At 72.0% G+C, this 55,410-nt stretch carries 54 protein-coding genes, 1 tRNA gene and 1 pseudogene (1 of these 56 cut by a window edge); 35 read left to right on the top strand and 21 right to left on the bottom strand.

Going from position 1 to position 55,410, the window contains the following annotated elements:
* The 4 genes from ACZ4YY_RS26765 to ACZ4YY_RS26750 form a co-directional block, all read left to right on the top strand.
* Positions 1-145 carry the end of an MFS transporter gene (locus tag ACZ4YY_RS26765; RefSeq protein WP_468295256.1) on the top strand. It extends 1,301 nt beyond the left edge of the window, so only the last 145 of its 1,446 coding nucleotides appear in the window; the start codon falls outside the window, past its left edge; its stop codon occupies positions 143-145.
* Between the two features lie 207 nt (positions 146-352).
* On the top strand, positions 353-2,146 hold the full coding sequence (locus ACZ4YY_RS26760; RefSeq protein ID WP_468295253.1) for a DEAD/DEAH box helicase: 1,794 nt from the start codon (positions 353-355) through the stop codon (positions 2,144-2,146).
* 327 nt (positions 2,147-2,473) lie between these two features.
* Positions 2,474-3,115 (top strand): IclR family transcriptional regulator, encoded by a 642-nt coding sequence (locus tag ACZ4YY_RS26755; RefSeq protein WP_468295249.1) that lies wholly within the window; start codon positions 2,474-2,476, stop codon positions 3,113-3,115.
* 711 nt (positions 3,116-3,826) lie between these two features.
* On the top strand, positions 3,827-4,618 hold the full coding sequence (locus tag ACZ4YY_RS26750; protein ID WP_468295246.1) for a S16 family serine protease: 792 nt from the start codon (positions 3,827-3,829) through the stop codon (positions 4,616-4,618).
* A 132-nt stretch (positions 4,619-4,750) separates the two neighbouring features.
* On the opposite strand, the gene ACZ4YY_RS26745 is transcribed toward ACZ4YY_RS26750, so the two are convergent.
* Genes ACZ4YY_RS26745 through ACZ4YY_RS26730 form a run of 4 tightly spaced genes read right to left on the bottom strand, consistent with a single transcriptional unit; the run spans position 4,751 to position 7,953 of the window.
* A complete protein-coding gene (locus tag ACZ4YY_RS26745) occupies positions 4,751-5,569 on the bottom strand; it encodes an ABC transporter permease (protein WP_468295243.1) in 819 nt (272 codons plus the stop codon).
* Positions 5,566-6,813, bottom strand: a complete 1,248-nt coding sequence (locus ACZ4YY_RS26740; RefSeq protein ID WP_468295239.1) for an ATP-binding cassette domain-containing protein — start codon at positions 6,811-6,813, stop codon at positions 5,566-5,568. Before ACZ4YY_RS26740 ends, ACZ4YY_RS26745 begins: the two co-directional genes overlap by 4 nt.
* Complete coding sequence (locus ACZ4YY_RS26735) at positions 6,806-7,453, bottom strand: ABC transporter permease (protein ID WP_468295236.1); 648 nt, start codon at positions 7,451-7,453, stop codon at positions 6,806-6,808. The genes ACZ4YY_RS26740 and ACZ4YY_RS26735 overlap by 8 nt, the downstream gene beginning before the upstream one ends.
* A gap of 5 nt (positions 7,454-7,458) precedes the next feature.
* Entirely contained in the window at positions 7,459-7,953 is a 495-nt protein-coding gene (locus ACZ4YY_RS26730; protein ID WP_468295233.1) for an Lrp/AsnC family transcriptional regulator, read from the bottom strand.
* A 123-nt stretch (positions 7,954-8,076) separates the two neighbouring features.
* Here ACZ4YY_RS26730 and hppD point away from each other — a divergent pair, with 123 nt between their 5' ends.
* Positions 8,077-9,222, top strand: coding sequence for a 4-hydroxyphenylpyruvate dioxygenase (hppD, locus tag ACZ4YY_RS26725; RefSeq protein WP_468295229.1), 1,146 nt, complete (start codon positions 8,077-8,079; stop codon positions 9,220-9,222).
* Between the two features lie 22 nt (positions 9,223-9,244).
* Here the strand turns inward: hppD and ACZ4YY_RS26720 are convergent, their stop codons facing one another.
* Positions 9,245-10,690, bottom strand: a complete 1,446-nt coding sequence (locus ACZ4YY_RS26720; protein ID WP_468295227.1) for a tetratricopeptide repeat protein — start codon at positions 10,688-10,690, stop codon at positions 9,245-9,247.
* A gap of 92 nt (positions 10,691-10,782) precedes the next feature.
* Between ACZ4YY_RS26720 and ACZ4YY_RS26715 the strand changes: the two genes are divergently transcribed.
* Positions 10,783-12,189, top strand: a complete 1,407-nt coding sequence (locus ACZ4YY_RS26715) for an FAD-binding oxidoreductase (RefSeq protein ID WP_468295221.1) — start codon at positions 10,783-10,785, stop codon at positions 12,187-12,189.
* 39 nt (positions 12,190-12,228) lie between these two features.
* On the opposite strand, the gene ACZ4YY_RS26710 is transcribed toward ACZ4YY_RS26715, so the two are convergent.
* Positions 12,229-12,654: an SsgA family sporulation/cell division regulator gene (locus tag ACZ4YY_RS26710; RefSeq protein ID WP_468295216.1), complete on the bottom strand. Its 426-nt coding sequence runs from the start codon at positions 12,652-12,654 to the stop codon at positions 12,229-12,231.
* Between the two features lie 262 nt (positions 12,655-12,916).
* Between ACZ4YY_RS26710 and ACZ4YY_RS26705 the strand changes: the two genes are divergently transcribed.
* Together ACZ4YY_RS26705 and ACZ4YY_RS26700 are read left to right on the top strand one after the other, a co-directional pair.
* On the top strand, positions 12,917-14,596 hold the full coding sequence (locus ACZ4YY_RS26705; RefSeq protein WP_468295213.1) for an RDD family protein: 1,680 nt from the start codon (positions 12,917-12,919) through the stop codon (positions 14,594-14,596).
* A 99-nt stretch (positions 14,597-14,695) separates the two neighbouring features.
* Entirely contained in the window at positions 14,696-15,388 is a 693-nt protein-coding gene (locus tag ACZ4YY_RS26700; RefSeq protein ID WP_468295209.1) for an RDD family protein, read from the top strand.
* Positions 15,389-15,455: 67 nt separating this feature from the next.
* Here the strand turns inward: ACZ4YY_RS26700 and ACZ4YY_RS26695 are convergent, their stop codons facing one another.
* A complete protein-coding gene (locus tag ACZ4YY_RS26695) occupies positions 15,456-15,725 on the bottom strand; it encodes a hypothetical protein (protein ID WP_468295206.1) in 270 nt (89 codons plus the stop codon).
* A gap of 349 nt (positions 15,726-16,074) precedes the next feature.
* Between ACZ4YY_RS26695 and ACZ4YY_RS26690 the strand changes: the two genes are divergently transcribed.
* Complete coding sequence (locus ACZ4YY_RS26690; RefSeq protein ID WP_468295203.1) at positions 16,075-18,426, top strand: immune inhibitor A domain-containing protein; 2,352 nt, start codon at positions 16,075-16,077, stop codon at positions 18,424-18,426.
* Positions 18,427-18,547: 121 nt separating this feature from the next.
* Positions 18,548-18,901 (top strand): hypothetical protein, encoded by a 354-nt coding sequence (locus ACZ4YY_RS26685; RefSeq protein WP_468295200.1) that lies wholly within the window; start codon positions 18,548-18,550, stop codon positions 18,899-18,901.
* On the opposite strand, the gene ACZ4YY_RS26680 is transcribed toward ACZ4YY_RS26685, so the two are convergent.
* Together ACZ4YY_RS26680 and ACZ4YY_RS26675 are read right to left on the bottom strand one after the other, a co-directional pair.
* On the bottom strand, positions 18,891-19,481 hold the full coding sequence (locus tag ACZ4YY_RS26680; RefSeq protein ID WP_468295195.1) for an isochorismatase family protein: 591 nt from the start codon (positions 19,479-19,481) through the stop codon (positions 18,891-18,893). The genes ACZ4YY_RS26685 and ACZ4YY_RS26680 overlap by 11 nt on opposite strands.
* Positions 19,482-19,770: 289 nt before the next feature.
* Entirely contained in the window at positions 19,771-21,117 is a 1,347-nt protein-coding gene (locus ACZ4YY_RS26675) for a nicotinate phosphoribosyltransferase (RefSeq protein WP_468295192.1), read from the bottom strand.
* A 57-nt stretch (positions 21,118-21,174) separates the two neighbouring features.
* On the opposite strand from ACZ4YY_RS26675, the gene clpS reads away from it, so the two are divergent.
* From clpS to ACZ4YY_RS26635, 8 genes are all read left to right on the top strand, one after another.
* Positions 21,175-21,492, top strand: a complete 318-nt coding sequence (gene clpS / locus ACZ4YY_RS26670; protein ID WP_360962866.1) for an ATP-dependent Clp protease adapter ClpS — start codon at positions 21,175-21,177, stop codon at positions 21,490-21,492.
* Between the two features lie 11 nt (positions 21,493-21,503).
* Positions 21,504-22,106: a DUF2017 domain-containing protein gene (locus ACZ4YY_RS26665; protein ID WP_468295188.1), complete on the top strand. Its 603-nt coding sequence runs from the start codon at positions 21,504-21,506 to the stop codon at positions 22,104-22,106.
* A gap of 322 nt (positions 22,107-22,428) precedes the next feature.
* The gene (locus tag ACZ4YY_RS26660) at positions 22,429-23,853 is read left to right on the top strand and encodes an amino acid permease (RefSeq protein WP_468295183.1); all 1,425 of its coding nucleotides are present in this window, start codon (positions 22,429-22,431) and stop codon (positions 23,851-23,853) included.
* 134 nt (positions 23,854-23,987) lie between these two features.
* Entirely contained in the window at positions 23,988-24,410 is a 423-nt protein-coding gene (locus tag ACZ4YY_RS26655; protein WP_468295179.1) for a M67 family metallopeptidase, read from the top strand.
* 75 nt (positions 24,411-24,485) lie between these two features.
* A complete protein-coding gene (locus ACZ4YY_RS26650; protein ID WP_468295176.1) occupies positions 24,486-25,508 on the top strand; it encodes a LacI family DNA-binding transcriptional regulator in 1,023 nt (340 codons plus the stop codon).
* A gap of 100 nt (positions 25,509-25,608) precedes the next feature.
* A complete protein-coding gene (locus ACZ4YY_RS26645) occupies positions 25,609-25,704 on the top strand; it encodes a putative leader peptide (protein ID WP_468295173.1) in 96 nt (31 codons plus the stop codon).
* Between the two features lie 112 nt (positions 25,705-25,816).
* Positions 25,817-26,095 (top strand): MoaD/ThiS family protein, encoded by a 279-nt coding sequence (locus ACZ4YY_RS26640; protein ID WP_468295170.1) that lies wholly within the window; start codon positions 25,817-25,819, stop codon positions 26,093-26,095.
* 16 nt (positions 26,096-26,111) lie between these two features.
* Positions 26,112-27,062: a PLP-dependent cysteine synthase family protein gene (locus ACZ4YY_RS26635; protein ID WP_468295167.1), complete on the top strand. Its 951-nt coding sequence runs from the start codon at positions 26,112-26,114 to the stop codon at positions 27,060-27,062.
* 13 nt (positions 27,063-27,075) lie between these two features.
* Here ACZ4YY_RS26635 and ACZ4YY_RS26630 read toward each other — a convergent pair whose 3' ends face one another.
* Positions 27,076-27,570 carry a type II toxin-antitoxin system PemK/MazF family toxin gene (locus ACZ4YY_RS26630; RefSeq protein ID WP_468295164.1) on the bottom strand — a complete coding sequence of 165 codons (495 nt, stop codon included), beginning with the start codon at positions 27,568-27,570 and terminating at the stop codon, positions 27,076-27,078.
* Positions 27,571-27,823: 253 nt separating this feature from the next.
* Between ACZ4YY_RS26630 and ACZ4YY_RS26625 the strand changes: the two genes are divergently transcribed.
* A complete protein-coding gene (locus ACZ4YY_RS26625) occupies positions 27,824-28,576 on the top strand; it encodes an MBL fold metallo-hydrolase (protein WP_468295159.1) in 753 nt (250 codons plus the stop codon).
* An 89-nt stretch (positions 28,577-28,665) separates the two neighbouring features.
* Here the strand turns inward: ACZ4YY_RS26625 and ACZ4YY_RS26620 are convergent, their stop codons facing one another.
* On the bottom strand, positions 28,666-29,919 hold the full coding sequence (locus ACZ4YY_RS26620) for a PTS transporter subunit EIIC (protein ID WP_468295153.1): 1,254 nt from the start codon (positions 29,917-29,919) through the stop codon (positions 28,666-28,668).
* Positions 29,920-30,060: 141 nt separating this feature from the next.
* The gene (locus ACZ4YY_RS26615) at positions 30,061-31,362 is read right to left on the bottom strand and encodes a PTS transporter subunit EIIC (RefSeq protein WP_468295150.1); all 1,302 of its coding nucleotides are present in this window, start codon (positions 31,360-31,362) and stop codon (positions 30,061-30,063) included.
* Positions 31,363-31,515: 153 nt separating this feature from the next.
* Between ACZ4YY_RS26615 and ACZ4YY_RS26610 the strand changes: the two genes are divergently transcribed.
* The 4 genes from ACZ4YY_RS26610 (at position 31,516) to rdgB (ending at position 33,764) form a co-directional block, all read left to right on the top strand.
* Positions 31,516-31,749, top strand: a complete 234-nt coding sequence (locus ACZ4YY_RS26610; protein WP_468295144.1) for a PTS sugar transporter subunit IIB — start codon at positions 31,516-31,518, stop codon at positions 31,747-31,749.
* An 83-nt stretch (positions 31,750-31,832) separates the two neighbouring features.
* On the top strand, positions 31,833-32,570 hold the full coding sequence (gene rph, locus ACZ4YY_RS26605; protein ID WP_468295140.1) for a ribonuclease PH: 738 nt from the start codon (positions 31,833-31,835) through the stop codon (positions 32,568-32,570).
* Between the two features lie 146 nt (positions 32,571-32,716).
* The gene (locus ACZ4YY_RS26600) at positions 32,717-33,127 is read left to right on the top strand and encodes a hypothetical protein (protein ID WP_468295136.1); all 411 of its coding nucleotides are present in this window, start codon (positions 32,717-32,719) and stop codon (positions 33,125-33,127) included.
* A gap of 34 nt (positions 33,128-33,161) precedes the next feature.
* Entirely contained in the window at positions 33,162-33,764 is a 603-nt protein-coding gene (rdgB, locus tag ACZ4YY_RS26595) for an RdgB/HAM1 family non-canonical purine NTP pyrophosphatase (protein ID WP_468295131.1), read from the top strand.
* A gap of 43 nt (positions 33,765-33,807) precedes the next feature.
* Here the strand turns inward: rdgB and ACZ4YY_RS26590 are convergent.
* The 3 genes from ACZ4YY_RS26590 to bcp all read right to left on the bottom strand — a co-directional run bounded on the left by ACZ4YY_RS26590 (position 33,808) and on the right by bcp (position 35,558).
* Positions 33,808-33,892, bottom strand: a tRNA-Leu gene (locus ACZ4YY_RS26590).
* Between the two features lie 54 nt (positions 33,893-33,946).
* Positions 33,947-34,786: an HNH endonuclease signature motif containing protein gene (locus ACZ4YY_RS26585; RefSeq protein WP_468295125.1), complete on the bottom strand. Its 840-nt coding sequence runs from the start codon at positions 34,784-34,786 to the stop codon at positions 33,947-33,949.
* Positions 34,787-35,090: 304 nt separating this feature from the next.
* Positions 35,091-35,558: a thioredoxin-dependent thiol peroxidase gene (gene bcp, locus ACZ4YY_RS26580; protein WP_468295122.1), complete on the bottom strand. Its 468-nt coding sequence runs from the start codon at positions 35,556-35,558 to the stop codon at positions 35,091-35,093.
* A 102-nt stretch (positions 35,559-35,660) separates the two neighbouring features.
* On the opposite strand from bcp, the gene ACZ4YY_RS26575 reads away from it, so the two are divergent.
* Entirely contained in the window at positions 35,661-35,990 is a 330-nt protein-coding gene (locus ACZ4YY_RS26575; protein ID WP_468295117.1) for a DUF3618 domain-containing protein, read from the top strand.
* An 89-nt stretch (positions 35,991-36,079) separates the two neighbouring features.
* The gene (locus ACZ4YY_RS26570) at positions 36,080-36,382 is read left to right on the top strand and encodes a GroES family chaperonin (RefSeq protein WP_205615585.1); all 303 of its coding nucleotides are present in this window, start codon (positions 36,080-36,082) and stop codon (positions 36,380-36,382) included.
* Between the two features lie 136 nt (positions 36,383-36,518).
* On the opposite strand, the gene ACZ4YY_RS26565 is transcribed toward ACZ4YY_RS26570, so the two are convergent.
* On the bottom strand, positions 36,519-38,942 hold the full coding sequence (locus ACZ4YY_RS26565) for a transglycosylase domain-containing protein (protein WP_468295112.1): 2,424 nt from the start codon (positions 38,940-38,942) through the stop codon (positions 36,519-36,521).
* 260 nt (positions 38,943-39,202) lie between these two features.
* Here ACZ4YY_RS26565 and ACZ4YY_RS26560 point away from each other — a divergent pair, with 260 nt between their 5' ends.
* The 4 genes from ACZ4YY_RS26560 (at position 39,203) to ACZ4YY_RS26545 (ending at position 42,795) form a co-directional block, all read left to right on the top strand.
* Positions 39,203-40,003, top strand: a complete 801-nt coding sequence (locus ACZ4YY_RS26560; RefSeq protein WP_468295107.1) for an ABC transporter permease — start codon at positions 39,203-39,205, stop codon at positions 40,001-40,003.
* A 214-nt stretch (positions 40,004-40,217) separates the two neighbouring features.
* Positions 40,218-40,982 carry an ABC transporter permease gene (locus ACZ4YY_RS26555; protein WP_468295499.1) on the top strand — a complete coding sequence of 255 codons (765 nt, stop codon included), beginning with the start codon at positions 40,218-40,220 and terminating at the stop codon, positions 40,980-40,982.
* Between the two features lie 4 nt (positions 40,983-40,986).
* Positions 40,987-41,967, top strand: coding sequence for an ABC transporter ATP-binding protein (locus ACZ4YY_RS26550; protein ID WP_468295100.1), 981 nt, complete (start codon positions 40,987-40,989; stop codon positions 41,965-41,967).
* 72 nt (positions 41,968-42,039) lie between these two features.
* Entirely contained in the window at positions 42,040-42,795 is a 756-nt protein-coding gene (locus ACZ4YY_RS26545) for a DUF1707 SHOCT-like domain-containing protein (protein ID WP_468295095.1), read from the top strand.
* A gap of 57 nt (positions 42,796-42,852) precedes the next feature.
* On the opposite strand, the gene ACZ4YY_RS26540 is transcribed toward ACZ4YY_RS26545, so the two are convergent.
* A complete protein-coding gene (locus ACZ4YY_RS26540; protein WP_468295088.1) occupies positions 42,853-44,211 on the bottom strand; it encodes an SGNH/GDSL hydrolase family protein in 1,359 nt (452 codons plus the stop codon).
* Between the two features lie 185 nt (positions 44,212-44,396).
* Between ACZ4YY_RS26540 and ACZ4YY_RS26535 the strand changes: the two genes are divergently transcribed.
* Both ACZ4YY_RS26535 and ACZ4YY_RS26530 read left to right on the top strand, forming a co-directional pair.
* Positions 44,397-45,710 (top strand): DUF445 domain-containing protein, encoded by a 1,314-nt coding sequence (locus ACZ4YY_RS26535; protein ID WP_468295085.1) that lies wholly within the window; start codon positions 44,397-44,399, stop codon positions 45,708-45,710.
* Between the two features lie 52 nt (positions 45,711-45,762).
* Positions 45,763-47,334 (top strand): MFS transporter, encoded by a 1,572-nt coding sequence (locus ACZ4YY_RS26530; RefSeq protein WP_468295081.1) that lies wholly within the window; start codon positions 45,763-45,765, stop codon positions 47,332-47,334.
* A 279-nt stretch (positions 47,335-47,613) separates the two neighbouring features.
* On the opposite strand, the gene ACZ4YY_RS26525 is transcribed toward ACZ4YY_RS26530, so the two are convergent.
* Entirely contained in the window at positions 47,614-49,161 is a 1,548-nt protein-coding gene (locus tag ACZ4YY_RS26525; RefSeq protein WP_468295078.1) for an alginate lyase family protein, read from the bottom strand.
* A gap of 84 nt (positions 49,162-49,245) precedes the next feature.
* Positions 49,246-49,695: a hypothetical protein gene (locus ACZ4YY_RS26520; RefSeq protein WP_468295073.1), complete on the bottom strand. Its 450-nt coding sequence runs from the start codon at positions 49,693-49,695 to the stop codon at positions 49,246-49,248.
* Between the two features lie 592 nt (positions 49,696-50,287).
* Between ACZ4YY_RS26520 and ACZ4YY_RS26515 the strand changes: the two are divergent.
* Both ACZ4YY_RS26515 and ACZ4YY_RS26510 read left to right on the top strand, forming a co-directional pair.
* Positions 50,288-51,248: pseudogene (locus ACZ4YY_RS26515) on the top strand (GlxA family transcriptional regulator).
* Between the two features lie 86 nt (positions 51,249-51,334).
* Positions 51,335-52,405 (top strand): hypothetical protein, encoded by a 1,071-nt coding sequence (locus ACZ4YY_RS26510; protein WP_468295069.1) that lies wholly within the window; start codon positions 51,335-51,337, stop codon positions 52,403-52,405.
* A 47-nt stretch (positions 52,406-52,452) separates the two neighbouring features.
* On the opposite strand, the gene ACZ4YY_RS26505 is transcribed toward ACZ4YY_RS26510, so the two are convergent.
* Positions 52,453-52,755: a hypothetical protein gene (locus ACZ4YY_RS26505; RefSeq protein ID WP_468295062.1), complete on the bottom strand. Its 303-nt coding sequence runs from the start codon at positions 52,753-52,755 to the stop codon at positions 52,453-52,455.
* Between the two features lie 168 nt (positions 52,756-52,923).
* On the opposite strand from ACZ4YY_RS26505, the gene ACZ4YY_RS26500 reads away from it, so the two are divergent.
* Together ACZ4YY_RS26500 and ACZ4YY_RS26495 are read left to right on the top strand one after the other, a co-directional pair.
* Positions 52,924-53,361, top strand: coding sequence for an Hsp20/alpha crystallin family protein (locus ACZ4YY_RS26500; RefSeq protein ID WP_468295054.1), 438 nt, complete (start codon positions 52,924-52,926; stop codon positions 53,359-53,361).
* A gap of 408 nt (positions 53,362-53,769) precedes the next feature.
* On the top strand, positions 53,770-54,255 hold the full coding sequence (locus ACZ4YY_RS26495) for a DUF2267 domain-containing protein (RefSeq protein WP_468295050.1): 486 nt from the start codon (positions 53,770-53,772) through the stop codon (positions 54,253-54,255).
* A 63-nt stretch (positions 54,256-54,318) separates the two neighbouring features.
* On the opposite strand, the gene ACZ4YY_RS26490 is transcribed toward ACZ4YY_RS26495, so the two are convergent.
* Positions 54,319-55,299 carry an acyltransferase domain-containing protein gene (locus ACZ4YY_RS26490; protein ID WP_468295047.1) on the bottom strand — a complete coding sequence of 327 codons (981 nt, stop codon included), beginning with the start codon at positions 55,297-55,299 and terminating at the stop codon, positions 54,319-54,321.
* Between the last annotated feature and the right edge of the window lie 111 nt (positions 55,300-55,410).

Raw genomic sequence — 55,410 nt, 5'->3', positions numbered from 1 at the left:
CGCCACCCTGGGCGGCGGCACCGTGACACACGCGGCGACGGAGGCCTCCGGCTCGCATCCGGCCGCATTCGCCGCCGTCTTCCTGCCGATGGCGGGGGTGGCGCTGGTGGGGGCGTGGGTGACGACCCGGCTGCGCGAGCGGTGACCCGCGCACCGGGCGGCGCCGAGCCGGGTGTCGTGCCCGGTTCCCCGGCTCCGTGACAGCCGGGCGGCCGCGCCCGGCTGTGACCTCGGTCCCACCCGCCGCCGACCCGGCCTCGTCCGCGCGTTCGCGGGTCCGCGCCGCCGGTAGGGTGGCCCGGTTGTCATACGTAGCCGTGACCCGAGCCGCCCGACCCCCGAACCGGAGACCGTGACTACTACCGCCGCTTCGTCCTCGCACCATCTGTCTCCCGCCTTCCCCGGCCGTGCGCCGTGGGGCACCGCCAGCAAGCTGCGCGCCTGGCAGCAGGGGGCGATGGAGAAGTACATCCAGGAGCAGCCGCGTGACTTCCTCGCCGTCGCCACGCCCGGCGCCGGCAAGACGACCTTCGCGCTGACGCTCGCCTCCTGGCTGCTGCACCACCACGTCGTACAGCAGGTGACCGTGGTCGCGCCGACCGAGCACCTGAAGAAACAGTGGGCGGAGGCGGCGGCCCGGATAGGGATCCGGCTGGACCCCGAGTACAGCGCGGGCCCGCTCAGCAAGGACTACCACGGTGTCGCCGTGACGTACGCGGGCGTCGGCGTGCGGCCGATGCTGCACCGCAACCGCAGCGAGCAGCGCAAGACGCTCGTCATTCTCGACGAGATCCACCACGCCGGTGACTCCAAGTCGTGGGGCGAGGCCTGCCTGGAGGCGTTCGAGCCGGCGACCCGGCGGCTGGCGCTCACCGGTACGCCGTTCCGGTCCGACACCAACCCGATCCCCTTCGTGACGTACGAGGAGGGGAACGACGGGATCCGGCGGTCCGCCGCCGACTACACCTACGGGTACGGCAACGCGCTGGCCGACCACGTCGTCCGGCCCGTCATCTTCCTCTCCTACAGCGGCAACATGCGCTGGCGGACCAAGGCCGGCGACGAGATCGCCGCCCGGCTCGGCGAGCCGATGACCAAGGACGCGATCAGCCAGGCCTGGCGCACGGCGCTGGACCCGCGCGGCGAGTGGATGCCGAGCGTGCTGCGCGCCGCCGACCAGCGGCTCACCGAGGTCCGGAAGGCGATTCCGGACGCGGGGGCGCTGGTCATCGCCTCCGACCAGGACTCGGCGCGCGCCTACGCCAAGCTGATCCGCGAGATCACCGGGACGAAGGCGACGCTCGTCCTCTCCGACGACGCCGGCGCCTCGAACCGCATCGACGAGTTCAGCAACAGCACCGACCGCTGGATGGTCGCGGTCCGCATGGTGTCCGAGGGCGTCGACGTGCCCCGGCTCGCGGTCGGGGTGTACGCGACGACGATCTCCACGCCGCTGTTCTTCGCGCAGGCCGTCGGGCGTTTCGTACGGTCCCGGCGGCGCGGCGAGACCGCCTCGGTGTTCCTGCCGACCGTGCCCGACCTGCTGGGTTTCGCCAACGAGATGGAGCGCGAGCGCGACCACGTCCTCGACAAGCCCAAGAAGGAGGGCGAGGAGGACCCGTACGCCGAGTCCGAGAAGGAGATGGACGAGGCGAACCGGGAGCAGGACGAGGACACCGGCGAGCAGGACATGCTGCCCTTCGAGGCGCTGGAGTCCGACGCCGTCTTCGACCGGGTGATGTACAACGGCGCCGAGTTCGGTATGCAGGCCCACCCGGGCAGCGAGGAGGAGCAGGACTACCTCGGCATCCCGGGGCTGCTGGAGCCCGAGCAGGTGCAGCTGCTGTTGCAGAAGCGGCAGGCGAAGCAGATCGCGCACAGCAAGAAGAAGCCGGACGCCGAGGCCGACCTGCTGGAGCTGCCCGCGGAACGGCGGCCGGTCGTCTCGCACAAGGAGATGATGGAGCTGCGCCGGCAGCTCAACACGATGGTCGGCGCGTACGTCCACCAGAGCGGCAAGCCGCACGGGGTGATCCACACCGAGCTGCGGCGGGTGTGCGGGGGGCCGCCGAGCGCGGAGGCGACGGCGGGACAGCTGCGGCAGCGGATCGCCAAGGTGCAGGAGTGGGCCACCCGCATGAAGTGACGGGCCGCGGGCTCCTCCCCCGGGGGCGTGCCCGCGGCGGGCCGGTGCGTCGTGCGCCGTATGTATCGGGACAAAAGCAAGTACTCCCTCCCGGCCACTGACCGGATTCTGGACGGAGCCTTCCGCTCAGCGAACCTGCTTCGCTACTGTCCCGCTACGCACACGCCCCGTGGCAGCGCCGCCGCGGAGCGCAGCCGTGAAGCGACTGGGCCCGGACACGCCGGGCCCCTCTGCCGATCGGCGGCCTCTGAAGCGCGTCACTGACGGGACTCGGTGACGCATCCGCCGCCAGGAGGCCGCCGACCTCACCACTAAGGAGTGGGCGTCGTGACCGCGGAGACCTCCCAGACGCTCGACCGGGGACTGCGGGTCCTCAAGCTGCTGGCCGACACGGACCATGGGCTGACCGTCACCGAACTGTCCAACAAACTCGGAGTGAACCGGACCGTCGTGTACCGGTTGCTCGCCACGCTGGAGCAGCACGCCCTCGTCCGCCGTGACCTGGGCGGGCGAGCCCGTGTCGGGCTGGGCGTGCTCAGGCTCGGCCGCCAGGTGCATCCGCTGGTCCGGGAGGCCGCGCTGCCGGCGCTGCGGTCGCTGGCCGAGGACATCGGCGCGACCGCGCACCTGACGCTGGTGGACGGGGCGGAGGCGCTGGCCGTCGCCGTCGTCGAACCGACCTGGACGGACTACCACGTGGCGTACCGGGCGGGGTTCCGGCACCCGCTGGACCGGGGGGCGGCGGGCAAGGCGATCCTCGCGGCCCGGCAGCGGTCGCTGGCGGACCCGGGGTACACGCTCACGCACGGCGAACTGGAGGCGGGGGCGAGCGGGGCTGCGGCACCGCTGCTCGGGGTGACCGGGGTCGAGGGGAGCGTGGGCGTGGTGATGCTGGCCGACGCCGTACCGGAGAGGGTGGGGCAGCGGGTGGTGGACGCGGCGCGGGAGGTCGCGGAAGCACTGCGCTGACACCGGGCCCGAGGGGGTTGCGGCGCAGCACGTCAGAGGCGGGCATGCGCGAGACCCGCGGAGAACGACGCGGCGGCCACCCGGCACGTAGGGCGCGGCGGATTCGCGCGCCGGGTCACCTGGCACGTCAGGGGCGTGGCGGATTCGCGCGCCCGGTCACCCGGCACCTCAGGGCGCGGCGGATTCGCGCGCCCGGTCACCTGGCACATCAGGGGCGCGGAGATCCGCGAGCCCCGCGGGGGTCGGCCACCGGCCACCCGGCATCTGAGGGCCCGTGGAGATCGGCGAGACCTTCCACCCGGCACCTCAGGGGCGCGGGCATCCGCGAGCCCGGCCCACCCGGCACCTCAGGGCGCGGCGGATTCGCGCGCCCGGTCACCTGGCATATCAGGGGCGCGGAGATCCGCGAGCCCCGCGGGGGTCGGCCACCGGCCACCCGGCATCTGAGGGCCCGTGGAGGTCGGCGAGACCCCCCACCCGGCACCTCAGGGGCGCGGGCATCCGCGAGCCCGGCCCACCCGGCACCTCCCGGCGGCGGAGAACGGCACCTCCCGTGCACGGGGAGCCGCGCGGCCGGTCCCCGTCCCCGCGGCCGCTCCTCGGCTTCGGGGCGGTGGCCGGTCTCCCCGTGCCCGCGGCCGCTCCTCAGCTCCGTGCCCGTAGCCGCACTCAGCTTCGGGGCGCCGTCATCCCGCACGTTAGATTGACCCCGTGCTCTCTCGCCTCACGCGTCCCCAGGCGCTCGCCCTCTCCGCCGTCCCGTTCGTGGCGCTGCTCGCCGCCGCCGGGCTGGCGCCGCTGCCGTTCTCCGTGGCGCAGCCCGGGATGACCGCGAACGTCCTCGGGGAGAACAAGGGCACGCCCGTCATCACGATCTCCGGTGCGCCCACCCGCACGACCACGGGACAACTGCGGATGACGACGATCGAGGCGACCGGCCCGGACACCCCGGTCTCGCTGGACGACGTCGTCGACGGCTGGTTCCGCACCGACCGGGCGGTGCTGCCGCGGGACTCGGTCTACCCGAGCGGCGAAGACACCGAGGAGATCGAGCGGCACAACACCGAGCAGATGAAGAAGTCCCAGGACGCCGCGACCGTGGCCGCTCTGACCTACCTCGGCCGCACCGACGACGGCATCAACGTGACGCTGCGGCTCGCCGACGTCGGTGGGCCCAGCGCGGGCCTGCTGTTCTCGCTGGGGATCATCGACAAGCTCCACGGCGACGGCAGCGGCGGCGACCTCACGGGCGGCCGCAGCATCGCCGGCACGGGCACCATCGACGCGGCCGGCAGGGTCGGCGCGGTCGGCGGCGTCGCCCTGAAGACGCAGGCCGCCCGCCGGGACGGCGCGACCGTCTTCCTGGTGCCGAAGGACGAGTGCTCCGACGCCCGGTCCGAGCTGCCGAAGGGCCTGCGACTGATCCCGGTCGGCACGCTCAAGGGCGCCGTCGACTCCCTGGTCGCGCTGGGGACCGGCAAGGGCACCGTGCCCTCCTGCTGACGGCGAGCCCCTCACGTGTCCCTCTGCGCGTGATCCGTCCCGCCGGCAGGTGCATGCCGTCGCGCTCCGCATGCCGGGAAGCCCGTCCGCGCGGTGGGCGAACTCGACCGGCGCACCGCAGCGGCGTCCTTCTCACCGCCCCGCCTCCAGTCCGCGCGGCCGCAGCAGCGCCTCGGCCAGCGAGGCCAGCCAGTCGACCAGCAGCGCCAGAGCCACGGTCAGGACGGAGCCCAGCACCAGCACCGGCATACGCCGGCCGGTGATGCCGGCGGTGATCAGCACGCCGAGCCCGCCGCCCCCGCCGAAGGCCGCCAGGGTGGCGGTGCCGACGTTCAGGACGAGCACCGAGCGGAGACCGGCCAGGACGAGCGGGACCGCCAGCGGCAGTTCCACGCGGGTGAGCACGCCGAGCGGGGACATGCCGATCCCGCGGGCCGCCTCCAGCAGCGTCGGGTCGTTCGCCCTCAGACCCGCGACGGTGTGGCAGAGCACCGGCAGGACGGCGTAGGCGGTGATGGCGAGCATGGCCGCCGCGCGGCCGGTGCCCAGCCAGATCACCAGCAGCGCGAGCAGACCGATGGCGGGGGCGGCCCGGCCCGCGCCGGCCAGGGTCAGCACGACGGGGGTGGCCCTGCGGAGGGCCGGCCGGGTCAGCAGGACGCCCAGCGGGACGGCGGTGATCAGCACGAAGAAGGTCGGGATCACCGTCAGCTCGACGTGCTGCCACAGGGCCTTGGACACCTGCCCGTGGGCCAGCGCGCTCTCGGAGACGGTGTCCAGGTCCGCCTGCCGGAACCACAGCAGGGTCGCGAGCAGCAGCGCGACCAGGAACGCGGGCACGAGGGTCAGTTTCGGCCAGCCGATGCGGCGGCGCGGGGGAGCGGGCGGCGCGGCCGGGGGTGCGTCCTCCGCGTCCTCGGCCGGCCGTCCGTCCAGTGCGAGGACGCTCACGCCGTCGCCTCCCCGCCCCGCCCCTCGCGATCGGCGTGCGGCTGCGCGGCCCGGGTCCTCTCCCGTGCGCGCCGCGCCTCCAGCGCCTCCACGCGGTCGGCCTTCAGCAGTTCGTGCACGGAGTTCACCAGCGTCTCCAGGTCGAGGACCCCGGTGTACTCGCCGCGCCGCCCGGTGACCGCGACCCGCCCGGCGTCGTCGCCGAGGACCGCTTCCAGCGCATCGCGCAGAGTGGCGTCGAGGGTCACCGTGTCGTGCACGGGCGTGCCCGCTCGGGCCAGCGAGCCCCCGGCCCGCACCAGGTCTCCGCGCCGCAGCCACCTGTGGGGCCGGGACCGCCCGTCCAGCAGCAGGATCCCGTTCGTCCCGCTGGAGCGCAGCCGGTCGAAGATGCGCTGGAGGGAGTCGTCGACGCTCACCGTCGGACAGTCGGTGACGCCGACGTCCCGCACCCGGGTGAGGTTCAGCCGCTTCAGCGCGGCTCCCGCGCCCACCAACCCGGAGACGAAGTCGTCGGCCGGACGGGTGAGGATCGCCTCCGGGGTGTCGAACTGGGCGATGCGCGAACGCTCGCGCAGCACGGCGATCCGGTCGCCCAGCTTGATCGCCTCGTCGAAGTCGTGGGTGACGAACACGATCGTCCTGCGCGGCTCGCGCCGGAGCCGGATCAGCTCGTCCTGGAGGTGGTCGCGGGTGACCGGGTCGACCGCGCCGAACGGCTCGTCCATCAACAGCACCGGCGGGTCGGCGGCGAGCGCCCGGGCCACGCCGACGCGTTGCTGCTGGCCGCCGGAGAGCTGGCGCGGATACCGGCCGTGGAACTCGCCGGGGTCCAGCCCGACCAGGTCGAGCATCTCCTCCACCCGGTCCCGGATCCGCGTCCTGGACCAGCCGATCATCTGCGGCACCAGGGCGATGTTCTGCGCGACGGTCATGTGCGGGAAGAGCCCGCAGGACTGGACGGCGTAGCCGACCGTGCGGCGCAGCTTCACCGGGTCGATGCCGGTGACGTCCGCGCCGTCGATGCGGATGCGGCCGGCGCTCGGCTCGATCAGCCGGTTGATCATCTTCAGGGTGGTGGACTTGCCGCAGCCCGAAGGTCCGACGAGGACGACCGTCTCGCCCGCCCTGACCTCCAGGCTGACGTCCTCCACGGCCGGCCGCGGGTCGCCCGGATAGCGCTTGGTGAGGCTCTCCAGCTCGATCGTGGCGCCGTGGGACTCGGCGCGGAGGGCCTCAGACACGGATCCCCCTGGGGATGGTCAGCCGTCCGATCAGGACGTACGCGGCGTCGAACAGCAGGGCCAGCACGATGATCCCGAGCGTTCCCGCGAGCACCTGGTTGAGGGCGTTCGCACTGCCCGGCGAGGCGATGCCGCGGAAGATCTCGTTGCCGAGGCCGGGCCCGAAGGCGTAGGCGGCGACGGCCGCGATGCCCATCAGCATCCGGGTGGAGACGCGGATGCCGGTGAGGATCGGCGGCCACGCCAGCGGCAGCTCGACCCGCAACAGCCGGGCCCTGCGCGACATGCCGATGCCGCGCGCCGCGTCCACCAGGGCGGGGTCGACGCCCCGCAGCCCGACGATCGTGTTCCGCACGATCGGCAGCAGCCCGTACAGCGTCAGCGCGATCACCGTGGGCGCCACGCCCAGCCCCACCACCGGGATCAGCAGACCGATCGCGGCCAACGACGGGACGGTCAGGAACGTGGAGGCGGCGAGGCCGGCGAGGTCGCCCGCCCGTTCGCTGCGGTAGGTGACGAGCCCGACGCACACCCCGAGGACGGTCGCCACCACCAGGCACCGCAAGACGGTGCCGGCGTGCTGGCAGGCTTCGGTGAGCAGGTGCTGGTGACGGTCGGCCAGGTACTCCCAGAAGCTCACACGCCTCACCCCACGTCGTGGCCAGGTCCCTCCCGGTCCTCCGCCGCCTGCTCCACCAGCGGGATGATCCGCAGGGGAACGGGGTTCTCCATCACGATCGCGGTGGAGGCCCGGACGATGCCATCAAAACCGACGACCCGGTCGATGACCCGTTGGAGATCGGCATTGGAGCGGGCCACCAGCCGGCACATCATGTCCCCGGTGCCGGTCGTGGTGTGCAGTTCCAGCACCTCGGGCACGGTCGCCAAGTGGGCCCGCACGTCGGCCCCTTGGCCCTGCCGGATCTGGAGCGTGGCGAAGGCGGTGACGGGGTAGCCGAGCGCCGCCGGATCCACCTCGGGACCGAATCCGCGGATGACTCCGTTCGACTGAAGCCGGTCCAGCCGTGCCTGCACGGTGCCCCGGGCCACGCCCAGCCGCCGTGACATCTCCAGCACCCCGATGCGCGGTTCCCGCGCCAGCAGCACGATGATCCGGCCGTCCAGACGATCGATCGCCATGCCCGCCTCCCCGATGGTCAGCCTGTACAGAAAGCCCGCCGAAACCGCCGTACCACTGAGCAGACTGCTCAGCTGATGCGACAACTATTGCGCACCTTGCGGGACGGGGTGAGGCTCTTGTCCATGACGCAGACCACACACCACACTCCCGACACCGCCCGGCAGGCCGACCCCTTCCCGGTCAAGGGAATGGACGCGGTCGTCTTCGCCGTGGGCAACGCCAAGCAGGCGGCGCACTACTACTCCACCGCCTTCGGCATGCGGCTGGTCGCCTACTCCGGACCGGAGAACGGCAGCCGCGAGACCGCGAGCTACGTGCTGGAGAACGGCTCCGCCCGCTTCGTGTTCACCTCGGTGATCAAGCCGTCCACCACCTGGGGCCACTTCCTCGCCCGGCACGTGGCCGAGCACGGCGACGGCGTGATCGACCTCGCCGTCGAGGTCCCGGACGCCCGCGCCGCGTACGCCTACGCGATCGAGCACGGCGCCCGCTCGGTCGCCGAGCCGTACGAGCTGAAGGACGAGCACGGCACGGTGGTGCTGGCCGCGATCGCCACGTACGGCGAGACCCGCCACACGCTCGTCGACCGCTCCGGCTACGACGGCCCCTACCTGCCGGGGTTCGTGGCCGCGCAGCCCATGGTCGAGCCGCCCGCCCAGCGCACCTTCCAGGCGATCGACCACTGCGTCGGCAACGTGGAACTCGGCCGCATGAACGAGTGGGTGGAGTTCTACAACAAGGTCATGGGCTTCACGAACATGAAGGAGTTCGTGGGCGACGACATCGCCACCGAGTACAGCGCGCTGATGTCGAAGGTCGTCGCGGACGGCACCCTCAAGGTCAAGTTCCCGATCAACGAGCCCGCCGTCGCCAAGAAGAAGTCGCAGATCGACGAGTACCTGGAGTTCTACGGCGGCGCGGGCGTCCAGCACATCGCGCTGAACACCAACGACATCGTGCAGACGGTCCGCACCATGCGCGCGGCCGGCGTCCGGTTCCTGGACACCCCCGACTCCTACTACGACACCCTCGGCGAGTGGGTCGGCGACACCCGCGTCCCCCTGGAGACCCTGCGCGAGCTGAAGATCCTCGCCGACCGCGACGAGGACGGCTACCTGCTGCAGATCTTCACCAAGCCGGTCCAGGACCGCCCGACCGTCTTCTTCGAGCTGATCGAACGGCACGGCTCCATGGGCTTCGGCAAGGGCAACTTCAAGGCCCTGTTCGAGGCGATCGAGCGCGAGCAGGCCAAGCGCGGCAACCTCTAGGAACCCCGGAACCGACGCCGCCTCACGACAGCTCCTCCGGGACGTCGTCCACCGACGGCTCGCCCAGCGCCGCCAGCGCCGCGCGGGCCGTCGGCGCGTGCAGCGGCGAGAAGTACGGGTTGATCCGCAGCGCCTCCCGCAGATACCGCCGGGCCGGCCCGGTCCGCCCCAGCTGCCGCTCGATCATCCCCCGGTGGTAGGCGAACGGCGCACTGCGCACCGTCCCCTCGTGCTCCTTGTCGGTGGCGATCACGGCGTACCGCAGCCCCTCCCGGGACCGCCCCGCCCGGTGCAGCACCCACCCCAGCGCGTCGGCCACCTCGACGCCCGGCTGCCGCCGCCACTCGGTGCTCAGCCGCCGCACCGCCGCCTGCGGATCCCCGTGGTCCGCCTCGAAGCGGCCCAGCAGCAGCGCACCGTCGACCCCGCCGGTCCCGTCCCGCCGCACCCGCTCCCGCAGCAGGTCGTACTGCACCCTCGCCGGCCGGGTCAGCCCCAGCGACTCGTACAGCTCGCCCAGCTCCAGCGCGTACCCCGGCAGCGGCTGCCGGGCGAGCGCCATCCGGTAGACGGTCACCGCCTCCGACGTCCGCCCGAGCGCCGCCAGCGCCCGCCCCTGCCCGGCCTGCGCGGCCCGCTGGTCGGGGTCGAGACGCACCGCCTCCTGGAAATGCCGCAGGGCCACCTCGCGGTCGCCGCGCTCGAAGGCCAGCTGCCCGGCCCGCTCCAGCCACGCGGCCCGCTCGGCGGGCGTGGACGCCCCGGCCACCGCGTCGGCCAGCAGGGCCGCCGCGTCCTCGCGCCAGCCCCGGTCCCGATAGACGGCCGCCGCCCGCGCCAGCACCACCGACCCGGTGCGCAGCTCCATCAGCCGGTCCAGGGCGGCCCGGGCCCTCTTGAGGTCGCCGAGACCCGTGTACGCGTCGATCAGCTGCGGGTAGGTCGCCCACCGCTTCGGCTCCGCCTCGCGCGCGGCCTCCGCCCAGGTCCGCGCCGCCCGGAAGTCCCGGCGCGCCACGGCCAGCGCGGCCAGCCCGTCCAGGGCCCGGGCGTTGCCCCGCGGCCGGACCTCCAGCGAGGTGCGCAGCGCCCGCTCGGCCCTCGGGTAGCGGCCGGCGGCGTCGGCGGTGCGCCGGCCCTGCTCGAGGTAGGCCGCGCCGAGGACCGCCCAGGAGCGCGCGTCCCGCGGATGCTCCCGTACGCGCGCCTCCTTCGCCTCGATCAGCACCGCCAGGTCGGGCAGGGCGGCCGCCACCCCCGAACGGACCGCCGCGTGCGCCTGCGCCCCCGGGGCCGGCGCGGCCGCCCGCCGCCCGGCCGGCTCACCGGGCAGGCACAGCAGCACCCCGCCCAGCACCAGGCAGCCGGCCAGCGAACCGACGAGCACCCGCCGGCGCAGCCGCGCGCGGGCGTCCCCCTCCCGCAGCGGTCGCTCGGGGGCGGCTTCGGTCTCCACGGCGCTCTCCATGGCGCTCACTGTGCGTCAGCACGACGACCGGGGGCCGGTATGGGCCGGGTGCCGCAGACGGGGTTCACACCGATGGCCCCGGGTGCGACGCTGTGATCATGAGCCGTATCGAAGCCCCGCGCGACGAGGTGACCGGCAACCTTGTGGACCGGCTGCGCGACGGCCTGCCCGCCGAGGTGATCCTCACCGACCCCGACGTCACGGCCTCCTACGCCCACGACATGGCCGGCTTCTGCCCGGCCGGCACACCCGCCGTGGTCGTCCTGCCCCGCACGGCCGAGGACGTCCGGCACGTCATGCGCGTCGCGACCGCGCTGCGCGTCCCGGTCGTCCCGCAGGGCGCCCGCACCGGCCTGTCGGGCGCCGCCAACGCCTCCGACGGCTGCATCGTGCTGTCCCTGACGAAGATGGACCGCATCCTGGAGATCAACCCGGTCGACCGCATCGCCGTCGTGGAACCGGGCGTCGTCAACGCGACGCTCTCCCGCGCGGTCGGCGAACACGGCCTGTGCTACCCGCCGGACCCCTCCAGCTGGGAGATGTGCACGATCGGCGGCAACATCGGCACCGCCTCCGGCGGCCTGTGCTGCGTGAAGTACGGGGTGACCGCCGAGTACGTCCTGGGTCTGGACGTCGTCCTCGCCGACGGCAGGCTGATGTCCACCGGCCGCCGCACCGCGAAGGGCGTTGCCGGGTACGACCTCACCCGCCTCTTCGTCGGCTCCGAGGGCTCGCTCGGCATCGTCGTCCGCGCGGTCCTGGCGCTGAAGCCGCAGCCGCCCGCGCAGCTCGTCCTGGCGGCGGAGTTCGCCTCCGGCGCCGCCGCCTGCGACGCCGTCTGCCGGATCATGGAGGGCGGCCATGTGCCGTCCCTCCTCGAACTCATGGACCGTACGACGGTGAAGGCCGTCAACGCCCTGACCCGCATGGGCCTGCCCGAGACCACCGAGGCGCTGCTGCTCGCCGCGTTCGACACCCCGGATCCTGCCGCCGACCTGGCCGCGGTCGCCGCGCTGTGCGAGGCCGCCGGCGCCACCCAGGTCGTCCCGGCGGAGGACGCGGCCGAGTCCGAGCTGTTGCTGCAGGCCCGCCGGTCGTCGCTCGTCGCCCTGGACGCCGTCAAGGGCACGACGATGATCGACGACGTGTGCGTGCCCCGCTCCCGGCTCGGCGACATGATCGAGGGCGTCGAGCGCATCGCCGAGAAGTACCGGCTCACCATCGGCGTCGTCGCCCACGCCGGTGACGGCAACACCCATCCGACGGTCTGCTTCGACGCCCAGGACCGCGACGAGTGCCGGCGGGCCCGCGAGTCCTTCGACGCGGTCATGGCGCTCGGCCTGGAACTCGGCGGCACGATCACCGGGGAGCACGGCGTGGGCCTGCTGAAGAAGGAGTGGCTGGCGCGCGAGATCGGCCCGGTCAACCTGGAGATGCAGCGGGCCGTCAAACAGGCCTTCGACCCGCTGGGCATCCTCAACCCCGGCAAGCTCTTCTGACCCCGGCCCCTCCCGCGGTCCCGGCACCCCGACGGCGGCTCACGCCCCCCTCTCACGGTGGAGCAGATCGGCCAGCGCGTCGTCGATGCCGAGCTGCTCGCCCTCGGTGCCCGGGGCGACCACCCGCAGCGTCCGCTCCAGCCAGGCCGAGACCTGCGCGGCCGGCGCCTCGAGCAGGGCGTCGCCGTCGGGTGAACTCAGCCCCATCAGCACGACGCTGCGCCCGTCCACCTTCGTCGGCCACACCCGCACGTCCCCCTGCCCGCACGGCCGGAACACCCCCTCCACCAGGAGCTCTCGGGCGAACGTCCAGGTGACGGGGTGCTCGGAGGTGACGTGGAAGGTCACGTGCACGGCGAAGGGGTCGTCGCTGCGGTAGGCGAGCCGGGCCGGGACCGGGACGCCGTGCTCCGGCGACAGGACGAGCCGCAGCTCCAGTTCGCGTTCCACCACGGTGGGGTGCATGTCCGTTCTCCTCTTGCTCCTGGTCGGGGCCGGTTGTGTACGGAGGGTCCGTACGCAGGGGAGAGCGGGGCGGGGCCCGAGCGTTACGCGGGTCGGGAGAAATTTCTCACCGGGTTCGTCCCGGCCGGTCCGAACGTGTGAAGGGCGTGCACGGGGTTGCCCGGAAAGGGGCGGGTCCGGCGGGAGTTGCGGTGGGGGTTGCGCTCGTCTGATAGATGTGGAGGCCCCCATCCCACCCCCGAGCAGATACGGGACGACGGACATGAGCGCCCCAACCCCGGCCCCCGGCGACGACAGGCCCCGCGAAGGGTATTACCCGGACCCGTCCATCCCTGGATACGTCCGGTACTGGAACGGCGCCTCCTGGGTGCCGGGCACCAGCCGACCGGCGCCGTCCGACGGCGAGCCGCTCTCGGACCCGGCGCCCGCGGCCGTCCCCGCGGTGGAGGAGACCGGCCCGCACTTCTTCGACGAGGACCCGGCCCCGGCCGAGCGCTTCGACGACCGGTCCGAGCCCGCCCCGGCGTGGGGCGCCGACCGCTCCCATCAGTCCGGCTTCGGCGGCGACCAGGACCGCAGGGTCTCCTGGGGCGCCCCGCAGGGCGCGGACCCGAGACTCCCGGCGGCCCCGCCGGACGGCCGCGCGGCGAGCACGGAGGGGACGGCGACGATCCCGCCCGCGCAACCGGCGCCCGACGGCACGTTCGTCTTCCGCCGTCCGACGGCCGGAGCCGCGGCCCCCGCCGACACCTCCGACCCGGGGACGATGACCTTCCGCCCGCGCACCGACACCCCGGCGACACCCGCCGGTGACCCGGCCGAGGGCGGTGCTGCTCCGGGCGCCGGCGCGGCGGGCTTCGGCCCGGCGGGCGGGTCGGGCGCCGGCGGGTCGGGCGGTGCTGTTCCGGGCGCCGGCGCGGCGGGCTACGGCCCGCAGGGAGCGGCCGGTGCCGGTACCGCGTTCGGCGCGCAGGGCCCCGCCGCAGCCGCGACCGGGGTGGGAGGCGGTGCCGGAGCCGGATCCGCCGCAGGTGTCGGAGGACCCGCCTTCGCCCCCCACGCTCCCGCCCCGGCCGTGGGCGGTGTGGCCCCGCACGCTCCCGCCCCCGCCGTCGGCGGTGTCGCCCCCGCCCCGCAGCCCTCCGCGGGGTCCGCCCCCGCCCCCGCCAAGGCCGGCTTCGGGGCGGGCAAGGCCGCCGCCGAGCGGGCGGCGGCAGCCCAGGCGGCCCCCGTCCCCGCCCCGCCGGGACCCGCCCAGGCGTCCGCCCCGGGCCTGCCCGCGCAGTCCACCGGCCCGCAGCCCGGCGGAGCCCCGATGAGCACCGGTCTCGGTGGGGGGCAGCCCTCCTGGGCCCAGCAGGTGCACCGGCTGGCGGAGGCGGGCGGGGAGGACCAGCCCGTCGCTCCCTGGAAACCGCCGGTGGACGACGTCTTCCAGGCCGCCGCGCGGCGGCAGGCGGCGGCCCGTCCGGCGGGGCTCGGCAAGCGGCTGGCGGCGCGCCTCGTCGACACCCTCGTCCTCGCCGCCGTGACCTCCGCCGCCGCCGTCCCCCTCGGCACCCGGGCCGTGGCGCACGTCAACGGCAAGATCGACGCGGCGAAGCTCACCGGGGAAACCGTCACCGTCTGGCTGCTGGACGGCACGACGTCCGCCTACCTCGGCATCGTCCTCGCCGTACTGCTGGTCTTCGGGATCGTCTACGAGGCACTGCCGACCGCCAGGTGGGGCCGCACGCTGGGCAAGAAGCTGTTCGGCCTGGAGGTGCGGGACATCGAGGGCCACGAACCGCCGTCCTTCGGCGCCGCCCTGCGCCGCTGGCTCGTCTACAGCGTGCCCGGTCTGCTCGCCGTCGGCGTGCTGGGTGTCCTGTGGTGCCTGTTCGACAAGCCGTGGCGGCAGTGCTGGCACGACAAGGCCGCGCACACGTTCGTCGCGGGCTGACCGGCCGCTCGCCCGTACGGCGAGGGGCCCGTCCGTCGGCGTACCCCGGACGGCCGCTCGCCGGATGCGCGGCGCGGGCGTTCGCGGTCGACTCGGGCCATGACGACCCAACCGCCCCCCGGTTCCGGCGGCGAGCCGCCGGAGGACGACCCGTTCAGGAAGCAGCCCCCGCAGCAGCCCCCGTACGGTCCGGGGCAGGGCGCGCAGGGCCCGCCGGGCTCCCCGTACGACAGGCCGCCCGGCGGCGGTCCCGGTGGACAGCCCCCGCCGTACGGGGGCGGCGGCCCGGGCGGCCCGTACGGGGGCGACCCGTACGGCGGTTACCCCTCCGACCCGCTCGCCGGCATGCCGCCGCTCGCCGACAGCGGCAGGCGCACCCTCGCCCGCATCATCGACATGATCATGGTCGCGGTCGTCGTCTGGCTGCTGACCTGGGCCTTCCGTGTCAACGAGTACACCATGGACGGTGACCGGATCGAGGTGGGCAAGTCCTTCGCACAGTCCCTCGTCGCCGCCGTCCTCTACATCGGCTACGACACCTTGATGACCGCACGGGGCGGGCAGACGCTCGGCAAGAAGTGGCTGGGCATGCGGGTGGCCGACCTCGACAACGGCTCCACCCCGTCGATGCAGACCTCGCTGGTGCGCGCCCTGGTGCTGTGGGTGCCGTTCGCGTTCTGCTGCGCCTGTCTGTGGACGGCGATCTGCGGCGGCTGGAGCTTCTTCGACAAGCCGTACAAGCAGGGCCTGCACGACAAGGCGGCCAAGACGGTGGTGGTCAGCACCGGCTGACGCCCCGGCAGCGCGCGCGGCTCAGGGCCCGTGCCGGGTGCCCGGCACGGGCCCTGTACCGCGTCGTTCAGGGGGCCGACGGTTCCCGGACCGGCTCGGGCGCCGCGGCGACCGGGACGGGCACGGGCGAGACCGGACCGGAGCGGGCCACGACGACGGGGGTGCGCCGGGGCACCGGCAGCCTCAGGGCGACCAGTACGCCGAGGGCGACCGCGGTGACGGCGATGACCCCGATCACGGGGCCCGAACCGGTCTGCGACAGCAGCAGCATGGCGAGCGCCGAGAGGATGACGGTGCAGGAACCGTATGTGAGCTGTGCGACAGTCGGACGAGGCATGGCAATCGTGTCCTCGGGAACGGGGGCGATCTCGACTCTATTCGGCTGCATGCCCGAGGGGAACGAGCAGTAAGCGTGACCTAACCCACGGTGCCGGTGCACAGGGGGCGCACGGAGTCATGCTGTCCACTCCCCGGACAGGTCTGCGCGCCCGTCAAGTGACGTTCATGCGTCCGCAATACGAACATCGACTCCCAATAATGCAGTTGTCCTGCTCAAGTCAAGGTCTGTCTTTTCTTCTCAACCAGTAGTCAAATGACGTCACTTGACTACACGCGTATAACCGCACGCGGACTTCCCTTGACATGGATCCCTCTCCGCGTGGCAGGACGCGTGGGGGAGGCATCAAGTGACCAGTAGATCCTGGACGTTCAGGACGGCCGCCACGGTCGTCGCCCTCGCGGCGGCCTCGGCGACGTTCTCGACGTTCGCCGTGGCCCAGGCCGCCGACAACCCGTCGGCGAAGGCTCCGGCGGTGGACCGGCAGGACCCGCAGCCGGCCGAGGTCCACGAACACGACTTCGACGGGCCGCTCAGCAAGAGGCAGGAGGCCCAGCGCGAGGAGGCCCTCAAGCAGGTCATCACCGGCGAGGCGACCGTGACGAACCGTGAGGGTTCGAAGGTCGTCGAGCTGGACAGCCGCAGGGGCGACAGCAAGTACGTCGAGCTCGGCCGCGAGAAGACCGACAAGATCTTCACGATCCTGGTCGAGTTCGGCGACCAGGTCGACCCGCGTTACGGCGGCACCCCCGGCCCGCTGCACAACCGGATAGCCCAGCCGGACCGCAAGCAGAACAACAGCACCGCCTGGCAGGCGGACTACGACCAGAAGCACTTCGAGGACCTCTACTTCGGCACCGGCCCCGGCGTCGAGTCGCTGAAGAAGTACTACGAGAAGCAGTCCTCGGGCCGCTACTCGGTCGACGGCGAGGTCACCGACTGGGTCAAGGTCCCCTACAACGAGGCCCGTTACGGCTCCAACGACGCCGCCACCGGCGCCTGGTACGCCGTGCAGGACGGCGTCAACGCCTGGGTCGCCGAGCGCAAGGCCGCCGGCGCCGACAGCGCCGAGATCAAGGCGGAGCTCGCCGAGTTCGACCAGTGGGACCGCTACGACTTCGACGGCGACGGCGACTTCAACGAGTCCGACGGCTACATCGACCACTTCCAGATCGTGCACGCCGGTGAGGACGAGTCCGCGGGCGGCGGCGCCCAGGGCGCGGACGCCATCTGGGCGCACCGCTGGTACGCCTTCGGCACCGACGCCGGCTCCACCGGCCCCGACACCAACAAGCTCGGCGGCGCCCAGATCGGCGACACCGGCATCTGGGTCGGCGACTACACCATCCAGCCGGAGAACGGCGGCCTCGGCGTCTTCGCCCACGAGTACGGCCACGACCTCGGCCTGCCCGACGAGTACGACACCTCCGGCGGCGGCGAGAACTCCACCGGCTTCTGGACGCTGATGTCCTCCGGTTCCTGGCTCGGCACCGGCAAGGACTCCATCGGCGACCTGCCCGGCGACATGAACGCCTGGGACAAGCTCCAGCTCGGCTGGCTCGACTACGACGTCGCCAAGGCGGGCGTGAAGTCCACCCACAAGCTGGGTCTGGCGGAGTACAACACCAAGAACGCGCAGGCCCTGATCGTCGAGCTGCCGAAGAAGACGGTCAGCACCGACGTCGTCGTCCCGGCCCAGGGCGCCACCCAGTGGTGGAGCGGCAGCGGTGACGACCTGCGCAACACGCTCACCCGTTCGGTCGACCTGACCGGCAAGTCGTCGGCGGCGCTGACGCTGGACGGCTGGTGGGACATCGAGACGGACTACGACTTCCTCTACACCGAGGTGTCCACCGACGACGGCGCCACCTTCACGCCGATCGACGGCAAGCTCGCCGACGGCAGCGCCGTCCCGCGCGACGGCAGCGGCAAGCCCGCCCTGACCGGCACGGTCGACGCCTACCAGAAGCTGACCTTCCCGCTGGACGCCTACGCGGGCAAGAAGGTCACCCTGCGCTTCCGCTACGCCACCGACGGCGGCGTGGCACAGAAGGGCTTCGCGGCCGACCAGATCACCGTGACGGCCGACGGCGCGCCCCTGTTCTCCGACAACGCGGAGAGCGCGGACGCGGCCTGGACGGCGAACGGCTTCTCCCGCATCGGCGCGGCCATCACGGACGACTACGAGCAGTTCTACATCGCGGAGAACCGCCAGTACGTGTCGTACGACAAGACCCTCAAGGTCGGCCCGTACAACTACGGCTTCTCCACGACCCGTCCGGAGTGGGTGGAGCACTACCCGTACCAGAACGGTCTGCTGATCTGGAAGTGGGACACCTCCCAGGCGGACGACAACACCAGCCAGCACCCGGGCGAGGGTCTGATCCTGCCGATCGACTCCCACCCGACCGCGCTGAAGTGGGCCGACGGCACGCCGATGCGCAACCGCATCCAGGCCTTCGACTCCACGTTCAGCTGGTGGCCGACGGACGCGATCACGCTGCACAAGGACGACGTCGCCACGAAGATCAAGGCCCGTCCGGGCGTCCCGTTCTTCGACGACAGCCTGTCGGACTACTACGACGAGTCGATCCCCCTCGCCGGCGTCAGGATCACTGACACCAACACCTCGATCAAGATCGTCAACGAGCCCCTGAGCGGCTCGACGATCACGGTCAAGGTCGGACCGTCGCTCAAGTAGACGACGTTTCCGCAGGTCAAATGCGTATCGGCGGTGACCCACTGGCGGGTCGCCGCCGATCGTGTTTAGGTGCCTCCTGTGCTTTTCTTATTGACACCGATACACACGGGGGTGTGACCGCATGGCCGCAGGAGGTTTCTGCAAGCTGCCCAACGGCTCGGTGGTGGTCGCGCTGAACCTGCCCAGTCCCGCCGCCGACGGAGCGGCCGCCGTGCGCGTCCTCGTCCTCGCCCAGAACCGCGCCCGAGCCCTGACCAGGCTCCGCAACCTGGGCCTGCGCGCCGTCTACCTGCGGGGCAACGCGGCCCCGCCCAGCCCGGACGAGATCACGGCGGTCCTGCACCACCCGGACGGTCTCGTCTGGCGCACCGCGCCCGGCAACACCGTCCCGGCGGTCCCGGAGCTGTGGCACCCGATCCGCGCCCTGCTGCGCCGCCCGGCGGCGGCCACGCAGGCCCCCGGCACTACCGGTTGACGACCGGCTTGCCGGACAGCTCCACGCCCGCGGCCCGCAGCTCCTCCAGCGCCCGCTCGGTGCTCTCGCGGGTCACTCCGGCGGTCAGGTCGAGCAGGACGTGCGTGCGGAAGCCCTCGCGGGCCGCGTCCAGCGCGGTGGCCCGCACGCAGTGGTCGGTGGCGATGCCGACGACGTCCACCTCGTCGATCTCCCGGGCGCGCAGCCAGTCGCCCAGCGTGACGCCGTTCTCGTCGGTGCCCTCGAAGCCGCTGTACGCGGCCGAGTAGGCGCCCTTGTCGAAGACGGCGTCGATCGAGCCGGAGGCGACCGCCGGCGCGAAGTTCGGGTGGAAGCCCACGCCCTCGGTGCCCGCGACGCAGTGCGCGGGCCAGGAGTGGACGAAGTCGGGGTTGTCGGCGAAGTGTCCGCCGGGTGCGATGTGGTGGTCGCGGGTGGCCACGACATGCCGGTACCCGGCGGGGGCCTGCCCGATCAGCTCGGTGATCGCGGCGGCCACGTCGGCACCCCCGGCCACCGCGAGGCTGCCCCCCTCGCAGAAGTCGTTCTGCACGTCTACGACGATCAAGGCGCGGCGCATGGTGGGTGTCCTTCGACTGTGGGTGAAGTAATTGAGCGTAGAGACTTCGGCGGCGCTGGGGGAGGGGGCGTCCCCCGGCCGGTGGCTCCGGCGGAGAAACCGGCCGGGGCCGGCAGTCCCCCAGCGGGTGCGTCGGAAGTCCTGTGCGGTGCCCGCGGTGTCCGGTGCGTGCGTGCTCTCGGCGTGCCGGACGAAGGCGCTCGTACCGGATGTACTCGTGCTTTCGGCCGGTGCGGCGCGAGGGCGTGCCGGGCGCCGTGGGTGCTGTACAGGGACTTCGAAACACCCCCTAGCTACCCGACCGTCCCTGTACGTACTCCGTCGGGATGACGGGTTCCCCGCGGGAGAGCTGTGTCGCGGACAGCGGCAGATTGGCGCGGGCCGCCAGGTGGCGGTCGCGGACGACGTCCAGGGGCTCGCGGGCGACCGTCTCGCCGCCCCTGACCAGCTCGACCAGCAGCTGCCGGCCGGCCAGCTCGGCGGGGACCGGGCCCGTGCCGACGACCTCGGCCTCCGCGACCCCTTCGGCGTCCAGGCGTCGCGCGGCCCACTTGCGGCCGCCGACCGAGGTCTTGCCGCCCGAGGACTTCTTCGCCACCGGCACCAGCGGCGCCTTCGGCTCGGCGGACTCGGCGCGGGCCACCAGCTTGTAGACCATGGAGCAGGTCGGGTGCCCGGAGCCGGTCACCAGCTGGGTGCCGACGCCGTACGCGTCCACGGGGGCCGCGGCCAGCGAGGCGATGGCGTACTCGTCGAGGTCGGAGGTCACGATGATCCTGGTGTCGGTGGCGCCCAGCTCGTCGAGCTGCTGGCGCACCCGGTGCGCGACCAGCAGCAGGTCGCCGGAGTCGATGCGCACCGCACCGAGCTCGGGCCCGGCCACCTCCACCGCGGTGCGGACGGCCTCGGCGACGTCGTAGGTGTCCACGAGGAGGGTCGTGTGCCCGCCCAGGGAGTCGACCTGCGCCCGGAAGGCGTCGCGTTCGGTGTCGTGCAGCAGGGTGAAGGCGTGGGCGGAGGTGCCGACGGTCGGAATGCCGTAGCGGAAGCCCGCCGCGAGGTCGGAGGTGGTGCTGAAGCCGCCGACGTAGGCGGCGCGGGAGGCGGCGACGGCGGCCAGCTCGTGGGTGCGGCGGGCGCCCATCTCGATCAGCGGGCGCTCCCCGGCGGCCGAGGCCATCCGGGAGGCGGCGGCCGCGATCGCGGAGTCGTGGTTGAGGATGGACAGGATCACGGTCTCCAGGAGGACGCACTCGGCGAAGGAGCCCTCGACCCGCATGACCGGCGAGCCCGGGAAGTACACCTCGCCCTCCGGATAGCCCCAGATGTCACCCGAGAAGCGGTACGTGCCCAGCCAGTCGAGCGTCTCCTCGTCGACGATCCCCCGCTCGCGCAGGAAGCCCAGGACGCCCGCGTCGAAACGGAAGTTCTCCACGGCGTCCAGGACACGCCCGGTGCCGGCCACCACGCCGTAGCGCCGCCCCTCGGGCAGCCGTCGGGTGAACACCTCGAACACGCTGCGCCGTCCGGCGGTGCCCGCCTTCAGCGCGGCCTGCAACATCGTCAACTCGTACTGGTCGGTGAACAGTGCCGTCGAGGGCACGTCGACCGGCAACCCAAGGTCCGCAGTGTTCATGACGATGCATCGTACTCCCTTTTCGTCGGTGTGACGATTTCGGTGAGCCGTGGCAGCATGGGCTGTGTGACGTCACCCGCTCCCGTAGAGATCGAACGCACCGAGTCGGCGGAGGAGGTCTTCGCCGTACCCGAGCCGGACGTCCCCTGGGTCACGATCGTCCACAACGACCCGGTCAACCTGATGAGCTACGTGACGTACGTCTTCCAGACGTACTTCGGCTACCCGAAGGACAAGGCCACCAAGCTCATGCTCGACGTCCACCACAAGGGCCGCGCGGTCGTCTCCAGCGGTTCCCGCGAGGAGATGGAACGCGACGTGCAGGCGATGCACGGCTACGGCCTGTGGGCCACCCTCCAGCAGGATCGGAAGTAGTCACCCCACTGATGCCCGGACACTTCGAACCGCTCCCCGGCGGCGGCGCGGCCGTCGCGCTCGACACCGTCGAGATCTCCATCATCCGCTCGCTGGCCGTGCAGCTGCTGGAGCTGGTCGGCCCCGGTCCCGCCGAGGACGCCCCCGACGACCCGCTCGCCGAGCTGTTCGCCGAGGGGCCGAGCGAACCGCCCTCCGACCCGGTCCTCAAACGGCTCTTCCCCGACGCCTACACCGACCCGGAGGCGACCCCGGGCCCCCGCGAGGCGGAGGAGCGGCGGTCGTACTCGGCGGAGTTCCGCCGCTACACGGAGAACGATTTGCGGGCCGGCAAGCGCGACAACGCCCTCGCGGTGGTGCGCTCCCTCGACGCGCTCACCCCGCAGGACGAGGACACCGCCCTGCTGGAGCTCACGCCGGGGCAGTCCCGGCAGTGGCTCGGCGCGCTCAACGACCTGCGGCTGGCGATCGGCACCCGGCTGGACATCGTCGACGAGGACGACACCGACCTCCTCTACCGGCTGCCGGACGAGGACCCGCGCAAGCCGATGGTGATGGCGTACCTGTGGCTGGGCGGCCTCCAGGAGACCCTCGTCTCCACGCTCATGGGCTGATATGTGAGGGTTCTGTGTTCGCTCAGCGGACGCTCAAATCCGGATAACGATCGCGTCACCGGCACGGCCGACTGTGTCCCTTTTGTGTCTCGTTTGACCGCTTCTCCTTGTGTGATGCGCCACAGCCGCGCCCGGCGATCACTATGGCGGGCGTGATAGATCTTCACGACCGCCCGGCGAACACCACCCGTATGTTCGGCCGGGTGCGCCACCGAGCCGGCGGATCGCCGGCCAGGCACAGCTCCAGCAATCCGGGGGGATCGAGACCCGATCCGAGGCCGACGAAGGCCCGGGTCGGCATGGAGAAAGGCGCACCACACACATGACCTCCGCACAGGTCGACACGGAGAAGACCTCCGAAGAGGGATACGAGCGCGGCCTCGGAAGCCGCCAGGTCCAGATGATCGCGATCGGCGGCGCCATCGGCGTCGGCCTGTTCCTGGGAGCCGGGGCGAACATCGCCAAGGCCGGACCCAGCCTCATCTTCATGTACGCCCTCGCGGGCGTGATCATCTTCTTCATCATGCGGGCGCTCGGCGAGCTCCTGCTGTACCGGCCGGTCTCGGGCTCCTTCGCGGAGTACTCCCGCGAGTTCCTCGGCCCGTTCTTCGGCTACTTCACCGGCTGGACGTACTGGCTGATGTGGGTCGTCACCGGCATGGCCGAGCTGACGGCCGCCGCGATCTACGTCAACTACTGGTTCCCGGCCATTCCCCAGTGGGTGACGGCCCTGGTGTTCCTGGTGATCCTCTTCGGGGTCAACCTGATCTCCGTGAAGCTCTTCGGCGAGCTGGAGTTCTGGTTCTCGATGGTCAAGGTCACCGCCCTGATCGGCATGATCGTCATCGGCCTGGGCGTCCTCACCTTCGGCTTCAGCGCCGCCGGCGACACCGCCGCCGTCTCCAACCTGTGGGCCTTCGACGGCTTCTTCCCCAAGGGCATCGGCTCCTCGCTGATGACCCTCCAGGGCGTCATGTTCGCCTACCTCGCCGTCGAACTGGTCGGCGTCACGGCCGGCGAGTCGGAGAACCCGGAGAAGACGCTTCCCAAGGCCATCAACACGCTCCCGTGGCGCATCGCGCTGTTCTACGTCGGCGCGCTCACCGTCATCCTGTGCGTGGTGAAGTGGACCGAGTTCGCGCCGGGCGTGAGCCCCTTCGTCGCCGCCTTCGCCAAGATCGGCATCCCGGCGGGCGCGGCCATCGTCAACTTCGTCGTGCTCACCGCGGCCCTGTCCTCCTGCAACTCCGGCATGTACTCCACCGGCCGCATGCTGCGGAACCTGGCCGACAGCGGTGAGGCCCCCGCCGCCTTCCGCAAGCTGTCGTCGACCAAGACGCCCGCCCTCGGCATCTTCGTCTCCGTCCTCTTCATGGGCATCGGCGTGGTCCTCAACTACGTCGTCCCGGAGAAGGCCTTCGGCTACGTCACCTCCGTCGCCACCGCGGCCGGCATCTGGACCTGGCTGATGATCCTGATCAGCCACGTCCTCTACCGCCGCGCGGTCGACGCGGGCCGCCTGCCGGCCTCGTCCTTCCCGGCGCCGGGCGGCGCGAAGTGCTCCTACGTCGCCATCGCGTTCCTGCTCTTCGTCACCGGCCTCATCGCCTACGACGCCGACTCGCGCGTCTGCCTGTACGTCATGGCCGGCTGGGCCGCCGCCCTCGCGATCGGCTGGGCCGTGCTGAAGTCCCGCAACCCCGAGGTCACCCGGCGCCGCGACGCGGAGCCGGCGAAGGCGGGCTGACCACCGCAACAGGACGTCCGGCCGGAGGGAGCACTCGTGGCGCCCCCTCCGGCCGCCGCTCAGGACGTCCGCCATGTGGGCCGTCCCGTACCGCACCTCGGTACGGGACGGCCCCTCTGCTTATCCTGGCGACCATGCTGACCATCACCCAGGACCTCGTCGACCGGATCGTCGCGCACGCGCGCAAGGACCACCCCGACGAGGCGTGCGGCGTCGTCGCGGGCCCGGCGGGTTCCGACCGCCCCGAGCGTTTCATCCCGATGCTGAACGCGGCCATGTCGCCCACGTTCTACGAGTTCGACTCCGGCGACCTGCTCAAGCTCTACCGGGAGATGGACGACCGCGACGAGGAGCCGGTGGTCATCTACCACTCCCACACCGCCACCGAGGCCTACCCCTCGCGCACCGACATCTCCTACGCCAACGAGCCCGGCGCCCACTACGTCCTGGTCTCCACCGCCGACACCGACGGCGGGGGCGAGTTCCAGTTCCGCTCGTTCCGGATCGTCGAGGGCGTCGTGACGGAGGAGGACGTACAGGTCGTCGAGGCGTACTGATCCGGGCGCCCGCCGCACACTGCGTCTACCGTTTCCCCGAAAGCGCATTCACAACTCGCTCCCGAGGAGACGGTGTTGACGCAACGTACGAACGCACGGCGCCCCACGCTCGAAGACGTCGCCCGGCAGGCGGGCGTGTCGAGGTCCACGGTCTCGCGGGTGGTCAACGGCGAGGGGCGGGTCAGCGCGGAGGTCGTCGAGCGGGTCCGGGACGTGATCGGCGCGCTGGGCTACGTCCCCAACCAGGCCGCCCGCCAGCTGGTCACCCGGCGCACCCACGCCGTCGCGGTCGTGGCGACCCCGCCGCACGGCCGTCTCTTCCTCGACCCGTTCTTCGACCTCCTGTTACACGGGGTGCGCCGGGAACTCGCCGCACACGGAGCCCAGGCCGTCCTGCTCTTCCTGGAGGAACCCGACGACCACGCGCGCGTGGCCGACTACCTCGGCGGCGGCCATGTCGACGGCGCCGTGCTGTTCCCGCTGCGCCCCGGCGACCGGCTCCACGAGATGATCGACCGGCTCGACATCCCCGCCGTCTTCGGCGGCCGCCCCCTCCCCGGCGACCGCGCCGCCCCGCCCGGCCACACCTGGGTCGACGGCGACAACCGCGGCGGAGCCCGGCTGGCCGTGCGCCACCTGATCGCCCTGGGCCGCCACCGCATCGCGACCGTCACCGGCCCCTACGACCAGGAGAACTCCGCCGCCGACCGCCTCGCCGGCTACCGCGACGCCCTCCCCGACGCGCCCGCCGACCTCGTGCAGAAGGCCGACTACAGCCGGCAGGGCGGCGCCGACGCCATGGCCGCGCTGCTGGACCGCCGCCCCGACCTGGACGCCGTCTTCGTCGCCTCCGACTTCATGGCCTCGGGCGCGCTGCAGACCCTGCGCGAGCACGGCCGCCGGGTGCCCGAGGACGTGGCCGTCGTCGGGTTCGACGACCTGACGTCCATCGCCGAGTCCACCGACCCGCCGCTGACCACCGTCCACCAGGACGTGGAGGGGATGGGCCGCCTGATGGCCCGGCTGCTGTTCGAGGCCCCCACCGCCGCGACCCCGGTGGTCGTGCCCACCCGGCTGGTCCGGCGCCGGTCCGCGTGACGACCCGCCTGAAGAGCCTCGTCTCACCACTCGGCCGGATCGCGTCCACCATGTGGGATCACACTCGGGGGGCCCGTCCGGGAATCGATACGATGAGCCCATGGTTGTGAACGACGTGAGCGACAGGACGCCGGGCATGCTGCTCGTGGCGCGGCTGCACGTCGACCTGTGCAGGCTCGCCAGCGCCATCTGTTGACGCTGCCCCTGCCGCCGTACGGCCCGTGAGCCGCGGCGCACCGCACCACCCCGCCGTACCAGCGCTGCCGCGCGCTTACCGACCTGACCACTCCCGACAGGAGCCCTGAGCCATGGCCATCGAGGTCCGCATCCCCACCATCCTCCGCCAGTACACCGACGGTCAGAAGGCGGTGGAGGGCAGTGGTGAGACCCTCGCCGACCTGTTCACCGACCTCGAGACCCGGCACGCGGGCATCCATGCCCGCATCGTGGACGACGGCCGGCTGCGCCGCTTCGTCAACGTGTACCTGAACGACGAGGACGTCCGTTTCGTCGACGGCATCAACACCAAGCTGGCCGACGGCGACACCGTGACGATCCTGCCGGCCGTGGCCGGCGGCATGGCCTGATCGGCCGTCGACCCCCATGCGTTACGACTCCCCGCTGGCCGCGGTGGGCAACACCCCCTTGGTGCGCCTGCCGCGGCTGTCGCCGTCCGCCGACGTCCGTATCTGGGCCAAGCTGGAGGACCGCAACCCCACCGGCTCGGTCAAGGACCGCCCGGCCCTGCACATGATCGAACAGGCGGAGAAGGACGGCCGCCTCACCCCCGGCTGCACCATCCTCGAGCCGACCAGCGGCAACACCGGCATCTCCCTCGCCATGGCCGCCAAGCTCAAGGGCTACCGCATGGTGTGCGTGATGCCCGAGAACACCTCGCAGGAACGCCGGGACCTGCTCGGCATGTGGGGCGCGCAGATCATCTCCAGCCCGGCCGCGGGCGGCTCCAACACCGCCGTTCGCGTCGCCAAGGAACTGGCCGCCGAGCACCCCGACTGGGTGATGCTCTACCAGTACGGCAACCCGGACAACGCCGGCGCCCACTACGCCACGACCGGCCCGGAGATCCTCGCCGACCTGCCCTCCGTCACCCACTTCGTCGCGGGCCTCGGCACCACCGGCACCCTCATGGGCGTCGGCCGCTACCTGCGCGAACACAAGCCGGACGTCAAGATCGTCGCCGCCGAACCGCGCTACGACGACCTGGTCTACGGCCTGCGCAACCTCGACGAGGGCTTCGTCCCGGAGCTGTACGACGCCTCCGTCCTCACCACCCGCTTCTCGGTCGGCTCGGCGGACGCCGTCACCCGCACCCGCGAGCTGCTCCAGCAGGAGGGCATCTTCGCGGGCGTCTCCACGGGCGCCGCGCTGCACGCCGCGATCGGCGTCGGAAAGAAGGCGCTCAAAGCGGGCGAGAGCGCGGACATCGTGTTCGTCGTCGCCGACGGCGGCTGGAAGTACCTGTCGACGGGCGTGTACACGGCCGCCACGACGGAGGAGGCCATCGAGACGCTCCAGGGCCAGCTCTGGGCGTGAACCCCACGGAGCGCTACGCCGCCAGGTGACGGACCTGGTCCCACAGGACCGGGTCCACCACACCCACCCGGCGCCGGAACTCCCCGACCGGGACCTGCCGCAGCTCGTCCGTCTCCAGGAAACTGGTCCGCCCCCGCGCGTCCCCGACGGCGCCCGGCGGCAACGCGATCACCCCGGGCCGCTCACCGTGGTACCTGCTGGTGATCTTGACGACGGTCGCCCGGTCCCCGCGCACCACCAGCACCAGACACGGCCGGTCCTTCGCGCCCGGCCCGTCCTCGTAGGGCACCTTCGCCCACCAGATCTCCGCCGGCCGAGGCCGCCCCGCCGCGCCCGGACGGCGCCCCGGCCGACCGGGCGGCCGCGTCCTGCCCCCGGCCGGACGCCGACCGCCCGGACGCCGACCACCGCCGCCCGGACGCCGACCGCGCCCGTGGCCGTCGACGAGCGCGGCGACGAGCGCCAGCAGCACCACCACGGCCAACGCCGACCACCAGGACATGTCCATGAGGACGACGGTACCGGCGCCCTCCCGCACCGCGCGCCCTCGTGCGCGCCACAAGCGCCCCGTGACCAGCCGAACCGGTGACAGCACAGGTGAGTTCGCCCACAACGGCCCCTGGCGGAGGAGCGACCGGACGTTTTGCGCCTTACGCTCGACGGACCGCACGACCCCCTCGCTCCTTGACCGACCGTTCGTTCCACGATCTGTTTCCCGGTGTTCCGTCTCCTTCGGTTCCCGCCAGCGGAGGTTTCTCTTCATGAAGCTCACCGTCGTCGGCTGCTCGGGGTCGTTCCCGTCCGCGGAATCGGCCTGCTCGAGCTACCTCGTAGAGGCCGACGGCTTCCGGCTGCTCCTCGACCTGGGCAACGGCGCCCTGGGCGAACTGCAGCGCCACTGCGGTCTCTACGACCTCGACGCGATCTTCCTGAGTCATCTGCACGCCGACCACTGCATCGACATGTGCGCCTACTTCGTGGCCCGCTACTACCGCCACGACGGCGGACGCTGCGACCCCATCCCGGTCTACGGACCGGAGGGCACCGAGCACCGCCTCACCACGGCCTACGCCGACACCCCCTCGGCCTCGTCCATGAGCGAGGTCTTCGACTTCCACACGGTCAAACCCTCCACCTTCGACATCGGCCCCTTCACGGTGCACACCGAACGCGTGGCCCACCCGGTGGAGGCGTACGGCATCCGCGTCGAGCACGGCGGGAGGACGCTGACCTACTCCGGCGACACCGGCGTCAGCACGGCCCTCGACGAACTCGCCCGCGACGCCGACCTGTTCCTGTGCGAGGCGGCCTTCACGCACGGCAAGGAGAACATCCCCGACCTGCACCTCAACGGGCGCGAGGCGGGGCAGACGGCGGCCCGGGCGAACGCCCGCCGCCTGGTCCTGACCCACATCCCCCCGTGGACCGACCCGCAGGTCAACCTCGCGGACGCGCGGGCGGTGTACGACGGGCCGGTGGAGCTGGCGGTGCCCAGGACGTCGTACGAGATCTGACGGCCGCGGCACGACGAAGGCCCCCGGAGCGGTTCAGGGCTCCGGGGGCCTTCGTCGTGCCGTGCGGAGCCCTCAGAGCTCCGGAGTTCCTAGGCCTTCGTGAGGTCCTCGACCTCCTCCTCGGGCTCGCGGCCCGGGGTGGGGAGGTTGAACTTGACGATCGCGAAGCGGAACACCGCGTAGTAGATCGCCGCGAAGACCAGGCCGATGGGGATGATCAGCCAGGGTTTGGTGGCCAGGTTCCAGTTCAGCCCGTAGTCGATGACGCCCGCGGAGAAGGTGAAGCCCGCGTGGACGCCGAGCGCCCAGGTGACCGCCATGGAGACGGCGGTCAGGATCGCGTGGATCGCGTACAGCACCGGCGCGATGAACATGAACGAGAATTCGATCGGCTCGGTCACGCCGGTCACGAAGGAGGTCAGCGCCAGCGAGACCATCATGCCCATCACGGCCTTGCGGCGCTCGGGGCGGGCGGCGTGGGCGATCGCGATCGCGGCGGCCGGCAGACCGAACATCATGATCGGGAAGAAGCCGGACATGAACTGACCCGCGGTCGGGTCCCCGGCGAAGAAGCGGTTCAGGTCGCCGTGGACGATCTCGCCCGCCGCGTCCTTGAAGTCGCCGAGCTGGAACCACGAGACGGTGTTGACGAACTGGTGCATGCCGATCGGGATCAGCGCGCGGTTGATGAGGCCGAAGAGCGCCGCGCCGAAGGCGCCGAGACCGGTCATCCACTCGCCGAAGTCGGAGATGACCTCACCGATCGGCTCCCAGACCAGCCCGAAGAAGACGCCCATGAGCGTGCCGACGAAGGCCATGATGATCGGCACCAGACGGCGGCCGTTGAAGAAGCCCAGCCAGTCCACCAGCCTGGTGCGGTGGAACCGCTGCCACAGGACGGCGGACAGCAGACCCATGACGATGCCGCCGAGGACGCCGGGGTTGTTGTACGTCGCGGCTATGTCCGCGCCGGCCTGGACCTTGGCCTCGGTGACCGGGAACGCCTTCAGGACGTTGCTGTAGACCAGGAAGCCGACCAGGGCGGCCAGCGCGGTCGAGCCGTCCGCCTTCTTGGCGAAGCCGATCGCGACACCGATGCAGAACAGCATCGGGAGGTTGTCGAAGATCGCGCCGCCCGCGGTGGCGAACACGGCCGCGACCTTGTCCCAGCCGAGACCGTCCTTGCCGAACACGTCGGCCTGACCGAACCGCAGGAGCAGGCCCGCCGCCGGCAGCACGGCGATGGGCAGCTGGAGGCTGCGGCCGACCTTCTGAAGGCCCTGGATCAGGCCGGATCCCCACTTCTTCGTGGGGGCCGCCGTTGGCGAGGTGGCGGTGCTCATAGACTTCCTCCATCGGGTGGTGGTCTACACCACTCAGTGGTGTAGACCATGTTGTAGCACGATGAAGGCGATATAAGTAACCCGTCAGAACTGCAACCGGAGGGCTACGCTCAGCGGCCGTTTCCGCCCGCCCCGCACCCCTCAGGCCTTCGTGACGTCCTCCCGCTCCTCCTCCGGCTCACGCCCCGGCGTCTTCAGGTCGAACCTGGAGATCGCGAAACGGAAGATCACGTAATAGAGGAGGGCGAAGCACAGGCCGATCGGAATGATCGCCCACGGCCTGGTCGCCAGGTTCCAGTTGATGACGTAGTCGATCAGCCCGGCCGAGAAACTGAACCCGTCGTGCACCCCGAGCCCCCAGGTCACCGCCATCGACACCCCCGTCAGCAGCGCGTGCACCGCGTACAGCAGAGGCGCCACGAACAGGAACGAGTACTCGATCGGCTCGGTGATACCGGTGACCAACGACGTCAGCGCCACCGACAGCATCAGACCGCCGACCTCCTTGCGGCGACCCGGCCGCGCGCAGTGCGTGATCGCGAGCGCAGCCGCCGGCAGCGCGAACATCATGATCGGGAAGAAGCCCGAGGTGAACTGACCCGCGTCCGGGTCGCCCGCCAGGAACATGTTGATGTCGCCGTGCACCACCTGACCGTCCGGCTTGGTGTAGCTGCCGAACTGGAACCAGATGGGCACGTTCAGGAACTGGTGCAGCCCGATCACCAGCAACGCGCGGTTGGCGACACCGAAGACACCCGCACCCCAGGCGTCCAGGCCGTCCAGCCAGTCGCTGAAACTCTCCAGCCCGTCCCCGATCGGCGGCCAGACCCACAGGCACAGCGCGGCGAACGCGATCGCGACGAACGACATGATGATCGGCACCAGCCGCCGCCCGTTGAAGAACCCCAGCCAGTCCACCAGCTTCGTCCGGTGGTACCGCTGCCAGAAGAACGCTGACAGCAACCCCATCACGATCCCGCCGAACACCCCCGGATTCTGGTACGTGAACGCCACCACCGTCTGGTCCACCGTCGCCTGACAGCCGATGTTCGGGATCGCCGTCGACCCCGAGGGACAGTCCTCCGGGAACTGCCGCAGGACGGTGTAGTAGACGAGGAACCCCGCCACCGCCGCCAGCGCCGTCGACCCGTCCGCCTTCTTCGCCATCCCGATGGCCACACCCACGCAGAACAACAGCGGCAGCCCCAGCTCGGCGTTGAGCAGCGCACCGCCCGCCCCGGCCATCACCTTGGAGACGTCCGTCCAGCCCAGCCCGTCGTCCCCGAACACGTCCGGCTGGCCGAGCCGGTTGAGGATGCCCGCGGCCGGCAGCACCGCGATCGGCAGTTGCAGACTGCGGCCCATCTTCTGCAGACCCTGGAACAACGCGTTCCAACGGGCGCGCGCGGGACTGACCGTGGTGTCGGCGCTCTCGGCACTCATGGTTTGGCGACCGCCTGTCAGGTGGTGTAGACCAGCTACGGACGATTTCGTTGCTGTGACGTCATCTTTCGGTACATCCGGCGCGATCGCTCGCAAAGTTGAGCCAACTGTGGGTTACTGCCACAAAGCAGTCAGGGATTCAGGGAGAAGGACATGGCCAGCAAGGCTGAGAAGATCGTCGCCGGGCTCGGTGGCATCGACAACATCGAAGAGGTCGAGGGCTGCATCACCCGGCTGCGCACCGAGGTCGTCGACGCCGCACTCGTCGACGAGGCCGCGCTCAAGGCCGCCGGCGCCCACGGCGTCGTCAAGATGGGCACCGCCGTCCAGGTCGTCATCGGCACCGACGCCGACCCCATCGCCGCGGAGATCGAAGACATGATGTGAGCCCCGGACACCCACCGCGAGCCCACCCGTGAGGGGCTCCTCCCCCGAAGGAGGAGCCCCTCACGCACGACTAGGCTCAGCGCATGTCTCGAATCGACGGCCGCACCCCCGAACAACTCCGCCCGGTCACCCTGGAACGCGGCTGGAGCAAGCACGCCGAAGGCTCCGTCCTCGTCTCCTTCGGCGACACCAAGGTCTTCTGCACGGCCTCCGTCACCGAAGGCGTCCCCCGCTGGCGCAAGGGCAGCGGCGAAGGTTGGGTCACCGCGGAGTACTCCATGCTGCCCCGCGCCACCAACACCCGCGGCGACCGCGAGTCCGTCCGCGGCAAGATCGGCGGCCGCACCCACGAGATCAGCCGCCTCATCGGCCGCTCCCTGCGCGCCGTCATCGACTACAAGGCCCTCGGCGAGAACACGATCGTCCTCGACTGCGACGTCCTCCAGGCCGACGGCGGCACCCGCACCGCCGCCATCACCGGCGCGTACGTCGCCCTCGCCGACGCCGTCACCTGGGCCCGCGGCAGGAAACTCGTCAAAGCCGGCCGCCAACCGCTGACCGGCACCGTGAGCGCCGTCTCCGTCGGCATCGTCGACGGCGTCCCGCTCCTCGACCTCCGCTACGAGGAGGACGTCCGCGCCGAGACCGACATGAACGTCGTCTGCACCGGCGACGGCCGCTTCGTCGAGGTCCAGGGCACCGCCGAGGCCGAGCCGTTCGCCCGCGACGAACTCAACTCCCTGCTCGACCTCGCCGTTTCCGGCTGCACCGAACTGGCCGCACTCCAGCGCGCGGCACTTGATACGGTCCTGGAAAAGTAAAGGGCGTCCCAAAGACGGGCGGCACACACGGCAACCCCGCCGCCCGCGACGGCGTCTTGGGCAGTACACGGCGGCACGCACCACGGCACAGCGCCACCGCCGAACCACGGGGGCCCCAGGGCCTGCACTAGGGGAGGAACACAGCCATGTCCGCGAGCCGAGTACGACGCCGGGGCCGCCGCACCGCCATCGCCGCCGCCACGGCCGCCGTCGCCCTGACCGTCGGCCTGACGACCACCGGCTGCGACGCCGTCAACAAGGCGCTCGACTGCGTCAGCACCGCCGACGCCATCGCCGACAGCGTCACCGACCTCCAGCAGGCCGTGGAGAACGCCGCGAACGACCCGACACAGCTCGACGAGTCCCTCACCTCCATCGAGAAGAACCTCGACAAGATCGGCGACCGGACCGACAACACCGACGTCAACAAGGCGGTGGACGACCTGCGCGACGCCGTCGCCAACGTCCGCACGTCCGTCGACAAGGGCGACACCACACCCGACCTCAACCCGGTCACCGACGCCGCCGGCGAACTGACGAAGGTCTGCACCCCGTGACGGACGGGTCCCGGCCCCCGCGATACTGGGGGCCATGACCCGCCTGATCCTCGCCACCCGCAACGCCGGGAAGATCACCGAACTCAGGTCGATCCTCGCCGACGCAGGCCTGCCCCACGACCTCGTCGGCGCGGACGCCTACCCCGACGTCCCCGACGTCAAGGAAACCGGCGTCACCTTCGCCGAGAACGCCCTGCTCAAGGCCCACGCCCTGGCCCAGGCGACCGGCCTGCCCGCCGTCGCCGACGACTCCGGCCTCTGCGTCGACGTCCTCGGCGGCGCCCCCGGCATCCTCTCGGCCCGCTGGTCCGGCCGCCACGGCGACGACAAGGCCAACCTCGACCTCCTCCTCGCCCAGCTCGCCGACATCGCCGACGAACACCGCGGCGCGCACTTCGCCTGCGCGGCCGCCCTCGCCCTGCCCGACGGCACCGAGCGCGTCGTCGAAGGACACCTGAGGGGCGTCCTGCGCCATGCCCCCGCCGGCACGAACGGCTTCGGCTACGACCCGATCCTCCAGCCGGAGGGAGAGAGGCGCACCTGCGCGGAGCTCACGGCGCAGGAGAAGAACGCGATCAGCCACCGGGGCAAGGCGTTCCGGGCGTTGGTGCCGGTGGTGCGGGAGCTGCTGGGCTGAGACGTGCGAAGGGGCCGCCCTGGCGGACGGCCCCTCGTCTGCGTGCGGCCGGTGGGACTCGAACCCACACGGGTGTGAACCCACTGGGACCTAAACCCAGCATGACTGCCAAATTCCATCACGGCCGCTCATAAACGGTCATCCTGTCCGACCGGCGGCACTCAGTGTACGGGGGCGGGAGGTCAGCAGGCGAGCAGGTCGGTCTTCTTCCGCCGGCACCAGGTCTCCGTGAGCGCATGGCAATTGGGGCAGAGGTAGCGCAGGTTCTCCCGGCGGTTGTCCCTCCAGTCCCCGTTGACATGGTCGATCTGCAAGGTGATCGGGCGCCCGCGCCATTCACCGGTGTTGCCGCACTCCGCACATGCGTAGGGCTCTCCGACCTCGACGAGAGCTCGGTGCAACTGGGTCCTGTTCGTTCGACCGGCGTGTTCCGGCAGGACGACCAGCACCCGATGGGCGGTCGACGGGGGCGCCGGGCGTTCCGGCCGCCCCCAGGACTGGCGCTTGAAGTGGCTGGTGTCGAGACCGAGGCGGGAAGCGGCGCGACGTACGCGCCGGTGGTTGGTGTCGGTGACGGCCAGCCCCAGACCCCGCATGACGTCGGCGTAGCTGGTGGAGACCCTTACCAGGCTTCTCAGCCGGTCCTCGGGGATCGTGGCGCGGCGATGGGAGAAGTGACTGATGTCGACACCCTGGCGCGTCAGCAGGCGGCCGAGCGTCGCGCGTGAACGACTGTCGTCGGGAACGCCCAGCGCACGGGCCAGACCGCGCACGCTCGTTGCCGCGGCCGCGGCTGTCCGCAGTTCCTCCGCGCTGAACGGCAGGTCCGGTTCGGGGCGGTCCATCCCGGGGAAGTGGGTGACGTCGATGCCCGCCGCGATGATGCGGCGGCGGATGTGGGAGAGCGTTCCCGTGGCGGGGGTGGCACCCAGTTTCAGGGCCACTTCGCGCAGCGACGAGGAGGAGGCGGCGGCTTCCGCGAGGGCGCTGTCGGGGTACTTGCGCCACGGACTGCGCCTCACGAAGTGACTCGTGTCCAATCCGTGGCGCCTCACCTGCTCCTGCAGGACGCGCCGTTGACCTCCACTCGTGGAGAGGCCGAGCCGCCGCATCAGATCGGTCCAGTTGCGCGCTCCGGCGACCTCCGGCGCGAGTCTTTCCCTGCTGTACGCGTCCGTCCCCATCGGTCCCCTCCGTTTCCGGCCACCTGTTCGTGGCTCGTACGGAGTAACGAACCGTCCGTCCGGGCGTCACGCTGAACCGCCGGGACGTGTGGAGCGGCCCGGGCCGGGTGCCGGTGCGGGCCGCTCCGGGGGGGGTGGGAGGTCAGATCCCCAGGTCCTTGATGATCTTGGCGACGTGGCCGGTGGCGCGGACGTTGTAGAGGGCCCGTTCGACCTTGCCCTGCTCGTCCACGACGATCGTGGAGCGGATGACGCCCAGGTACGTCTTGCCGTAGTTTTTCTTCTCGCCGAAGGCGCCGTAGGCGTCGAGGACCTTCTTGTCGGGGTCGGCCAGGAGGGTGACCTGCAAGGACTCCTTCTCGCGGAACTTGCCCAGCTTCTCGGGGCTGTCCGGGGAGATGCCGATCACGTCGTACCCGGCGCCGGCCAGCAGGTCGAGGTTGTCGGTGAAGTCGCAGGCCTGCTTGGTGCAGCCGGGGGTCAGCGCCGCCGGGTAGAAGTAGACGATGACCTTGCGGCCCTTGTGGTCCGACAGGGACACCTCGTTGCCGTCGGCGTCGGGGAGGGTGAAGGCGGGGGCCACGTCCCCGGGCTGGAGTCGCTCGCTCATCGCACCAGCGTAACCGGGGGTCCTGACAGTGCGGCCGCACGGGGAACTGACAGACTGTCCAGAACAAGCAGGAACGTCGGCTCACTCCGAAAGGGCCTCACCGTGGCGGACACGTCGGACACCAGAACCCCGGCGCAGATCGAGGCGGACATCAGGCGCCGCCGTGAAGTGCTGGCCGAGACGCTCGACGAGATCGGGGTGCGGGTGCACCCGAAGACGATCGTCGGGGACGCCAAGGCCAAGGTCGTCGCCAATGTCGACCACACGCTCGGGAGGGCCTATGTCCAGGTCAACCGGGCTGTGAGCGATGTGAGGGCGCAGTTCGTGGACGAGGAGGGCGCGCCCCGCCTGGAGCGGGTCGTGCCGGTCGCCCTCGTCGTGGTCGGGCTCGTGGGGCTGCTGGCCCTGGGTACCCGGCGTCGTAAGGGCTGACCCGGCGGGGTGCCCGTCCGGCTGAGGCAGGTAGGTTCGATGCCGTGAGCGGTAACAGGAACGAGCAGCACGACAAGCTTCCGATCCGGATGCTGCACGACCGCGTCCTCGTCCGGCAGGACACGAGCGAGGGCGAGCGACGGTCCGGCGGCGGCATCCTGATCCCGGCGACGGCGGCCGTGGGCCGTCGGCTGGCCTGGGCGGAGGTCGTCGCGGTGGGGCAGAACGTACGGACCGTGGAGCCGGGGGACCGGGTCCTCTTCGATCCGGAGGACCGGGCGGAGGTGGAGGTGCGGGGCGTCGCGTACGTGCTGATGCGGGAGCGCGATCTGCACGCCGTGGCGGCCGACCGGTTCGAAGGGTCCGAGGACTCGACCGGGCTCTACCTCTGAAGCGAAGGCGAGCAAGGGCTGGTGACCGTGGTCGCCAGCCCTTTTCGTCGTTCTTCGTCAGGTGGTGAGGAGCCCGACGAGACGCGCCGTACCGGGATGACAGGCAAGGACGACGCGCCCCCGCGCTCGACGGGGCCTACGGGCCGACCGGGCGGCGGCCTGTGAGCTGCGGGCCCGTGCCGCCGCTCGTCGGCAGGCCCGTCGAGCCGCCGTTCGTGGTGTCGCCGGAGGTGTCGCCGCCGGAGCTGTCGCCCGTCGAGCCGCCGCCGGTGGTGGTGTCGCCGGAGGTGCCGCCGTCGGTCGTTCCGCCCGTCGTCGTGCCGCCGTCGGCCGTCCCCCCGGTGGTGGTGCCGTTCGTCGTTCCGCCGGTCGTCGTGCCGCCCGTGCTCGTCCCGCCGTCGGTCTGCCCCTGGGTCTGGCCCTGGGACCGGCCGGGCGACTGGGAGCCGGGGCCGCCGGTGGCCGTGGGGTCCTCCTCCGGGCTCTGGCTGGGCTGCTCCTGCGACGGCTCGGAGGACGGGTACGCCGTCTCCTCGGAGCCTGTCTGGAGCTGGAGGCTGAAGTCGGTGGGCGGGGTGTCCTTCAGGGCCTCCTTCATGAACTGGGCCCAGATCTCGGTGGGCGCGCCGCCGCCGTTCATGCGGGGCAGGCCCATCGCGCCGTACAGCGACTTGTGGGCGGCGGTGACCGGGTCCTGGCCCATCACGGCGACGACCGTGGCGAGGTCGGGGGTGTAGCCGGCGAACCAGGCGGCGGTGTCCTCCTCGGCGGTGCCGGTCTTGCCGGCGGCGGGGCGGCCCGCCTCCAGCGCCGCGGTCGCGGTGCCGTTCTGCACGACGCTGCGCAGGACCGAGGTCGTGGTGTCGGCGGCCTCACGGCTGATGACCTGCGAGGACTTGCGCTGGGGCAGGTCGATGACGTCCGCGCCGTCCTTGGTGATCTTCTCGATCATGGTGTACGTGCCGTGCTCGCCGTGGTTGGCGAGGGTCGCGTAGGCCTCCGCCATGTCCAGGACGCTCGCGGTGGCCACGCCGAGCGCGATCGACGGGTACGGCTGGAGCTCGGGGGTGTCGGTGGGCAGGCCCAGCTCGATTGCGGTCTGCCGGACCTTCTCGGGGCCGACGTCGACGGCCATCTGCGCGTACACCGAGTTCACCGACTTGTCGGTGGCCTCCCGCACGGTGATGTCGCCGTAGGAGTAGTCGTCCTCGTTGGCGGGGTCGTAGCCGCTGTTCCAGCCCTGCACCGGGCGCTTGTTGGTGCCGTCGTAGATGGTGTTCGGGGTGATCCGCCGGCCGTCCTGGGTCTCGGAGCCGTTCTCGACGGCCGAGGTGAACACGAACGGCTTGAAGGTGGAGCCGACCTGGAAGTCCCGGCGGGTGGCGTTGTTCGTGTACTGCTTGACGTAGTCGATGCCGCCGTACATCGCGAGGACCTTGCCGGTCTTGGGGTCGACGGCGGCGCCGCCCGCGCGGACGTAGGTGTCGACCTTGCGGTTCTTCTTGTCGAGCTTGGCCATCAGCTGGTCGTCGACGGCGTCGACGAAGGCGTCCTGCTTCTTCTTCTCCAGGGTCGTGGTGATCCGGTAGCCGCCGGAGTCGAGGGAGGCCTCGTCGACGACCCGGTTCTTGATCAGGTAGTCCTTGATCGCGCGCACGATGTAGCCGCGCTGACCGGACATGCCGGTGTCGGCGCCGCTGGTCTCGCGCGGGGTGGGGAACTTCATGCCGGTGCGCTCGGACTCGCTCAGCCAGCCCTTGGTGACCATGCCGTCCAGGACGTAGTTCCAGCGGGCCTCGGCGGCCTTCTGGTTCTCCGGGTGGGCGACGACGTCGTACTCGCTGGGCGCGTTCAGCAGGGCGGCGAGGTAGGCGCCCTGGGGGGCGGTGAGCTCGGCGGCGTCGATGCCGTAGTAGGCCTGGGCGGCGGCCTGGATGCCGTAGGCGTTGCGGCCGAAGTAGCTGGTGTTGAGGTAGCCCTCGAGGATCTTGTCCTTGCTCTGCTCGCGGTCCAGCTTGATCGAGATGAAGAACTCCTTCACCTTGCGGGTGACGGTCTGCTCCTGTGCGAGGTAGTAGTTCTTCACGTACTGCTGGGTGATGGTGGAGCCGGACTGCTTGCCCTTGCCCATCGCGGTGTTCCAGCCGGCGCGGACCATCGCCTTGGGGTCGACGGCGGACTCGGTGTAGAAGTCGCGGTCCTCGGCGGCGAGCACGGCGTGCTGGGCGGCCTTGGACATCTGCGCGAGGGTGACGTTCTCCCGGTTGACCTCGCCGTCGCGGGCGATCTCGGTGCCGTCCGCGTAGAGGTAGACGTTGCTCTGCTTGGTGGCGAGGGCGTTGGCGGGCGGGATCTTCACCATCGAGTAGCCGAGGAAGAACAGGCCGCCTGCGAGCAGGGCGCAGAGCAGGAGGGCGCCGAGCACCATGCGCCAGGTCGGGAACAGCCTGCGCCAGCCCGTGCGCTTGGGCCGCTTCGGCTTCTTGCCCCCGGTCGGCTCGGCCGCCCCGGGTTCTGTGGGCACCGAGCCCTCGGTCGGCTCCTGCGGCTGGTCGCTCATGTGCTGCTCGGACTCCTGTTTCGCGTCGTACGTTCCCGTACGCCTCGTACGCCTTCTGCGCCCTCTGTTGAAGACTCTCGCACCAAGCGTTCCGTTCCCGGCAATCGGCACGTCTTCCATCACGCGTCGGACACGCTTCGGTGTCGTCCGCCGTGATCCGGGGGTGTCGCGGGAAGGGCGGAAAACACGTGGCACGCGCGTGTGCCCGCGCACTAGGCTCCTGCGCTTTGGTGTCGAGCAGACCAGGGAGGACGGGTGCGGTGGGTTCGGTGCGGTTGTACGCGGCCGTGGCCGCGGGCGGTTTCAGAAGGTACGCGACCTACCGTGCGGCCACGGCCGCGGGGGTGTTCACCAACACCGTTTTCGGCCTGATCCTCGTCTACACGTACCTGGCGTTGTGGGACGAGCGGCCGCAGCTCGGGGGCTACGACCAGGCGCAGGCCGTGACGTACGTGTGGCTGGGGCAGGCGTTGTTCGCGACGCTCGCGATGCAGGGCGGTGGTTTCGAGAGCGAGCTGATGGAACGCATCCGCACCGGCGACGTGGCGATCGACCTGTACCGGCCGGCCGACCTGCAGCTGTGGTGGCTCGCCGGTGACCTGGGGCGTTCGCTGTTCCAGTTGCTGGGGCGGGGGGTGATCCCGTTCGTGTTCGGGATGCTGGTGTTCCCGACGGCGGTGTCGCACGATCCGTTGGTCTGGCTCGCGTTCCTGGTCGCGGTGGCGCTGGCGATGGTGGTGAGCTTCGCGATCCGGTATCTGGTGGCGCTGAGCGGGTTCTGGCTGCTGGACGGCACGGGCGCGCTCCAGATGCTGATCATCACGGGGATGTTCTGCACGGGCATGGTGCTGCCGCTGAACGTCTTCCCCGGGGAGCTCGGCGAGGTGGTGCGCGCGCTGCCGTGGGCGGCGATGCTCCAGATGCCGGCGGACATCCTGATGGGGGAGGGCGACCCCCTGGGCACGTACGCCTTCCAGGCGCTGTGGGCGGTGGTGCTGTTGACAGCGGGCCGGCTCGTCCAGGCGGCGGCGACCCGGCGGGTGGTGGTCCAGGGTGGGTGAGAACGGGGCTGGGGAGAGCCGCGGCGTCGAGCACCGGACCGCCGGGGCATGGACCGCCGGGGCCCGGACCGACGAGCACCGGGCCGACGAGCACCGGACCGTCGGGCACCGGACCGTCGGGCACCGGACCGTCGGGCACCGGACCGTCGAGCACCGGGCGCTCGGGAGGAGTCGCGTGCTGGAGGGACTGCGGGCCTATCGGCTGATCGCCGGCATGTGGATCCGCTCCACCATGACCTACCGGCTGTCCTTCGCGATGACCGTGCTCGGCGGGCTGCTGGTGACCGGCCTCGACTTCGTCGCGATCCTGCTGATGTTCTCCCGCGTCGACGTGCTCGGCGGGTACACGCTGCCCGAGATCGCCTTCCTGTACGGCCTGTCCGCGACCGCCTTCGGCCTCGCCGACCTGGCCCTGGGCTCGGCGGGCCGGCTGGGCCCGCGGGTGCGCGACGGCACGCTGGACACGCTGCTGGTGCGGCCGGCGCCGGTGCTGGCCCAGGTCGCCGCGGACCGGTTCGCGCTGCGCCGCATGGGCCGGATCATCCAGGGAGGGCTGGTGCTGGGCTACGCGCTGGCCGAGCTGGAGGTGCAGTGGACCGCGCTCAAGGTGCTGCTGATGCCGGTGATGCTGCTCAGCGGCGGGGCGATCTTCTGCGCGCTGATGATCGCGGGCGCGGCGTTCCAGTTCCTCGCGCAGGACGCGGCGGAGGTGCGCAGCGCCTTCACCTACGGCGGTCAGACGCTGTTGCAGTATCCGCCGACCGTGTTCGGCAAGGAACTGGTGCGTTCGGTGACGTTCGTGCTGCCGCTGGCCTTCGTCAACTGGGTTCCGGCCGCCTACGTGTTGGACCGGCCCTATCCGCTGGCCCTGCCGCAGTGGGCGGCGTTCGCCCCGCCGCTGGTGGCGGTGGTCTGCTGTGCGCTCGCCGGGCTGGCGTGGCGGGCCGGGCTGAGGTCGTACCGGAGTACGGGGAGTTGAGGACATGAGCAGCGACAACTTCATCGAGCTGGACCGCGTCGAGAAGGTCTTCGACGTGCGGAAGAAGGCCGGCCTGCTGAAACGTGAGCGGCGGCGGGTGCGGGCGGTCGACTCGATCTCCTTCACCGTGGCGCGCGGCGAGGTGGTCGGCTACATCGGGCCGAACGGCGCGGGCAAGTCGACGACGATCAAGATGCTGACGGGCATCCTCACCCCGAGCGGCGGCCGGCTGCGGGTGGCCGGGATCGACCCCTCGAGGGAGCGGACGCGTCTCGCGCACCGCATCGGGGTGGTGTTCGGGCAGCGCACGACGCTGTGGTGGGACCTGCCGCTGATCGACTCCTACCGGCTGATGCACCGCATGTACCGCATTCCGGACGCCCGTTACCGCGAGAACCTCGACCGGCTCGTCGAACTCCTCGATCTGGGCGAGCTGTTGGACGTTCCCGTACGGCAGCTGTCGCTCGGTCAGCGCATGCGCGGTGACATCGCGGCGGCCCTGTTGCACGATCCGGACGTCCTCTACCTGGACGAGCCGACGATCGGCCTCGACATCGTCTCCAAGGCGCGGGTGCGGGAGTTCCTGCGCGAGCTCAACGCCGAACGCGGCACCACGGTGCTGCTCACCACCCACGACCTCCAGGACATCGAGCAGCTGTGCTCCCGGGTGATGGTCATCGACCACGGCCGTCTGGTGTACGACGGCTCCCTCGCCGGGCTGCACGAGGCGGGGGACGGCGAGCGGACGCTGGTGGTGGACCTGGAGCGCGAGCTCCCGCCGATCGAGGCGGGGGCCTCGGCCCGCGTGGTCCGGGTGGAGGGCCCGCGCCAGTGGCTGGCGTTCCCGGCGTCGCAGTCGGCGGCGCCGCTGGTGGCGCGGATCGCGGCCGAGTACCCGCTGGTGGACCTGTCGGTGCGGGAGCCGGACATCGAGGCCGTGATCGCGAAGATGTACGCGGAGCGGGCCCGCGACGCGGCCTTGTGAACGGCCGAACGGCCGCGAACGGGGCGGCTTCTCCGTGGCCCCGGGGTGGGGTGTGCTCGTAGGCTGCCGGGTATGACCGACGACGCAGTCCCGGACCTCCGCGCCTCCGACGCCGATCGCGAACGGGTCGCCGAGGTCCTGCGGGACGCCCTCGCCGAGGGCCGGCTCGACATGGCGGAGTTCGAGGAGCGGCTGGAGGCGGCGTACCGGGCGCGGACCTACGGCGAGCTGACGCCGCTCACCCGGGACCTGCCGGTGCCGGGCGTGACGCCGCCGCAGCCCGGCCTGTCGCTGCTCGAGGAGCCGCAGGGCACGGGGGGTTGGGCCGGGCGGATCGTGGGCGGCGAGGGGACGTCGTCCTGGGCGGTGGCCGTGATGTCCGGTTTCCAGCGCAAGGGGCGCTGGACCGTGCCCCGGCGCTTCTCCTGCTTCGCCCTCTGCGGCGGCGGGGAGCTGGACCTGCGCGAGGCGAACTTCGCCGACGGCGAGGTCGTGCTCACCTGTGTGGCGATCATGGGTGGGGTGAACGTCGTGGTGCCGCCGGGCGTCGAGGTCGTGGTGCGCGGCATCGGCGTGATGGGCGGCTTCGACGACGGTGGAACGGGCGTGCCGGGCGACCCGGGGGCGCCGCGCGTGGTGGTGACCGGGTTCGCCTTCTGGGGCGGGGTGGGCGTCGAGCGGAAGCTGACGCGCGAGGAGCGCCGGCTCGCGAAGCTGGAGCGCAGGCGGGTGCGGGAGGAGGAGCGCCGGGCGAAGGCGGAGCGCAAGGCGAGGATGCGGGAGCTGCCCGAGGGCGGCGGGCACAAGGGCCGTCACCTGGGGCACTGAGGCCGCCCGGCGCGCCGGGTTCATCGACGACACCCGGCTGCGAGCGGCCGGGCGCGGTCACAGGCTCGCCGGGGCGTCTCCCTCCAGCTGCTCCAGGCCGATCGTCCCGGCCATGCGCCGGTAGCCGCGGTCGTTGGGGTGCAGGTGGTCGCCGGAGTCGGCGTCGGGGTCGAGCCGGCGGGGGTCGTGGGGGTCGCGCAGGGCCTGGTCGACGTCGGCGAGTTCGTCGAAGACGGTTCCCGAGCGCAGCGCCGCGTTGATCCGCTGCCGTATCTCCTCGCGGGCGTCGGTGTGGTCTGCGAAGCCGCGGAAGGGCATCAGGGTGGTGCCGACGACCTTGATGCCGTGGGCGTGCGCGCGGTCGACGAGGGTGCGCAGGCCGGCGAGGACGGCCTCCGGGCCGGTGAGCGCGGGGTTGCGGAGGATGTCGTTGATGCCGAGGTCGATGACGACGACCTTGACGTTCGGACGGCCGAGGACGTCCCGTTCGAAGCGGCTGAGGCCGCTGGGGGTGGCGAGGGGACGGTCCTGTCCGTGGGCGAGGACCTGGTTGCCGCTCATGCCCTCGTTGACGATGCCGTAGCGGGGGGTGTCCCGTCCCGGGGAGGCGGCGGCGCGCAGCCGGTCGGACAGGACGTCGGGCCAGCGGCGCTCGGTGTCGGCGGTGGAGGTGATGCCGTCGGTGAGGGAGTCGCCGAAGGCGACGAGGGTGCCCTCGGCCTCGTCGCTGAGGACGTCCAGCGCGGTCAGGTACCGCCAGGTGTCGCTGCGCCCGGTGTAGGGGGTGCCGGTCAGGTCGCCGGTGTGCTCGCCGTCGGCGACGTAACTGGTCTGGCGGGCGCGCGGGTGGTGGGTGACGGGGCCGGAGGAGGAGGGGGTGTAGGTGCTGACCAGGACGTCGGAGTCGCCCGGCAGGGCGAGGGGGACGGCGTCGCTGACGGTCTGCCCGCCGGGCGGGACGACGACGGTGGTGCCCCCGCCGAAGGTGAGCCGGCGCAGGCTGTCGGGGGCGGGGACGGGGCTGTCGTCGTCCGCCGCGACGGCGAGGGTGGCGGCGGTGACGGTGAGCGGGCGGGTGCCGTAGAGGTTGGACAGTGTGACACGGGCACTCGTACCGCCGACGCTGGTGTGGACGACGTTGCGCACGGTGCGGCCCGCCATGCCGGTGGTCTCGGTGTGCGGTTCGCCGCCCGCGGGGGAGGCGCCCCAGGTGCCGACCCAGACGCCGCCGGCGGCGGGCGCTACGGGTGCGGCGGGCGTGGCGGTGTCGCGGGGCGCGCTCGGCGCGGCGGTGGCGGGCAGGCCGTCGTCGTCGTCGGCGAAGGCGTCGACCCCGACGTAGATGGCCGCCGACAGGGCGATCACCGCGGCGACGATCGCCGACAACGGGGCATAACCATGATGCCTTGGGGTCATGCGGGTGCGGTTCTCCTCGGACGAGGGAGCGACGACGCTCCGGAAGGACCATGAAGATCGAGCAGGAGTTCGCCGACGAGCTCCCCCGACCAAGAGACGCCGGGAACTCTTGTTTTGTTCCGGGAGTAGGTCAGGAAGGGAGAATGTCGACGTGTGGGACACGGGGGACGGGACGGGTGGAGCGGATGGACCGACGTACGCAGACGGATGAGAGGCCACGGGCCGCGGCACGGGCGATGAACGTGTTCAGCGCCGCCGACGAGGAGCGCCGGCGCGGAGTGCGGCAGATGAAGCTCACCGCGACCGGGCTGCTGCTGTTCGTGGCCGTGGTGTACGTCCTCGCCGAGTGGGCCTCCCACCGGGGCGCGGGCCCCTGGGCGGGCTATGTGGCGGCGGCGGCCGAGGCGGGCATGGTCGGCGCGCTCGCCGACTGGTTCGCGGTCACGGCCCTCTTCCGCCACCCCCTGGGCCTGCCCATCCCGCACACGGCGATCATCCCGAAGAAGAAGGACCAGCTGGGGGTCTCCCTGGGGGAGTTCGTCGGCGAGAACTTCCTCTCCGAGGACGTGGTGCGGGAGCGGCTGCGCGCGGTCGGCATCGGCACCCGTCTGGGCGCATGGCTGGCCGAGCCGGAGCACGCCGACCGGGTGACGGCGGAGCTGGCGACGGCCCTGCGGGGCGCGCTGACGGTGCTGCGCGACTCCGACGTGCAGGCGGTGGTCGGCGAGGCGATCACCCGGCGGGCCGAGGCGCAGGAGATCGCGCCGGGCATCGGCAAGATGCTGGAGCGGGTCGTCGCCGACGGCGGCCACAAGCGGTTCGTCGACCTGGTGGTGACCCGGGCCCACGACTGGCTGGTGCTGCACGCCGACTCGGTGATGGACGCGGTGCAGGGCGGGGCGCCCGGCTGGACGCCCCGTTTCGTCGACCGGAAGGTGGGCGAGCGCGTCTACAAGGAGCTGCTGCGGTTCTGCGCGGAGATGCGGGACATGCCCTCCCACCCGGCCCGGGGCGCCCTGGACCGGTTCCTCACCGACTTCGCCTCCGACCTTCAGTCCGACACGGACACGCGCGCGCGGGTGGAGCGGCTGAAGGGAGAGGTGCTGGGGCGCGGCGAGGTCCAGGACCTCATCGCCTCCACGTGGTCCGCCGTCCGCTCCATGATCGTGTCGGCGGCGGAGGACGAGCGCAGCGAGCTGCGGCTGCGGGTGCGGGCCGCCCTGCTGTCGCTGGGCACCCGGATGGCCGGCGAGCGGAAGGTCCAGGACAAGGTCGACAGCTGGGTCGAGGGCGCGGCGGTGCACGTCGTGACGACGTACCGCGGTGAGATCACCTCTCTCATCACCGACACGGTGGCCGGCTGGGATGCCGAGCACACCACCCGCAAGATCGAGGCGAACATCGGGCGCGACCTGCAGTTCATCCGGATCAACGGCACGGTGGTGGGATCGCTGGCCGGGCTGTTGATCTACACGGTGGCGCGGGGGCTGGGGGCGTAGCCGCCCCTCCTCGGGGAACCCGGCCCCGGGTCATCCGACGAGGAGGGAGCCCATGAGTACCGCGAGTGTTCCGGCCGGGGCCGGTCGCACCATCACCACCAGCATCCCCGCCCGGCTCGACCGGCTTCCCTGGTCGCGCTGGCACTGGACGATCGTGATCGGTCTCGGCACCGTCTGGATCCTGGACGGCCTGGAGGTCACGGTCGTCGGCAACATCGCGAGCCGGCTCTCGGAGCCCGGCAGCGGCCTGCCGATCACCTCCGGGCAGGTCACCGGCATCGCGGCCGCGCTCTATGTGGCGGGCGCCTGTCTCGGCGCCCTGTTCTGGGGCCGGCTGACCGACCGCTGGGGGCGTAAAAAACTCTTCATGATCACGCTCGCGGTGTATCTGGCGGCGACCGCCCTGACCGCGATCTCCTTCGACACCTGGTGGTTCCTGCTCTTCCGCTTCCTCACCGGCTTCGGCATCGGCGGCGAGTACGCGGCGATCAACTCCGCGATCGACGAGCTCATCCCGGCGCAGTACCGGGGCCGCGTCGACCTCATGATCAACGGCAGTTTCTGGCTGGGCGCGGTCGGCGGCTCGCTGCTGTCGATCGTCGCGCTGGACACCGACGTCTTCGCCGCGAACGTGGGCTGGCGGCTGACGTTCGCGCTGGGCGCCGTCCTCGCCCTGGTGATCCTCGTCGTACGGCGACACGTCCCGGAGAGCCCGCGTTGGCTGCTGATCCACGGGCGCGACGAGGAGGCGGAGGAGATCGTCTCCTCCATCGAGCGGAAGATCGAGCAGGAGAAGGGCGAGCGGCTGCCGGCGGCGGAGGGTGAGCTCACCATCCACCAGCGGCGCGGCGTGTCGTTCGTCGAGATCGGCCGCACGGTCTTCTCCGACTACCGCCGGCGCGCGGTCCTCGGCTTCTCCCTCTTCATCGGCCAGGCCTTCCTCTACAACGCGATCACCTTCGGTTTCGGCGCGATCCTGACGACGTTCTTCGACGTGCCGAGCGGCGACACCGGCTACTACTTCGCCGTCATCGCCCTCGGCAACTTCTTCGGTCCGCTGCTGCTGGGCAAGCTGTTCGACACGGTCGGCCGCCGGGTGATGATCTCCTCGACGTACCTGCTCTCCGGGCTGCTGCTGTTCGGCACGGCCTGGCTGTTCGACCGCGGGTCGCTGAGCGCGTCCACGCTGACGGCCTGCTGGTGCGCGGTCCTCTTCTTCGCCTCGGCGGGCGCCTCCAGCGCCTACCTCACGGTCTCCGAGATCTTCCCGATGGAGACCCGCGCGATGTCCATCGCCTTCTTCTACGCCCTCGGCACCGCCGCCGGCGGCATCAGCGGCCCCCTGCTGTTCGCCGACCTCACCGGCACGGGCCGGGTCGGCGACACGGTGCTGGCGTTCCAGATCGGCGCCGCGCTGATGTGCGTCGCCGGTCTGGTCGCCGCCGCGCTCGCCGTGAACGCCGAGCGACGCTCCCTGGAGGACATCGCCAGGCCTCTGACGGCGGCGGCGACGAAGGCACGGGCCGTGACGACCGCCGGCGCGCGGGGTTCCGGCACCGGCCGCGGCCCGCAGGACCCCGAGGGCCCCCAGGGGCCCCAGGACCCGAAGACGGCGACGGCGTGACGGCCTTCCGCCCGGGGGCCGGGGGCCGCACCCGTTCGGGCCCGCGGACCGGGACCTCCCCGAGCCGCCGCGGTGCCGGGGCCGGGCCTCCGCGGTTCCCCGCCCCGGCACCGGCCCGGCCTCGGCCGGACGCGGTGCGCTGAGGCGGGGCCTGAGGTCCGGGGTCACCGGAGGGACTGGGCCGCTGGGGCGGCTTCCTGCTCGGCCGTCTGGGCCTCTGGGCCCGCCTTCGCGGCTGGGGCGGCTCCTTGCCGAGGCCGCCCCGGGCAGCCGGGCCCGCTACTTGGCGTGTGCCCCGCCCCCCTGTCGTCCCCTCCGGCGCAGCAGCAGCAGGCCGCCCGCGAGGGCGGTGATGCCGGTGGCGGCGGTCCAGGCGACGACGTCGGTGGGACCGGTGGAGGCGAGGTCGCCGTCGTCCCCGCCGGCCGGGGTGGGTGCCGTTCCGGCCGTTCCGGGGGAGGCGGAGGCGGCGGCCGACGGGCTCGCGGTGGACGCCGGGCCGGAGCCGGCGCCCGGAGCCGACGACCTCGTGGACGGCGCTCCTCCCTTACCCGCGGCCGCTCTGTCCCGGGTGAAGGCCAGCGTTCCGAAGCCGAGCTGGTCGTAGCCGCCGCTGTTGGGGCCGTAGTCCCCGCCGCCGCCCTCGGGGGCGGCCTTGGCGGCGACGCGGGTGAGGTACGGGGCGGACAGCCCGCGGCGTCCGGTGTAGTGGTTGGCGATCATCGCCCAGATGGGGCGGGTCATCGTCGGGTCGACGGTGGCCGCGTCGGCGGCGGTCTCGCTTCCCGACCAGCCGCCCACGGCGCCTTTCCTGCGGGTGTTGGCGGTGTACGCGACTTCCCCGCCGAGGCTCCACTTGGCCACGTACTGGGCGCCCTTGAGGAAGCGGCTGTCGTCGTGGCCGTACAGGTCGATGCCCTGGTTCCAGGCCATTTCGCAGACGGTGCCCATGAGGCCGACGCCGAGCAGCGCGTGCCCCTGGTCGCGGCCGGCCTCCAGCCACTCGCCGAGACCGTCGGGGTGGACGACGGGGATGGCGTTCCTGACCGAGCCGAGGCCGGCGCCGTTCTTGAAGTACTCCACGGCCCGCTCCACCCGCGCGTCGTCGTCGCAGAAGATGCCGACGGCGAGGACGCAGGCCAGCGCGGTGAGGTCCCAGTTGGGCCAGTAGTTGGTGACGACGGCGTTGTTGTGGTGCGTCAGGAAGCTTTCGCTCAGCGGGGCGAAGACGCCCGTCAGCATCGTCCGGAAGCGGGCGAGGTCGAAGTCGTCGTGGTCGCGGACGAGTTCGGCGGCGTTCGCGAACTGGTAGCCGTACAGTCCGGCCGCGAGGAACCGGTCGGCGGACCCCTGGAGCGAGGTGAGCTTCGCCGACCAGGCGTTGAGGATCGCCACGGCCGTGTCCGCGTGGGCGCTGTCGCCGCCGACGTGGTAGCGCAGGGCGTTCTGGTAGGCGGCGTGGATGTCGTTGTAGAGGATCCGGTAGTTCTCGGGTGTGCCCGACCCCCGGTACACGGTCGCCTGCGGACGCGCCGTCCAGCCGCTCTGCGCGTGCCGGTTGGCGGTGAGCCTGGCGTACCCGGCGGTGTGGGGCGCGGCGCCCGCCTTCACCTTCGCGGCCATCCGCTCCAGGTCGGCCCGGGTGTGCAGCAGGCCGGGGTGGACGTAACCGCCGGCGGCGGCCGCGGCGGTCCCGGCGCCCACCGCGGTCCCGGCACCCACCGCGGTCCCGGCACCCACCGCGGCCCCGCCGGCCGCCACGCTCGCTGCCCTGAGCACGCTGCGGCGGCTGAACTGTCGAGTCTGTCGAGGTCGAGTCACATGCATGCGGGGGAGACGCGGCAGGACCCGTGTCGATAACGAAAACCCGCGCGCGTCCGGCCCGCCGGGCGCCCGCCCGCGCGGGCGACCCTACGCTCCGGTCGTCGACCCGGGCCGCACGATCATCAGCACCGTCACCGTCGCCCAGAGCAGGTTGAACACCCCGGTGAACATGGCGAGTCGCACCGTCGTCTCCCGCGTCCCCGTCCCCTCGGCGAGGGTCTCCTGCCGGGGCAGCACGAGGACGACGAGGACGAGCGCCGCCAGCACGGTCAGCGCGATCGACACGACCAGCCAGGCGTCGCCCATCACGCCCATCGCGCCCGCCGTGAAGAACCCGAAGACGGGGACCGCGATGCCGACGCCCGCGTACACCCGGCAGATGCGGTGCAGCAGCCGTACGGTCTCGGTGGCCCGCTCGTCGTCGGGTGCGGCCAGGGCGCGCCGGGCGGCGGGCGGGAACATGCTGGCGGCGACGGTGACGGGACCGATCGCGACGATCGCGGCCAGGACGTGGACGGCAAGGAGGAACTTGGTCACGAAGGGACGGTAGGCGGCCCGCGCACCCCCGCAGAAGTGGCGGCAATGCCAGGGCCCGACGGATTCTCGCCAACCCGCGCGGCCGCCCAGCCTGCCCAACCGGCCCGGCCTGCCCGGTCCGCGCGGCCGCCCAGCCTGCCCCACCGGCCCGGCCCGCCCCACCGGCCCGGCCCGCCCAGTCCGCCAACCCGCCCGTCCGTGCCCCCGTCCAGCCTGCCCAACCTGCCCAGCCCGCCCAGTCCGCGCGGCCTTCCCAACCCGCCCGGTGCGCGCGGCCCGCGCGGTCCGCCAACCCGCCCGGTCCGCGCGGCCCGCCAACCTGCCCAACCCACGTGGCCCGCCCAGCCCACCCAACCCGCGCGGCCCGCCGACCTGCCCGACCCGCCCGGTCCGCGCGGCCCGCCAACCTGCCCAACCCACGTGGCCCGCCCAGCCCACCCAACCCGCGCGGCCCGCCGACCTGCCCGACCCGCCCGGTCCGCGCGGCCCGCCAACCTGCCCAACCCAACGCGGCCCGCCGCCCCCCTGCGCCACGGCGAACGGCGCCGGAGGCACGGTGGGCGGGAATCCGTCGCCCACCTACGCTTTCGCCATGCACACCGTCGCCGTACTCGCCCTGGACCGCGTCGTGCCGTTCGACCTGTCCGCCCCGATCGACGCCTTCGGCTGGGCGCGGCTGCCCGACGGCCGGGAGGCGTACCGGGTGCGGGTCTGCTCGCCGTCGGCGTCGGGAGAGGTCAGCGCAGGGGCGTTCACCGTGCGGGCGCCGTACGGGCTGGAGGCCCTCGCGGAGGCCGACACGATCATCCTGCCCGGCGTCGAGGAGCCGCCCGACCCGCTGCCGGCCGGGGTCGCCGAGGCCCTGTGCGCGGCGGCGGCGAACGGCACCCGCATCGCCTCGATCTGCGTCGGCGCGTACCTGTTCGCCGCCACGGGCCTGCTGGACGGCCTGCGCGCCACCACCCACTGGATCGCCGCCCGCGACCTCGCCGAGCGCTACCCGAGGGTGACCGTCGACCCGAACGTCCTCTACGTCGACAACGGCCAGTTCCTCACTTCGGCCGGGGCCGCCGCGGCCCTCGACATGTGCCTGCACATGATCCGCAAGGACCACGGGTCCGCCGTCGCCGCGCAGGCCGCCCGCATGTCCGTCATGCCGCTGGAACGGGAGGGCGGGCAGGCCCAGTTCATCGTCCACGACCTGCCGCCCGCACCGGCCGGGGCCACCCTGGAGCCGCTGCTGTCCTGGCTCGAGGACCATTGCGCGCGATCTCACACTGGATCAGATCGCCGCACGGGCGGGCATGAGCACCCGTACCCTCAACCGCCGCTTCCGCGATCAGACCGGGACGACGCCCTTGCAGTGGCTGCACCGGGCGCGGGTACGGCGGGCCCAGCACCTGCTGGAGACGACGGCGCACCCGGTCGAACGCATCGCCGCCCAGGTCGGGTTCGGCTCACCCACGGCGTTCCGGGAGCGCTTCCGCAGGGTGGTGGGCACGAGCCCGCAGGGGTACCGGCGGGCGTTCCGGTCGGGACGGACGGACACCTGATCTTCGTATGAAGATCGGATAAGGTGTCCCGCCGTGGCACGTGCGCACACGTGAACCACCGTCACGTACTCGGGGGAGACGTCACCGTGAACACCCGCCGCCCAGGTCTGTCGAGCGTGCTGCGCTCCGCACCCAGCCCGTTCGCCGTCGCCGCGGCGGTGGCGGCCGCGTCCCGCCCCGGACGCGTCGAGGACCCGGTCGTCCAACGGCTCCAGTCCGGTCGCACCTGGGCCGGGGTCGTGGCATCGGTGTGGATGCTGTTCGCCTACCCGCTGGCCGAGAGCGGCGACCAGATCCTGCTGGGCAAGGTGCTGGACGTGGTGGCCGGCTGCGGGATCGCCCTCGTCGCCGGACTGATCGCCCTGAGCGTCTTCATCGGCATGGCCGACCCCTCGCTCCGTGGCGTCTACACCCGGCGCCTCACCGGCCCGGGTACCGCGCTCGGCACCATCGTGCTCGGCGTGGCCCTGTGCGGGGGCGGCGGCCTGCTGATGCTGAAGCTCCTGCGAGCGGAGATCATCCCGTGGGAGGACATCCGGGAGGCGGGCAACCTCGCCTGGCTGGCGTCGTTCCTGGTGTTCGTCCTCGCCATGCTCGTCCTCGCGCTCGCCCTGGCCCTGACGGCGCTCTTCACCCTGGGCGCCGCGGCCCTCGCGCTCAACTCCTGCTTCCGCGTCGGCGACGTCCACGAACTGCTGCCCGCGCTGATCTCACCGTTCCTCGTGTGGTCCCTGTTCGTCCTCAGCCTCTTCGACGGCCCCGAAGTGGCCGCCCCACCGCTCGTCCTCTACACCTTCCTGCTGGGCGGCCCCCTGTCGGTGACGGCCCTGTCGGCGTGGGAGGTGTGGCGGCTGAGGCGGCTGTACGGAGTGACGTGGCGGTCGGCACTGGGGCGGGGCGGCACACCGGAGTCGACGTACGCTCCGCGGCCCGTGTACCCGCCGGAGCCGACCTACGCGCCGGAACCGCAGTACGGGCCTGATCCGCAGTACGGGCCTGATCCGGAGTACGGGCCTGATCCGGAGTACGGGACGGGGCCGGCGTACCCGCCCGGGCCGACGTACGTGACGGGTCCGCGGCACCCGTCGCCGTACGGGTACGACCCCTACGGCGGACCCGGGTCCCAGCCGTTCCCCCAGGGCTCGAACCGGGGCTGAAGCCGGCTGGTGCGGGCCCCGCCCCCGCCGGCGCCGCCTCCCGGGGATCAGCCGCGCCGGTCGGCCACCGCCCACGACACCAGCGCCACCGCTCCCGCGACCCCGAACACCGACGGCCAGGCGCCCACCTTCCTGGCCAGCGGATGCGACCCGGCGAAAGCGGCGACGTACGCCGCGGTCAGCGCGCCCGCGGCCTTCCCGCCCGCCCGCTGCCGCCACTGCTGCGCGGCAGCCGCCCCCGCGACGGCCAGGACGGCCCCGCCGAGCTGTCGCTTCCCGCTCCAGCGGGCGACGCCGTACCCGCCGACGAGCCCGCCCGCGGCGATCACCGAACCGGGAATCTTCGACATCATCTGCCTCCACGTCACCACGAAGCCGTCCGTACGTGACTCCGAGGCTACGACCCGGACCAGGCAGAACCACTGACCTGAGTCGAAGGTTGTCAACTTTCCTCGTCCGAGCTATATAAGAAGTCGTAGGGCATCGCACACAGAGCCTGATGAGAGGAGTGGACTGTGATGCTCATGCGTACCGACCCGTTCCGCGAATTCGACCGCCTCGCGCAGCAGGTCTTCGGTCCGACGGAAACCGGCCGCGGTCGTCTCGCCGCGATGCCGATGGACGCCTACCGGTCGGGGGACGACTTCCTCGTCCACTTCGACCTCCCCGGCATCGACCCCGAGACGATCGAGCTGGACGTCGAACGCAACGTCCTCAATGTCCGCGCCGAACGCCGTTCCCCCGCCCCCGAGGGCGCGGAACTCGTCGTCGCCGAGCGCCCGACGGGCACCTTCACCCGCCAGCTGTTCCTCGGCGAGACCCTCGACACGGACCGCATCGACGCCTCGTACGAGGCCGGCGTCCTGACGCTGCGCATCCCCGTGGCCGAACAGGCCAAGCCCCGCCGCATCCAGATCTCCGGGGGCGACCGCGGGCGCAAGCAGTTGAGCGGCTGAAGCCGGGTGACCGGGTGACCGGGTGACCGGGTAACCGGGCGGCCGGGCTCTGAGCCCTCGCACGACGTCGACCACACGCGACACGCGGCGATGGACCCCGGCCCCCGGCCCCGCCCCCCCGGCTCCACCCCCGCCCCCGGTGCCCGACCGCGCGGTCCGCACCCCGGCGTCCCCCTCCCGGCACGCGGGCCGCGCCCGACCCCGTCCGCCCCGGCCCGGGACAACCGGCCCGGGCCCCCGTCCCGAACGACCAGGCCCCCGCCCCCGCCCCCCGCCCGTCCTGAACGACCGGCCCCTACCCCCTCACACGTTTCCGGGGCGGGGTGCGGACCGGCCCCCCACCCCGGCCCGCACCCGGCCTCGGACCCAGCCCCGACCCGTCCCAGCCCCAGAGGAGAAGCCCTGACGATGACGACCGTGACGTCCATCCCGCAGACGGCGAGGACCCTGATCCCCGGCCCGCAGACGAAGCGCGTGCCCGATGCCGCCGGCACCGGCGGCTGGTCCGAGCTGATCGAGTCGGTGAAGGACGCAGGCCGGTACCCGACCACCACGGAGGCCGAACGCGTCACCCGCACCGTCCTGTCCGCCCTGGGCGGCCACGTCACCGGCGACGAACGCGTCGCCCTCGCCCGGGCGCTCCCGACCGAGGCGGCCCGGGTGCTCGCGTCCCGGATCCCGGCCGTCCGCCCCCAGTCGGCGCGGGAGTTCGTGGAATCGGTGGCGGCCCGCATCGACGGCGCCACCCCGGCCACGGCCCGCTGGGACGTCAGCTCGGTCCTCGGCGTCCTGCCGTCACTGGTCGGCGACGACCTGATCGACCGGGTCCTCGACCGACTCCCGCCGGGCTACGCCCTGCTGTTCGGCAAGGCGGAACTGGCGACCCGCACATGACCCGGTAGGGGCAGAGGCAGGCAGCCGCCCCGCCCTCCGGACCGACCGCGCACGCACGTACGCCTACCAGTCGATCGCGTCCTTCCTCCGGTGGGGCGAGTAGTCCCAGATCACCTCTCCGCACCCTTCGGTCGCCCAGTGGCGGCCGCTGCGCAGGTGCCGCACGACGATCTCCTGCAGCTCCGAGGCCGGCACCAGCCGCAACGCCGAGTCCATGTCCGACACCGTGCGGCCGAAGGTGTACTCGACGGCGTCCTGGTCACCGGTCGTCAGCCCGCCACCGCCCGGCACGACCCGGTGACCGACGCCCCACCCGTAGGTGTGGTAGTTGGACCTGCGCACGAACCGGCGGAACGGGTGCTCCTCGGGCAGGTACTCCGCGAGATCCGGGTCGGTGATCCAGCTGTGCACGTAGAGGGAGATGCCCGTGTACCCGAACCGCACGCCGTCGCCGTACCGCCTGGGGAGCCGACGGAAGAAGTAGTGCACGTCCGAGGCCCACGGCATCCCGAACTCCGTCGGGAGCGGATCCGCCCCGTAGGGCACCCGCACGTCCACCCCCTCGTTCCCGGCGAGGCAGTCGAGCCCGCCGAGCCGGTAACGGCGCCCGGAGAACACGGGCATCACGTACTCGTGAGGGACGGGCGGAAGGCCGCTCCGCCCGCCGCCGGTGTCGCCGTCGGACGACCGTCGCCGCACGGCGAGCTTCTCGCCGAGAATGCCGAGGCTCGCCCAGGAGGTGTCCTCGGACGCCCCCATCGCGGTGTGCAACGCGCACACGTCCGGCACGACGGCGAGGCAGGCGACGACGTAGAACCACCGCCCGGCGAGGCCGTGACCGTCCAGGGCGGGCCCGGTCGGCACGGGGACGTCCGTGCCCATCCGGGCACGCGCGGCCTCGACCGTACGTTCCAGGAGCCACCGCCATCCCGATCCCGGCTCGGTCACCAGCCGGACGGCCTCGGCGATCTCGTCGTGGTCCTCGGCCGGCACCTTCAGCCGCGTCAGCAGGTCGGCGAGCCGCTCGCCCAGCGGAATCTCCACCGGGGGGGGGGGGGGGGGGGGGGGGGGACCCCCCCCCCCCCCCCCCCCCCCCCCCAGGCCCGCCGGCTGAAAGGGCCCGGGGAACTGGAGATCGTGGCCTTCGAGCGCGGG

The sequence above is a fragment of the Streptomyces sp. NPDC030143 genome (genome assembly GCF_055573695.1).
This window is presented reverse-complemented; position numbering and strand designations above follow the sequence as displayed.

Excerpts from the sequence above, each read along its gene's own strand:
- ACZ4YY_RS26645 (WP_468295173.1), top strand. The coding sequence starts at position 25,609 with ATGGTTGTGAACGACGTGAGCGACAGGACGCCGGGCATGCTGCTCGTG.
- ACZ4YY_RS26565 (WP_468295112.1), bottom strand. The coding sequence starts at position 38,942 with ATGAGCGACCAGCCGCAGGAGCCGACCGAGGGCTCGGTGCCCACAGAA.
- ACZ4YY_RS26530 (WP_468295081.1), top strand. The coding sequence starts at position 45,763 with ATGAGTACCGCGAGTGTTCCGGCCGGGGCCGGTCGCACCATCACCACC.
- hppD (WP_468295229.1), top strand. The coding sequence starts at position 8,077 with ATGACGCAGACCACACACCACACTCCCGACACCGCCCGGCAGGCCGAC.
- ACZ4YY_RS26685 (WP_468295200.1), top strand. The coding sequence starts at position 18,548 with ATGGCCGCAGGAGGTTTCTGCAAGCTGCCCAACGGCTCGGTGGTGGTC.
- rdgB (WP_468295131.1), top strand. The coding sequence starts at position 33,162 with ATGACCCGCCTGATCCTCGCCACCCGCAACGCCGGGAAGATCACCGAA.
- ACZ4YY_RS26640 (WP_468295170.1), top strand. The coding sequence starts at position 25,817 with ATGGCCATCGAGGTCCGCATCCCCACCATCCTCCGCCAGTACACCGAC.
- ACZ4YY_RS26630 (WP_468295164.1), bottom strand. The coding sequence starts at position 27,570 with ATGGACATGTCCTGGTGGTCGGCGTTGGCCGTGGTGGTGCTGCTGGCG.
- ACZ4YY_RS26600 (WP_468295136.1), top strand. The coding sequence starts at position 32,717 with ATGTCCGCGAGCCGAGTACGACGCCGGGGCCGCCGCACCGCCATCGCC.
- ACZ4YY_RS26540 (WP_468295088.1), bottom strand. The coding sequence starts at position 44,211 with ATGACCCCAAGGCATCATGGTTATGCCCCGTTGTCGGCGATCGTCGCC.
- rph (WP_468295140.1), top strand. The coding sequence starts at position 31,833 with ATGTCTCGAATCGACGGCCGCACCCCCGAACAACTCCGCCCGGTCACC.
- ACZ4YY_RS26550 (WP_468295100.1), top strand. The coding sequence starts at position 40,987 with ATGAGCAGCGACAACTTCATCGAGCTGGACCGCGTCGAGAAGGTCTTC.
- ACZ4YY_RS26535 (WP_468295085.1), top strand. The coding sequence starts at position 44,397 with ATGGACCGACGTACGCAGACGGATGAGAGGCCACGGGCCGCGGCACGG.
- ACZ4YY_RS26620 (WP_468295153.1), bottom strand. The coding sequence starts at position 29,919 with ATGAGCACCGCCACCTCGCCAACGGCGGCCCCCACGAAGAAGTGGGGA.
- ACZ4YY_RS26700 (WP_468295209.1), top strand. The coding sequence starts at position 14,696 with ATGACGACCCAACCGCCCCCCGGTTCCGGCGGCGAGCCGCCGGAGGAC.
- ACZ4YY_RS26615 (WP_468295150.1), bottom strand. The coding sequence starts at position 31,362 with ATGAGTGCCGAGAGCGCCGACACCACGGTCAGTCCCGCGCGCGCCCGT.
- ACZ4YY_RS26555 (WP_468295499.1), top strand. The coding sequence starts at position 40,218 with ATGTGGATCCGCTCCACCATGACCTACCGGCTGTCCTTCGCGATGACC.
- bcp (WP_468295122.1), bottom strand. The coding sequence starts at position 35,558 with ATGAGCGAGCGACTCCAGCCCGGGGACGTGGCCCCCGCCTTCACCCTC.
- ACZ4YY_RS26570 (WP_205615585.1), top strand. The coding sequence starts at position 36,080 with ATGCTGCACGACCGCGTCCTCGTCCGGCAGGACACGAGCGAGGGCGAG.
- ACZ4YY_RS26660 (WP_468295183.1), top strand. The coding sequence starts at position 22,429 with ATGACCTCCGCACAGGTCGACACGGAGAAGACCTCCGAAGAGGGATAC.
- ACZ4YY_RS26695 (WP_468295206.1), bottom strand. The coding sequence starts at position 15,725 with ATGCCTCGTCCGACTGTCGCACAGCTCACATACGGTTCCTGCACCGTC.
- ACZ4YY_RS26710 (WP_468295216.1), bottom strand. The coding sequence starts at position 12,654 with ATGCACCCCACCGTGGTGGAACGCGAACTGGAGCTGCGGCTCGTCCTG.
- ACZ4YY_RS26675 (WP_468295192.1), bottom strand. The coding sequence starts at position 21,117 with ATGAACACTGCGGACCTTGGGTTGCCGGTCGACGTGCCCTCGACGGCA.
- ACZ4YY_RS26665 (WP_468295188.1), top strand. The coding sequence starts at position 21,504 with ATGCCCGGACACTTCGAACCGCTCCCCGGCGGCGGCGCGGCCGTCGCG.
- ACZ4YY_RS26720 (WP_468295227.1), bottom strand. The coding sequence starts at position 10,690 with ATGGAGAGCGCCGTGGAGACCGAAGCCGCCCCCGAGCGACCGCTGCGG.
- ACZ4YY_RS26730 (WP_468295233.1), bottom strand. The coding sequence starts at position 7,953 with ATGGCGATCGATCGTCTGGACGGCCGGATCATCGTGCTGCTGGCGCGG.
- ACZ4YY_RS26625 (WP_468295159.1), top strand. The coding sequence starts at position 27,824 with ATGAAGCTCACCGTCGTCGGCTGCTCGGGGTCGTTCCCGTCCGCGGAA.
- ACZ4YY_RS26495 (WP_468295050.1), top strand. The coding sequence starts at position 53,770 with ATGACGACCGTGACGTCCATCCCGCAGACGGCGAGGACCCTGATCCCC.
- ACZ4YY_RS26545 (WP_468295095.1), top strand. The coding sequence starts at position 42,040 with ATGACCGACGACGCAGTCCCGGACCTCCGCGCCTCCGACGCCGATCGC.
- clpS (WP_360962866.1), top strand. The coding sequence starts at position 21,175 with ATGGGCTGTGTGACGTCACCCGCTCCCGTAGAGATCGAACGCACCGAG.
- ACZ4YY_RS26680 (WP_468295195.1), bottom strand. The coding sequence starts at position 19,481 with ATGCGCCGCGCCTTGATCGTCGTAGACGTGCAGAACGACTTCTGCGAG.
- ACZ4YY_RS26705 (WP_468295213.1), top strand. The coding sequence starts at position 12,917 with ATGAGCGCCCCAACCCCGGCCCCCGGCGACGACAGGCCCCGCGAAGGG.
- ACZ4YY_RS26635 (WP_468295167.1), top strand. The coding sequence starts at position 26,112 with ATGCGTTACGACTCCCCGCTGGCCGCGGTGGGCAACACCCCCTTGGTG.
- ACZ4YY_RS26655 (WP_468295179.1), top strand. The coding sequence starts at position 23,988 with ATGCTGACCATCACCCAGGACCTCGTCGACCGGATCGTCGCGCACGCG.
- ACZ4YY_RS26525 (WP_468295078.1), bottom strand. The coding sequence starts at position 49,161 with ATGCATGTGACTCGACCTCGACAGACTCGACAGTTCAGCCGCCGCAGC.
- ACZ4YY_RS26505 (WP_468295062.1), bottom strand. The coding sequence starts at position 52,755 with ATGTCGAAGATTCCCGGTTCGGTGATCGCCGCGGGCGGGCTCGTCGGC.
- ACZ4YY_RS26610 (WP_468295144.1), top strand. The coding sequence starts at position 31,516 with ATGGCCAGCAAGGCTGAGAAGATCGTCGCCGGGCTCGGTGGCATCGAC.
- ACZ4YY_RS26500 (WP_468295054.1), top strand. The coding sequence starts at position 52,924 with ATGCTCATGCGTACCGACCCGTTCCGCGAATTCGACCGCCTCGCGCAG.